Origin of the sequence: Pseudomonas sp. BN607 (assembly GCF_029871175.1) — a bacterium.
Classification (GTDB): Bacteria; Pseudomonadota; Gammaproteobacteria; order Pseudomonadales; family Pseudomonadaceae; genus Aquipseudomonas.
On sequence record NZ_SSOE01000066.1, the window covers coordinates 87,866 to 142,998 of the forward strand.

Consider the following 55,133-nt stretch of genomic DNA (forward strand, 5'->3'; position numbering starts at 1 on the left):
TGGGCGCCGAAGACGCCCGCACCTTGCTGCGTAACGGCTGCATCTGCGTGGCCGAAGGCGCCAACATGCCGACTACCCTGGAAGCCGTGGACATCTTCCTGGACGCCGGCATCCTGTACGCGCCGGGTAAAGCCTCCAACGCCGGTGGCGTGGCCGTATCGGGCCTGGAAATGTCGCAGAACGCCATGCGCCTGCTGTGGACTGCCGGTGAAGTGGACAGCAAGCTGCACAACATCATGCAGTCGATTCACCATGCGTGCGTGCACTACGGTGAAGAGGCCGATGGCCGCGTCAACTACGTCAAGGGTGCGAACATCGCTGGCTTCGTGAAAGTGGCTGACGCGATGCTGGCTCAGGGCGTGGTCTGATTTGAGACCCTGAGGGCCGCTTTGCGGCCCTCAACCCTCACCCAAAATCTCAACCACCTCTATCACCTGTTCGCCTAGCGGTCGCCGCCAGAGCACCTCATCCCCCGGCGCGGCCCCAAGCAACGCCCGCCCCAAGGGCGAACCCCAGTTGATCAACCCCTGCCCGGCATCCGCCTCATCCTCGCCCACCAGCCGCACCACCTGCTCCTGGTCATGGGCATCGGCAAACCGCACCCGGCTACCAATCTGTACCTTGCTATGCGAAGTCGCCGCCGGTACCACTTGAGCGCTTTGCACCCGCGCGTTGAAGTAGCGCAGATCTCGCTCGGTATCGGCCAGCCGTTGCTTGTCACCCCGTTCGCCCTGCGCCTGCAGTTCGCTGCGCAAGGCATTCAGCTCGGCCACACGGGTTTGCAGCTGGCGCAGGCCGCTGGCCGTCACATAGTTGGGTTGGTCACTGACGCGCCGCTCGACCGGTTGGTCGGCCTGGGCGGCGGCCTGGTCTTCGTTGACGAATGCTCGGCTCATGCAGGGCCTCCTTGTGCAAGGGACCATCATGGCAGGCCACTGGTTTAAAGGAATGTCCGTTTGCGACTCAGTTGTGGCGATAAGCCTTGGCCGCGCCACGGTCCTTTTCCTGTTCCCAGTCGCGGTCGCGCTGGTCCCAGAAGCGCTCGTGGTACTGGCGCTGTTCTTCGCTGTTCTGCATGGCCTGGCACTGGCGGAAGCCATCGTCCCAGCCGGTTTCGTACTGGCGCTCGTGCAGATAGCGCGGTACGTTTTTGCGAAAATTGCCCACCATCAGCCCGGCTGCCTGGCGGCCACTGCTGCAGCCGTCCTGGAAGCCATCCGCATAGGCGGGAGGGTAACCGTTGTTGACCATCTGCTCGTGGGTGGTTTCGCAACCTGAAAGCAACACCGCAATGCACACGCCGAACCAGTACCGCGACATAGCCACAAAGCCCTCCAGTTGATGGTGGAAAGTCTAGGTGGCGATTTGTCGGATAGGTGTCAAAACAGTGTCAAAGAGTTGGTTCAGTCACACTGCTTTGCCAGCCTGACTGGCCAATTCGCGGGCTTGCCCGCGAGAGGCCCCAAAGCGGCCTCAGTAGTGATACCACTTCAGCTCCAGCATCACCTCGTTTTGCGCCGTGGCCAGGTGGCTGAATTCCCGCGAGGCACTCAGCCGCAACCCCAGGTTCTGGCTGATCTCCCACTGCTGGTTCAGGCTCACACTGCGCCGCACCTCGCCGTTGGTGAAATAGTCACCCTTGGCCTCCAGCGTCATGTTGCCCAGCCCGTTGCGCCACAGCAGCCCGCCATTGAACCCCGCCGCCGGGGCAATGAACTCGGCGAAGTCGTTGTGGTGCTCGACCCGCACCGTGCCCAAGGCAAAGCCCAGCAAGCCATCGGCCAATTGCCAGGTACCCCCGGCGCCGCCATTCACATGGCTTACCAGGACTTCGTCATCATGCTTGCCCGGCACCCGCTCCAGACCGCCAGCCACTTGCCAGGACCAAGGCTTGAGCAGCTCGTTACGGGGTGTCAGTGAACGGATGGTGGCCAAGTCCAGGCGTTGTACCTGCCAGTCGTTGCCTTCGTATTGGCGCACCTTCAACTGCAGGATTTCGATCTGCGCGCCCAGCGGGAAGCCATAGGCATTGTCGTTCAGGTCGTGGTAGGCCATGCGCAGGCCGTACTCGGCGTAGGCACGGTCTTCGCGGGTGCCCACGCCCAGCTGCCAGGTGCGCGAATCATGGCCGTCCTCAGGCAGGCCGGGGCGCTCTATCTGCAGCGGCGGGGGCGGGTTGCTGTTGATCGCCCGCAGCAGCTCGAAGCTGCGCTTGGCTTGCCCGGGGTCGCGTTCCTGGCCATTGGCACGGTAGCGCTCCAGGCGATACGCAGCGTCCTGTACCAGCGCCTGGCGTTCGCGGGGCAAGGCTTTGAAGTCGGGGCTTTGCAATTGCGTGGTGTCGGCGCTTACGGCCAGCACCTGGCGCTTTTCGTCATGGTCGAGTGGCTCGGCGCGGGCCAGCAGTTCACGTTCGCGCGAGGGGCGGTAGGTTTCGCTGGCGACCATGCCGGACTGTTTCACGGCTTTCACCGTATCGGTTGGGATGGCGGTCAGCGGGAACTGCGAGGTCAGGTCCAGGCTCGGCCGGGCGACCTGCAGCAGCTCCAGCAGGCGGTACGAGCAGTTTTCGTCGAAAAAGAAGTAGTCGAACTGGATCTGCTTCAGCTCCCACACGTGTTCGACCATGCGCCCGGTTTCTGCCGGCGTAAGGTCCAGCTGGTATTCCCACAGGTCGCGGTTTTCCAGGCTGCGGTATTCGGAGAGTTTTTCCTGGTAGGGCATCAGCGCGAACAGCCCCGGGTAGCCGCCCACCAGGCCCTTCCAGGCATACAGGATGCTGTTGTCGCTGCCTTCGATGTAGGCACCGAAGTTGATTGCGTAGCTCAGTAGCGTGGTGTCGTCGCTGCGGGTGTTGGACTGGTCGATGCGCAGCAGGGTGTGGCCGAACATCGACGATGGGCTGTTCAGGTAGGCCGCCGGGAAGATCAACGCGGCGCTGTGCGGGTCGATCGACTTGTACCAGGTCTTGAACTCCTGGCAGTCCGGTTGCGGCAAGCCTTGCAGGTTCAACTGCTCGCGCAGCCAGCGGGTGCGCGCCGGGAATACGCATTGGGCATGCTTGTCGCCGAGGCTGGCTGGGGCATACAGCGCATCGACCGTCGCTTGCAGCTCCTGGTCTGGGTGGTGGGCGCCATCTTCGGCCAGGAAGAACGCGTCATCGTCCACATAGCTGCGCCAGCCGCCGAGCTTGGCGGTTTCGTAATGGCCCAGGGCGATCCAGTAGGGGGTGTTGGCCAGTTGCTGGAGACGGCCTTGATCCAGCACGGGTGCGGCATGAACAGGGGCGCAGGCACACAGCGCCAGGGCAGCGAGGCGTTTGAGCATATCGGGCAACTACTTCTAAACGATGCCGAAAAAGGCGAAACCCGCCCCGTGGTGGGGCGGGAGCAGCAGTGCTTAGGCCTCGGTAGCGTATTTGGCCAGGCGTGGGTCGCTCTTCAGAACGGCCAGGGTGTTGCTGTGGACAGTTTCGGCAGTGACGTCGGCACTGCTGAAGATCTGGTTGAAGTGCTGGTGGGTGACCGAGTTGAAGTAACCACGGTCTTCCGGAGCTACGCCGAGGACCACGGCATAGGTGGTCAGTGCTTCGCCCTGGCCCATGGCCATGTCTTCGGACAGTTCGTTCATCATGCCATTCATGGCGAACCAGGACTTGCCGCCGTAGGTCAGCGAAGCCTTGGTCGAGCAGCCGTTGGTGCCGGAGGTCATGCCGAAGGTGGCGTTACCAGAGGTGCCGTTGGTGGTGGAAGCCAGGAAGTGTGCCGGCGTGCCGCGCTGGCCTTCGAACAGCATGTTGCCCCAGCCGCAGTTCGGGCCGCCTGGCGCTTCAGCCATGGCGTTGAGCGAGACTACGGTGAACAGAGTACCCAGAAGAATCCGTTTCATAGCATTTGTTCTCTTTGTCTTAACCAAGGGTCAGGGTTTCTGGCAACTCGGTTGCCAGGTCGGGAAAGCATTTCACCCACCCGCGCAGCTTGGAGTTTAGGCACGATCTAAAGGTTGCGTTGTTGATTGCGAAAAATTTGCTGTGACATGACCTGCGTTGGCTGCGACCTGCTGCGATATAAAGTCCCGTGGAGCCTTGCAAGGCGCGCGCGGGCAGCGCCAGAATGCTGCGTATCTGCCCCGCCGAAGTAAGGAAACCCAATGCCCGATCCTGTCGCTGCGCGCCTGCGTCTCGCGCCTGAAGCCCTGACCCGGCGTTTCTCGCCCGAGCAGTTTGCCTTTTCCAATACCGACGATCTGGAGCCGTTTCGCGGAGTCCTGGGCCAAGAACGTGCTGTCGAGGCCCTGCAGTTCGGCGTGGCAATGCCGCGCCCCGGTTACAACGTGTATGTGATGGGCGAGCCCGGCACCGGCCGCTTCTCGTTCGTCAAACGGTACCTCAAGGCCGAGGGCAAGCGTCAGCAGACCCCGGCCGACTGGGTCTACGTCAACCACTTCGACGACACGCGCGAACCGCGTGCACTGGAATTGCCTTCGGGCAGCGCCGCCGAGTTCATCACCGACATGGGGGGCTTGATCGACAACCTGCTGTCGACCTTCCCGGCGGTGTTCGAGCACCCCTCCTACCAGCAGAAGAAGGGCGCCATCGATCGCGCCTTCAACCAGCGCTACGACCGCGCCCTGGATGTGATCGAGCGTGCGTCGCTCGAGAAGGACGTGGCGTTGTACCGCGACTCCAGCAACGTCGCCTTCACCCCGATGGCCGACGGCAAGGCGCTGGATGAGGCCGAGTTCGCCCAGTTGCCGGAAGAGGTGCGCGAGCAGTTCCATGAGGACATCGCCCAGCTTGAGGAGCAGCTGAACGAAGAACTGGCCAGCCTGCCGCAATGGAAGCGCGAATCGAACAACCAGCTGCGCCAGCTCAACGAAGAAACCATTACCCTGGCCCTGCAACCGCTGCTGGCGCCGTTGTCGGAGAAGTACGCCGAAAACGCGGCAGTCTGCGCCTACCTGCAATCGCTGCAACTGAACTTGCTGCGCACCGTGGTCGAACAACTGGTCGATGACAGCAAGACTGACGCCGTCGCGCGCAAGTTGCTCGAAGAGCAGTACGCCCCCAGCCTGGTAGTCGGCCATCACGCGGATGGCGGCGCACCGGTGGTGTTCGAGCCGCACCCGACCTACGACAACCTGTTCGGCCGTATCGAATACAGCACCGACCAAGGCGCGCTGTACACCTCGTATCGTCAGCTGCGCCCGGGCGCGCTGCACCGGGCCAATGGCGGCTTCCTGATTCTTGAAGCCGAGAAGATGCTGGGCGAGCCGTTCGTATGGGATGCGCTCAAGCGTGCGTTGCAGTCGCGCAAGCTGAAGATGGAGTCGCCGATCGGTGAGCTGGGCCGGGTCGCCACCGTCAGCCTGCAGCCGCAGATGATCCCGCTCAACGTCAAGCTGGTGATCATCGGCTCGCGCCAGCTGTACTACGCACTGCAGGACCATGACTCGGACTTCCAGGAGATGTTCCGCGTGCTGGTCGACTTCGACGAAGACATGCCGATGGTCGACGAAAACCTCGAGCAGTTCGCCCAACTGTTGCGCACCCGTACCAACGAGGAGGGCATGGCGCCGCTGACCAGCGATGCGGTTGCACGCCTGGCCACCTTCAGCGCGCGCCTGGCCGAAAACCAGTCGCGGTTGTCGGCGCGCATCGGCGACCTGTTCCAGTTGGTCAGCGAAGCCGATTTCATCCGCCAACTGGCCAGTGACGAAATGACCGACGCCGGCCACATCGAGCGTGCGCTGAAGGCCAAGGCCACCCGCACCGGGCGGGTGTCCCAGCGGGTGCTGGACGACATGCTCGCCGGCATCATCCTGATCGACACAGAAGGGGCTGCGATTGGTAAGTGCAACGGCCTGACCGTGCTGGAGGTGGGCGATTCGGCGTTCGGCATGCCGGCGCGTATATCGGCCACCGTGTACCCGGGCGGCAGCGGCATCGTCGACATCGAACGCGAGGTCAACCTTGGCCAGCCGATCCACTCGAAGGGGGTGATGATCCTCACCGGTTACCTCGGCAGCCGCTACGCACAGGAGTTCCCGCTGGCCATTTCCGCGAGCATTGCCCTGGAACAGTCCTACGGCTACGTGGACGGTGACAGTGCCTCGCTGGGTGAGGCCTGCACGCTGATCTCGGCACTGTCGCGCACGCCGCTCAAGCAGTGCTTTGCCATCACGGGTTCGATCAACCAGTTTGGTGAAGTGCAGGCGGTGGGTGGGGTCAACGAAAAGATCGAGGGCTTCTTCCGCCTGTGCGAGGCGCGTGGCCTGACCGGCGAGCAGGGGGTGATCATCCCGCGTGCCAACGTCGCCACCCTGATGCTCGACGAGCGCGTACTGCAAGCGGTGGAGAACGGCATGTTCCACGTCTACGCGGTCAGCCAGGCCGACGAGGCCCTGAGCCTGCTGGTGGGCGAGGAGGCCGGGGGGCTGGATGACAAGGGCCAGTTCGCCGAGGGCAGCGTCAACGCCCGGGTGGTGGAGCGGCTGCGTGAAATCGCCGAAATGATCAGTGAGGAAGACATCGAGAAGGCGGAAAAGGAGCGCCTTGAAGACATGATTGCCCAGGCCAAACCGGCTTGAGTCAATAAACCGGCGCTGGCGGCGATGTGCTACCGTTCAGCGCCGGTTTTCCATCTTTCTGTACTGTTCTTCTATGCTGGAACTTAAGGACGGTACAGCGTTCAGGATGGAAACAGCCTGAGGGTTTCGGGCTGAACAAGGCTCATTGGAGGGGACGCGGCCATGCGCAACCTCAGCCTCACACGCCAGTGCCTGGGCCTGGTGACCCGTATCGAATGCAGCATCCGCCCGCTGGCCGGAGACAACGGCATGTGGACGTTGCTGTTCGCCGCCGGCATGGCCGGTGAACAACCCTCCGCTATCAAGGCACAGGGGCCGTTTCATGGGCCGCTGGTGGCTGAGTCGGTGCTCAATGCCATTGTCGACAGCCTGACCCTGCATGGGTACCAGGTGGCCGAGGACCCGCAGATCTGGTGTTTGCATTTGCAGGCGCAGTTGCGGCGGATCAATGGCGAGCGGTGTCGCAACCTGGGGGATTACCAGTTTCACCCTGAGACCTGAAGATTGCCGGGGCTGCTCCGCAGCCCCCGGGCTTTTGCTGTAACAGGTGGCTGGCTATACTCGCCGTCGTTTTTCAGTCACCTGACGAGTCTCAAAACCCTCCATGGAACGTATCCTCGAAAACGCGATGTACGCCTCGCGCTGGCTGCTCGCCCCGATCTACTTCGGCCTGTCCCTCGGCCTGCTGGCCCTGGCGCTGAAATTCTTCCAGGAAGTGGTCCACGTCCTGCCCAATGTCTTTGCCCTCAGCGAAGCCGACTTGATCCTGGTGATCCTGTCGCTGATCGACATGTCGCTGGTGGGCGGCCTGCTGGTGATGGTAATGATTTCCGGCTACGAGAACTTCGTCTCGCAACTGGACATCGACGAAAGCAAGGAAAAGCTCAACTGGCTGGGCAAGATGGACTCTTCGTCGCTGAAGATGAAGGTGGCCGCGTCGATCGTGGCAATTTCCTCCATCCACCTGCTGCGGGTATTCATGGATGCGCAGAACATCTCCACTGACTACCTGATGTGGTACGTGATCATCCACATGACCTTTGTAGTCTCGGCATTCTGCATGGGCTATCTGGACAAGCTGACCAAGCACTGAGTCCTGCCATGCCTGAGGGAGCGGGCATGCCCGTTCCCTCAGAGGTTGAGGCTCAACTGACGAGCGGCGTCAGTCTTGACTTGTGTATTCTTCTTTCCTGTACGAAAAATGAGCACTCATGCGTGGTTCCACCAGCGAGGTGCTTTCATGAACCTGCATCAGCTCAATACCGAGGCCAGGGCTGGCCATGTCGACGAACTGAACCTGATCGCCATCGAGGGCGGTGACTACCTGCTCGAAGCGCGCGTAAAAGGTCATGCCCACCCTTTGTCCGACACCCGCGGTGAACGCTTGCGCGTGCGCTCGGTGGAGGACGCCCGCAAGTTGCTGCAAACCATTCCCATGGTCTCGATGAACCTGGTGCACTGGTCGGTGCAAGATGAGATGTGCGGCATGGGCACCCACCCGCAAGAAGACCTGAAGGTACCCATTTCCCAGCGTTCGGCCTGGTAGCTGCTCGCAGGGCCTCAGTGTGCTAGGCTGCTCGCCCTTTTCATCAAGGGCGCGGCCGCACTGCGCCCTGCAGTGGAGCACGACAATGTCCGAACTCAACCTGTCCACCGACGAAACCCGCGTTAGCTACGGCATTGGCCGTCAGCTGGGCGGCCAGCTGCGCGACAACCCGCCACCAGGCGTTAGCCTGGAAGCCATCCTGGCCGGCCTGACCGACGCCTTCAATGGCGCTGACAGCCGCGTCAGCGAAGCCGACCTGTCGGCCAGCTTCAAGGTCATCCGTGAGGTGATGCAAGCCGAGGCTGCTGCCAAGGCCGAAGCCGCTGCTGCCGCTGGCAAAGAATTCCTGGTCGAGAACGCCAAGCGTGACGGCATCACCACCTTGGCTTCGGGCCTGCAGTTCGAAGTACTGACCGCAGGTGAAGGCGCCAAGCCGAGCCGCGAAGACAACGTGCGCACGCACTACCACGGCACGCTGATCGACGGCACCGTGTTCGACAGCTCCTACGAGCGTGGCCAGCCGGCTGAATTCCCGGTAGGCGGCGTGATCGCTGGCTGGACCGAAGCCTTGCAGCTGATGAACGCTGGCAGCAAATGGCGCCTGTATGTGCCGAGCGAGCTGGCTTACGGCGCCCAAGGCGTTGGCAGCATCCCGCCGCACAGCGTACTGGTGTTCGACGTCGAGCTGCTCGACGTTCTGTAAGCGCCTTGAGGCCGGCAGTGCCGGCCTCAATTCCAGTCTGTCCCCCCGGGGCGCAATGCCCGCGCATAGCAGAACAGAAACAAATTCCGCACCAGTTCCTTGAGCACGCCCGGTTCGCTCGAATTCAGGCCGCTCAGGTCCAGGTCACCCTGGTCACGCAGTTCGTCGAGGGCTTCTTCTTCAAGCACCGCGCACACTTCGCCGGTTTCTCGATGAAGAATGCGCAGGTAGGGGTGAGGGCGGTCCAGCCAGGCGTCGATCAGATAAGTCATGGCTATTCTCCTTGGATAACAGTTCCAATGAGAATAATTCTTATTATCAAAATAGCAAGCGCCAATTGGCGGTTTTTTGCCTGATCAGACTTTGCGGACGAACTCGGACTTCAGCTTCATGGCGCCGATGCCATCGATCTTGCAGTCGATATCGTGGTCGCCGTCGCACAGGCGGATGTTCTTGACCTTGGTGCCGACCTTGACCACCAGGGACGAACCCTTGACCTTCAGGTCCTTGATCACGGTGACGGTATCGCCGTCCTGCAGGATGTTGCCGACCGAATCCTTCTTCACCACATCGTCGCTGGCCGCCTCGGCGTCGCCGCTGGCCGACCACTCGTGGGCGCATTCAGGGCAGATCAGCTGAGTGCCATCCTCATAGGTGTATTCGGAGTTGCATTTTGGGCAGGGTGGCAGAGTGCTCACTTCGGTTCCTCAAACAAACAGACGGGCGGTTAAAGGCCTGCATTGTAAAAGGTATTTTTCCGGAAGGGATTATGTCCGGACAAAAGCGTCGCGGGCAAGCCCGCTCCCCACCGATGGTGCAGGAGCGGGCTTGCCCGCGAATGAAGATGACTCGGTCTGTCAGTGAGTACGCGCGACCGCGAACTCGCTCAGTTCAACCAGCGCATCCCGGTATTCGCTGGCAGGCAGCACTTCGAGGCAGGCAATGGCACGTTTCACGTAGTCGCGCGCCAGTTCGGCAGTGTACTTCAGCGCACCTGATTCCTCGACCGCCACACGAATCTGCTCCAGGTCTTCCAGGCCACCCTTCTGGATTGCCTGGCGCACCAGTGCAGCCTGCTCGGCAGTGCCTTCGCGCATGGTGTAGATCAGCGGCAGGGTCGGCTTGCCCTCGGCCAGGTCGTCACCGACGTTCTTGCCCAGGGTCTGCGAGTCGCCCTTGTAGTCCAGCAGGTCGTCCACCAGCTGGAAAGCTACGCCCAGGTGGTCGCCGAAGGTACGCAGGGCTTCGCGCTGCTCATCGGTGGCTTGGGCCAGCGCCGCGGCGCTGTGGGTGGAGGCCTCGAACAGCATGGCGGTCTTGCCGCGAATGACCTCCATGTAGACTTCCTCGGTGGTGCTGGCGTCGCGTACCCGCGACAGCTGCAGCACTTCACCTTCGGCAATCACCCGGGTGGCCTTGGACAGGATCTGCATGACCGGCATCGAGCCCAGTTCGACCATCATTTCGAACGAGCGCGAATAAAGGAAGTCACCCACCAGCACGCTTGGCGCGTTGCCCCACAAGGCATTGGCGGTGGAGCGGCCACGGCGCATGCCGGACATGTCGACCACGTCATCGTGCAGCAGGGTGGCGGTGTGCAGGAATTCGATGGTGGCGGCCAGCAGGCGCAGGTCGTCGCCTTCGCGGCCCAGGGCCTTGCCACACAGCAGTACCAGCAGGGGACGCAGGCGCTTGCCACCGGCAGACGTGATATAGTCGCCGATCTTCGATACCAGCGGCACGCGCGAGGTCAGCTGCTTCTTGATGATCTCGTCGACGGCGCTGAAATCATCAGCCACCGCACGGTAGAAGGTTTGGGGTTGCATCGGCTGCTCCAGTGAGGTTGCGCGGCATGCTAGGTCGCAGGTCCCGGTGTGTCAAGGCGCGGTGCCAGCTGGCCGGGGGCGGTACTTGCAAGCAAAACCGCGGTTGCGTACAATCGCGCACCCTAACTTCCTGGGCAGCACCTGCCTTACGCAATTGCACCGGGCCGTTCCAGCCCTGTGCAGCCATGCCAGCCAATACTCATCATATAAAGCGCTGGGTGAGCAGGATTATCGGAGAAATACCATGTCTTACGCAGTAATCGTTACCGGCGGCAAGCAGTACAAAGTCGCTGAAGGTGAATTCCTCAAGATCGAAAAACTGGAAGTCGCCACTGGCGAATCCGTGACCTTCGATCGCGTTCTGCTGGTCGCCAACGGTGAAGAAGTCACCATCGGTGCTCCAGTTGTTGCTGGCGCTAAAGTAGTGGCCGAAGTCGTTTCGCAAGGCCGCCACGACAAGGTTCGCATCATCAAGTTCCGTCGTCGTAAGCACCACATGAAGCGTATGGGCCACCGCCAGTGGTTCACCGAGATCAAAATCACCGGCATCCAGGCTTAATCCCCTAGATCCCCTGAATTTATTTGGAGAATTGAACCATGGCTCACAAGAAGGCTGGTGGTAGTACTCGTAACGGTCGCGACTCAGAATCTAAACGCCTTGGCGTGAAGATGTATGGCGGCCAGGTTATCAAGCCAGGCAACATCATCGTCCGTCAGCGCGGCACCGAATTCCACGCTGGCTACGGCGTTGGCATGGGCAAGGACCACACCTTGTTCGCCAAGATCGAAGGCGTGATCAAGTTCGAGAAGAAAGGCGAGTTCATGCGCCGTTACGTGAGCATCGTCGCCGCTTAATCGCGACGTCGCTCCAGAAGCCCCGTCATGCGACGGGGCTTTTTCGTTTGTGGTGAGCCTCTTGCAAAGCTGTTTGTCTGGGTTGCCGGCGTTGGTTTCTACGGTCGTACGGGGCCGCCGCGCTCATTTTTGCAAGAGCCTCATGTTTTTGAGTCATTCAGCTCGTCTGCCGACGAGAGGCGGTTTTAATGAAGTTTGTTGACGAAGTTTCGATTCGGGTCAAAGCCGGTGACGGCGGCAACGGTTGCATGAGCTTCCGTCGCGAGAAGTTCATCGAGAACGGTGGCCCTAACGGTGGTGACGGCGGTGACGGCGGCTCGGTGTACATGGTTGCTGACGAGAACCTGAACACCCTGGTCGACTACCGCTACACCCGTCACCACGAAGCCCAGCGCGGCTCCAACGGCGGTAGCACCGACTGCACCGGCAAGAAGGGTGAAGACCTGTTCCTGCGTGTGCCGGTCGGCACCACCGTGATCGATGCCTCCACCCAGGAAGTGATCGGTGACCTGATTACCCCGGGCCAGAAGCTGATGGTCGCCCAAGGCGGCTGGCACGGCCTGGGCAACACCCGTTTCAAGTCCAGCACCAACCGTGCGCCGCGCCAGACCACCCCAGGCAAGCCGGGTGATCAGCGCGACCTGAAGATGGAAATGAAAGTGTTGGCTGACGTTGGCCTGCTGGGCCTGCCAAACGCCGGCAAGAGTACTTTCATCCGCTCGGTCTCGGCGGCCAAGCCGAAGGTGGCTGACTACCCGTTCACCACCCTGGTGCCAAACCTGGGCGTGGTCAGTGTCGACCGCTGGAAGAGCTTCGTGATCGCCGACATCCCCGGCCTGATCGAAGGCGCCTCCGACGGTGCCGGCCTGGGTATCCGCTTCCTCAAGCACCTGGCGCGTACCCGTGTGCTGCTGCACCTGGTGGACATCGCGCCGCTGGACGAAAGCAGCCCGGCCGATGCCGCCGAAGTGATCGTCAACGAGCTGACCCGTTTCAGCCCGTCGCTGGCGGAGCGTGAGCGCTGGCTGGTGCTGAACAAGGCCGACATGGTCATGGATGACGAGCGCGACGAGCGCGTGCAGGAAGTGATCGACCGCCTGGAATGGGAGGGCCCGGTCTACGTGATTTCGGCCATCTCCAAACAGGGTACCGAGAAGCTCAGCCACGACCTGATGCGCTACCTCGAAGACCGCGCCGACCGCCTGGCCAACGACCCGGCCTATGCCGAAGAACTGGCCGACCTCGACCAGCGCATCGAAGACGAAGCCCGTGCCCAGTTGCAGGCGCTGGACGATGCCCGCACCCTGCGTCGCACCGGCGTCAAGAGCGTGCACGACATTGGCGACGATGACGGTTGGGACGATGATTTCGAGGACGACGAAGACGGCCCGGAAATCATTTACGTGCGCGACTGACCGGTTGCAGTACACTAAACGCCGCTCTCTGGAGCGGCGTTTTTGTATCCACGGTATCTACAGATTCGACATAGGTTGGAAGAAGATGCGAAGCAAGGTGACGGGCGCCAAGCGCTGGGTCGTGAAGATTGGCAGTGCTCTGCTGACCGCCGATGGCAAGGGCCTCGACCGCGGTGCCATGGCCGTTTGGGTCGAGCAGATGGTCGCGCTGCGTGAGGCAGGCGTGGAGTTGGTACTGGTCTCCTCCGGGGCCGTGGCTGCCGGCATGAGCCAGCTGGGCTGGACCTCGCGACCGAGCGCGATGAACGAGCTGCAGGCGGCTGCCTCGATCGGCCAGATGCGTCTGGTACAGGCCTGGGAATCGAGCTTCGGCGAACACGGCAAGCACACTGCGCAGATCCTGCTGACCCATGACGACTTGTCCGACCGCAAGCGTTACCTGAACGCCCGCAGCACGCTGCGTACCCTGGTCGACCTGGGTGTGGTGCCGGTGATCAACGAAAACGACACCGTGGTCACCGACGAGATCCGCTTCGGCGACAACGACACCCTCGCGGCGCTGGTGGCCAACCTGGTCGAGGCTGACTTGCTGGTGATCCTTACCGACCGTGACGGCATGTTCGACGCCGACCCGCGCAACAACCCCGAAGCCCAGCTGATCTACGAAGCCCGTGCCGACGACCCGACGCTGGATGCCGTGGCCGGTGGTACCGGTGGTGCCCTGGGCCGTGGCGGCATGCAGACCAAGCTGCGCGCCGCCCGCCTGGCCGCCCGTTCCGGTGCCCATACCATCATCATTGGTGGCCGCATCGAGCGCGTGCTCGACCGCCTCAAGGCTGGCGAGCGGCTGGGTACCTTGCTGTCGCCCGAGCGCGGCATGCTCGCTGCGCGCAAGCAGTGGCTGGCCGGCCACCTGCAAACCCGTGGCACCCTGGTGCTGGATGCCGGTGCCGTGCAGGCGCTGCGCCAGGCCAACAAGAGCCTGTTGCCGGTTGGTGTCAAGACCGTGCAAGGCAGCTTCCGCCGTGGCGAGATGGTGGTGTGCGTCGGCCCGGACGGTGTCGAGGTGGCTCGTGGGCTGGCTAACTACAGCGCCCTGGAGGCGCAGAAGATCATTGGCCAGCCGTCGGATGCCATCGAAGCGGCCCTGGGCTATATCGCCGAGCCTGAACTGGTCCACCGCGACAACCTGGTGCTGGTATGAGCCTCTTCACGCGCGCGATTGCCGTGGTGGCTTTGGCGCTGCCTATGCTGGCCGGGGCTGAGGAGATCGGCCAGGTGTCCACCGTGTTCAAGTTTCTTGGGCCGAACGACCGGATTGTGGTCGAGGCCTTTGACGACCCCAAGGTCGAGGGCGTGACCTGCTACCTGTCGCGTGCCAAGACCGGCGGCGTGAAGGGGGGCTTGGGCTTGGCGGAAGACCGCGCGGAGGCTTCGATCGCCTGCCGTCAGGTCGGGCCGATCAATTTCAAGGGTGAGTTGAAAGATGGCGAGGAGGTGTTCAAGGAGCGCACCTCGCTGGTGTTCAAGACCATGCAGGTGGTGCGCTTTCTGGACAAGAAACGCAATACGCTGGTGTACCTGGTGTACAGCGACCGCATGATCGAGGGCAGCCCGCAGAACGCGGTAACTGCAATTCCGATACTGCCTTGGGCTCATTGATAGCCTGGTAGGTTGCCAGGAGGCCTGCGGCCTCCATTCGCGGGGCAAGCCCGCTCCCACAAGTGCTATTCAGGCTTCAAGGACTGCGAGGGGCCTGTGGGGGGCTGGTGGGTTGCCGGGAGGCCTGCGGCCTCCATTCGCGGGGCAAGCCCGCTCCCACAAGTGCTATGCAGGCTTCAAGGACTGCGAGGGGCCTGTGGGGGGGCTGGTGGGTTGCCGGGAGGCCTGCGGCCTCCATTCGCGGGGCAAGCCCGCTCCCACAAGTACTATGCAGGCTTCAAGGACTGCGAGGGGCTGTGGGGGCTGGTGGGTTGCCGGGAGGCCTGCGGCCTCCATTCGCGGGGCAAGCCCGCTCCCACAAGTGCTATGCAGGTTTCAAGGACTGCGGGGGGCTGTGGGGGCTGGTGGGTTGCCGGGAGGCCTGCGGCCGCCATTCGCGGGGCAAGCCCGCTCCTACAGGTACTACGCAGGCTTCAAGGTCTACGAGGAACCTGTGGGAGCGGGCTTGTCCCGCGAATGGGCCGCAAAGCGGCCCCAATACCCAATATCAGGCCAGTTCCTCGGCCTGGTCCTCGCGCACAACCGCCTTCACCTCATCCAGACGGCTGATGAACTTCCAGTCCGCCTCGTCGATGTAGATGCCATTCGGCCCGCTGCCACCTTCCAGGTCGATCGCAACACGCGCCGATACCTGCGGCTTCACACTCGCCAGAATCGGTACGAAGCCCAGTTGCAGGCTGGTTTCCAGCAGTGCCGCCTGGTTGCGTTCGTCAATGTCTGCCGCTTCGTCCAGATAGTACGGTAGGCGGATGCGCCCAGCCAGGTCGCGGTCCATCAGGTGCAGCAACAAGTACATGTTGGTCAGCGCCTTGATGGTCATGGTGGTGCCGTTGGACGCCGCACCGTCAATGTCCGCGTGGATGATCGGCTGGCCGTTGACCTTGGTGATCTCGAACGCCAACTCGAACAGATCCTTCAAGCCCAACTGGTTGTGGTTGGCCGCCACCAGCCGCGCCAGGTACTCCTTGGCCTCTTCGTTCTTGTTGTCCTGCTCGGCGCTTTGGGTCAAGTCGAACACCGACAGGGTTTCGCCTTCTTCGTACTGGCCAGCACTGTGGATGATCTGGTCGATGTGCTTGAGCGCTTCCTTGTTCGGCGCCAGCACCACGCGGAAGCTTTCCAGGTTGGACACTTGGCGCTTGTTGATCTCACGGTTGAACAGGGCCAACTGGTGCTCGAGGCTGTCGTAGTCGCTGCGGATGTTGCGCAGGGTCCGGGCAATGTCGGTAACCGCCGCGCGGCGGGCCTTGGCCAGGGTCAGGGCTTCGTCGGTACGGTGGGCATAGGCGTTCACCAGCAGTTGCAGGCGGCGCTCCATGTCGTCTTCGCTGTCGAACTTGGCAACGCCTTTCAGGCGCACCTGCGCGTAGAGCGCTTCGATCTGGTTGTCGACGCGTTGCAGGCCCTGCCAGCTGTCCTGATAGTCGTTGAGCAGCGGCAGCAGGTTGTCCATCGAGTCGTCGATGGCTTCCATGAACGGCGTACCGTAGGGCAGGTCGGCCGGCAGCAGCTGGCGACGGCGCAGGGCGTCTTCCAGGGTGCGCTGCTTGGATTCGAGATCGCCGATCTGGCGGCCGACCAGCTGCAGCTTGGCCGACAGCTGCTGGACGCGCTCGGTGAAGGCATCGCTGGAGCGCTTGAGTTCGTCCTGGGCGGCTTCCAGCTGCGACAGCTGTTCCAGCTTCTCTGGTTCTTCGGCAGCGAGGGTTTCGCTGCGGCGGAAGTCTTCCAGCGCCTTCTGCGCGTCCAGCACTTCTTGGTACAGGGTTTCGGTCTGCGCCTTGGAGGCGGAGCGGTCAGCGGCTACGGCCTGCTGGGTCTTGAGCTGTTTCAGCTCTTTTTCCAGGCGCTCTTTCTGGTCGCGCAGGGCCGCGCGGTCGGCCAGCGCCTGCAGTGCCGGCGGGTCGATGTTGGTCAGGTCGATGGCCAGGCCCGGGGCTTCGAAGCGCTCGCCCTTGAAACCGTCCAGTACCGCTTCCAACGACTTGACCCACAGGTCGCTATCGTCCAGTTCTATGCCACGATCGCCCAGCGGCAGGCTGAACAGCGCGCCGTTGAACAGGCGCATCAGGCGGTCGACGTCCTGCTGGGAGAACTCTTCGCGCAGACGGGCGTAGCTGTTGTTGTCGGCGTGGTCGAGTTGTTGCCTGACCTGCTTCAGGCGCTTTTCCAGGTCGCGCACGCGCTCGTCGAGGTCTTCGGCGCTGAACTGCCGCGACTGGGCCAGGGCGCCGGCCAATTCGTCGTGGGCGTCCTTGGCGGCCAGCAGTTGCTGCTCCAGGACCTTGACGTCATCGACCAGGGCAAAGCGGTGCTTGAGCACCGACAGCTCCCCCAGCCAGCGCTGGATACCGGTGATTTCGCGTTCCAGGCGCATCAGCTCCTGAGTGCCACCGCGCTGATCGTTCTGCAGCCGGTCCTGCTCGCCACGGTAGTGCTCGGACTGGATTACCAGCTCTTCCTTGCGCGCCATGGCGTATTCCTGCCAGGTGCCCAGCAGGGTGTCGAGCACCGGAGAAATGCGGTGCAGCTTGCCGCGCAGGATATCGCGCTGGGCCACACCGCCCGCCAGGGCCTCGACCAGCGGGCCGGCAGCAACCAGGGCGTTGTAGTCCTGCTCCATGCGGCGCACGTCGCGGAAGGCCTCTTCGCAGGCAGCGATGTAGTCGACGCTGCCAGAGCGCAGGCTGTGCTCGAAGGCGTCGAGGAACAGCTGCTTCAGCTTGGCCGCGGTGATTTCGCGCATGTGCAGCAGGTTGATGAACAGCGCGCGGAAGGTTTTCAGGCTTTGCTCGCTGGTGGAGCGCAGCGGAATCATGGTCAGGTCCAGCGGCACCGAAGTGTGGCCGCCCACCAGCAACCGGCGCAGCTCGTCCGGCTTCAGCTCATAGGCCTTGATACCGAGGCGCTCAAGGTTGGTGAACAGCTCTTTCTGGCGCAGGCAGGTGTCGTTCTTCTGGTAATGGGCCAGGTCCAGCTCGCCCTTGTAGGCAAAGAACTGGTGGCCGAAACCGCCGCCCGGGCCGCGGCCGACCACGCCGATTACGTGCGGGCCGTGGGGTAGGCTCAGCTCGCAGAGAATGTACGAGGTGTCGCTGGCGAAGTAGAAACGGCGTGACTGCTCGAGGCTGTACTTGCCGAAGCTCATGTCCGACATGCGCGCCAGGATCGGGAACTGCAGCGCGTTGATCGACGCCGATTTACCCAGGTTGTTGGCGCCGTACACCGACAGTGGTTGCTCCAGCGGGAACAGGCCAAGGCTGTAGCCGGCGGTGTTGAGCAATGCAAAGCGGCGGATGCCGTAGCGTTCCTGGCTCATGCGTCAATCTCCTGTTGCTCTTCGCGGATGGCCCGGGCCAGGGCGTCCTCTTCGCTTTCCTCGCCCTCGAAAGGCGTGAGGTCGAGCGGGTCGTCGGTGCGGTTGAGTTCTTCGGGGCTTTCTTCCTCGACCAGTACCGGCGTCGGCAGCGGCAAGGCGCTGTGCAGGGTGGCGGCCAGGTCGCGGTCCTGCTGTACCGACAGGCACACATCGAGGAAGCGGTGCATCGGCGGCAGAAAACGGTAGATGCCGCCTTCTTCATGGGCGAAGCCGAGTTGAGTCATGCGGCGCAGGATTTTCTCTTCCAGCTCGTCCACGGTCTGCACTTCAGCCTGCAGGAACAGGTCGCGGTACTTGTCCAGCAGCGAGGGCAGTTCGTCGCGGCCGATGCTGCCGCCGTCGAGCACGGCCATCGGGTCGCGGCCCTGGTCAGCCAGGTGCTCGACCAGGATGAAGGTGAACAGCGACAGGCGCTGCGCGGTCTTGTTGACCTGCGCGGCGGTCATGTCCGGGACGAAGTAGTAGAAGCCACGGGTATCGCACACCAGTTCGAAGCCCAGGGCCTTGAACAGGGTGCGGTACTGGTCCTGGAAGTTCGACAGCTGGGCGTACAGCTCGGGGTCGCGGCGGCTGACGTGGAAGCCTTTGAACAGCTCGCGGAAGATCGGCGCGAGCTGGGACAGTTCGGAAAGATCAAGATGCATGGGCTGGGCTCGCGTTGGGTTCGGTAGGCGCGCTGGCGGCGTCTTCGCGGCTGGAGGTCAGGGCGAACGAACGCAGGCTGACCAGGTGTTCCTGGGTGGTGTACTCGCGGCGGTCGAGGCGTTCGCGCTTGAAGCGCTTTTCCCGCGACAGGCGTGAGAACCAGTACAGCAGTTCGTCGGTGGCACCGTCGGGCTCCTGCTCCAGCAGCCAGACCATCAGGTCGGGCAGCGGCAAGGCCTGCTCGCAGCGTTCGGCCATTTCCTTGACGGTGCGTGGGGCCCGGGGCAGGGCGCCGGACTGGGTCTTGTGGGCCTTGGGGAAGCGCGCCGGCTTGGGCTCGAAACGGGCCAGGGCGTACACATAGGCTTCGACCTGGCTGGCGCTGCCGAGGAAGGTGCTTTGCGGGCGGGTAAACATCGGCATGGCCGCTTGAGGCACGGCATCGATGCCTTTGCGCCGGATCACCGACAGGGCCAAGGCGGCGCCACGGGTGACGGCGTTGTGCCGGCGCGCTTCTTCGCGTAGCGGCAGCAGCAGTTCGCGGGCGTGGCGCAAGGTCAGCTGGGCGCTGGTCTGCATTTCCAGGATGCGCGCATGGGTGCGTAGCAGCATGTCGTCGTCGACCAGGTGGCCCAGGCGCGCCTGTTCACCCAGCAGTTTCAGCAGCACGGTCTCGACCTTGCGCACGCCTTGCTCGAAGGCCCCGTCGGCGTTGACCAGCTGGATCATCGGCTCGACATATTCGTCCCAGGTCGCCAGTACTTCGGCATAACGCTGGCGCAGGGGAATCTGCCGGTTGCTGGTCTTGGCCCGTTCGGCTACGGCCACCAGCGCCTGTTCGTCATTGTCGAGCTTTTTCAGCACATCGCGCACGCGCATGTCGAGCAGGCGCAGTTGGCGTGCCAGGTCGTCACTGTCACGGTTGTCGAAGGCATCCTGGATGTGCCCGGCAAGGCGCTCCAGGTGGCGCAGGTAGGCCTCGATTTCCAGGCACAGGCCCAGGCGGTGTTCGCGGCGCAGGTAGGCGAGGAAGTCGTGGATCTGCGCGTTGAGCTCGAAACGGTTCGGGCTCTTTGCCACCGGGACCAGGATATCCAGGCGGATCCACACGTCGAGCAGCTGGGTGATGTCCTGCGGGGTACTCTCGACCTGCTGGCGGGCCACATGCTGGCGCAGTTCGACCAGGCTCAGGGTGCCCTGGTCGAAACGCTCGCACAGCGGCTCGATCAGGGCCCAGTGTTCGGCTAGGGCGCGCAGGACGCGCTTGGGTTCGATCATTGGCTTCGACTCGTTGCCAAGAAAAAGGGGGCGATTGTACTGCATCCGGGGGGGAGGTTTTCACCCCTTGGTCTGTAATGAGAGATAACCTTTTTGTTTGTGGGTGTATGGCGTTGTTTTTGTGGTGGTGTGGAGATCGAGCGCCGCCCGCGCGGCGCATCGCGACGCAAGGCCGCTCCCACATTTGTTTCGGGCCAATCAATCCTGATCCATTGGCGCGCGGTCCCTTGCTTGTCCCCTTCGATATCGCGTCGTGCACCCAGGGTACGCGCGCCAATGGCACAGGCATGACTGGCCCGAAACAAATGTGGGAGCGGCCTTGCGTCGCGATGCGCCGCGCGGGCGGCGCTCGGTCTGATAGGCGCTGCAAAAGCCACGGCGTACACGTTAGAATGCCCAACTGTCTTGAGCCCCTCGGATATCCGCCCCTTGCTGACCGAACCCCGTCGCCGCGCCTTCCTTTCCGCCATGCAAGTGGTGCACTGGCTGCCGCGCGCCGAACTGCCGTTCGCCGCACCGTCGCGGCCCGAGTTGCTGCTGCCGGTGGCGCCGGTCGAAGACATCGATTTCGAAGTTCGGCCGACACCCGCGGGCAACGAGGCACCGGTCGCGCCCCAGGCCCGCTCCGGCGAGCGACCGAAAATCGAGATCCCGCGCCCGGGCAGTGCGCCCAAGCCTGCCGCCAAGCCTGTCGAGGCCGAGGAGCAACCTGCACCTCCACGCCCGGCCCCCGTGCCGCCGCCACGTTTCGCGCTGCAGTTGTTGCGTGCCGGCAGCTGCCTGCTGCTGGTGGAGCTGGCCACCGGTCAGCCGTTCCAGAGCCGCGACCCGTCCTACCTGCTGCTCAAGGACATGCTACGCGCCGCCGGCCTGCCCGACGCCCCGCAGATCATCGGCGAACCGGTGCGCTGGCCGCTGCTGGTGCGCGGCAACATGGACCAGGGCCCGGAAGCCGCCCGCGATTTCGTCCAGGGCTTTGTCCAGGCGCGCCTGGAAGACGCCCCGTGCACCTGCCTGTGGCTGGTCGGCCTGCCAGCAGCGCGCTTTGCTGCCAATGCCGACGCCGAAGCCTATTACCAAACCCTGAAGCTCGACGGCCTGGGCGACGCCTGGGCCTTGCCGGGCCTTGAACTGTTGATGGACGAGCCGCAGCGCAAGGCGGACGTCTGGAAAGCCATGCGCCAGCTGATGGCGCGCTGGAAGAGCGTTGAATGAGTGAATCGATCAGTTTTCGCCCGATGACCGAGGCGGATCTGGATGCCGTACTTAAGATCGAATATGCCGCGTTCAGTCACCCCTGGACCCGCGGGATCTTTCAGGATGCGCTCAAATCGTACGAAGTGTGGCTGATGTTCGATGGCCAGCAGCAAGTGGGCCATGGGGTGATCAACGTGATCATCGACGAGGCGCACCTGCTCAACATCACCGTCAAGCCGGAAAACCAGGGCTGCGGGCTCGGCTTGCGCCTGCTTGAGCACCTGATGGCCCGTGCTTACCAGCTCAATGGCCGCGAATGCTTCCTGGAGGTGCGCGCCAGCAACCAGTCGGCCTACCGGTTGTACGAGCGTTACGGTTTCAACGAAATCGGCCGCCGCCGTGATTACTACCCGATCGCCGGTGGCCGTGAGGACGCCCTGGTCATGGCTTGCACCTTGCTTGAAGACTGATCCACGTCCACGGGTATCGCGCTAAAGTCAGAAGACCAGGATTGCCATGCACGGACGGGTAAAGGATGAGGAAGCTGTTTCTGAGCGCATGCCTGCTGGCAGCAAGTGCTGCCCATGCCGATGAACGTGATGTCTGGATGTTCGCCCAATGGGCAGGCGACCATCAAACCCGGCCCTTCCGTGAAATGCTTGTGGATGCCCGCCTGTACGGCGTAGTGCCCATCCACCAGTTGCTACGCTCGGCTTCGGACTGGAAGCTGTGCCACGCGTCGCCCTTCGCGGTGCCGCCCGCCAGCAACTGGCCAGCCGTACGTTCGACCCTTTCATTGCTCAAGACCCTCGACGACCAAGGCGTCCTGCGCCAGTTCGAAGTGGTGTCGGCCTACCGTGAGCCGCGGCTGAACACCTGCGCTGGCGGAGCGGCCAACAGTGCTCATACCCGCGCTTTTGCCGTTGATGTGCTGCTGCCCGCCTGGGCCGATCCTAACCCGCTGTGTCGCTTCTGGCAGCAACACGGCCAGGCGTGGAACATGGGCTTGGGGCGCTACCCGTCAGGCCGCATCCATGTGGATACTGCCGGTTATCGCACCTGGGGTGGTGACGGCAGCGCCGGGTCATCGTTCTGCATCAAGCCCAAATGAGCCAGGCAGCCCTGGCATTCCTCCATCACCCACTCCGCGAAACGCTGGCGCTTGCCGCTGTCAGCCAAGGGCTGCGCGCTGAGCAGGTGATAGGCCGAGCCGTCGCGGACGAAGCCGAATGGCGCCTGCAACTGCCCGCTGTCGAGTTCGTCGCACACCATCAGGGCTGAGGCCATGGCCAAGCCCAGGCCGGCGCTGGCGGCCTGGATCGACAGGTAGAAATGCTCGTAGTCGCTGCGTTCGCAGTGCCGCGCCTGTTGCCCGCTCAGGCGCAGCCAGGTGGGCCAGGCAGCAGGGCGGGTGGTGCTGTGCAGCAGCCGTTGGCCATCGAGTCTGGCGCTGGCGGCGGGGTGGCACACCGGACCGATCCATTCATCGCAGACCTTCTGGCTGAACAGCTGGTTGTTCCAGTGGAAGTCGTCACGGCGGATGGCCATGTCGACCCCAGTGCGGGCGAAGTCCAGCGGCCCGCCGGCAGCCACCAGGTGCAACTGCAGGTCGGGATGGGCGGTATGAAAGCGGGGCAGCCGCGGGATCAGCCAGCGCATGGCGATGGTCGGCTCGCAGGACAGCACAAGCACATTGTCGCGGGCCTGGTGCTGCAAGCGCTGCACGGCGCCTTCCAGCTGCTCGAAAATCGCCTGGGTGGTGCCTTGCAGGGCGCGGCCGGCAGGGGTGAGGAAAATGGCCCGGTTGCGGCGTTCGAACAGCTCCATGCCAAGGTTTTCTTCCAGCAGGCGTATTTGGCGGCTCACCGCGCCGTGGGTGACGTGCAACTGCTCAGCGGCGCGCACGAAGCTCTCGGTCCGGGCGGCAATGTCGAAGTAGCGGAAGGCGTTGAGTGGCGGCAGTTTCATGGCATCCCTTTTGGCCGGCACTGGCATTATGACTGTGTGAGAAAAACTATCAGATATGCCTCACTATAAATCGATTTTTACGCGTTCATAAGCCCTCGATAATCACCCCGTCTGTGTATTTTCATCGTCTATCGAGCGCCATTTGCATGACCGAACTCATCGCCGTCACCCTGTTCACCTTGCTCGCCGTCATCAGCCCTGGCGCCGATTTCGCCATGGTCACTCGCAGCAGTTATGCACAAGGCCGCCAGGCCGGGCTGGCGGCCGCGGTCGGTATCGCATTGGGAGTACAGGTGCATGTGTTGTACACGGTGCTGGGCATCGCCGTGATCATCAGTCAGACCCCGGTACTGTTCATGGCCATGAAGGTATTGGGCGCCGGTTATCTCATTTACCTGGGCTACAAATCACTGACCAACACCGGGCGCATCAGCCTGGAGGGTGGCGAGCGTTCCACTGCCACCGTGCTGCAAGCCCTTCGCATCGGCTTTCTGACCAATGCCCTGAACCCCAAAACCATGTTGTTCGCCATCAGTGCCTTCACCCAAGTGGTGCAACCCGGCAGCTCGTTGAAGCTGGCGTTTGCCTACGGTGCGTTCATGTCCCTTGCCCACTGGTTGTGGTTCAGCCTGGTGGCGGTGTTTTTTTCCAGCGCGCCCTTGCGCAAGGCGATGATCGACCGGCAACTGCTGGTGGACCGGGTGATAGGCCTGGCGTTGATCGGGCTTGGCTTGACGGTGGCGGTGAGCGGTATTCGCTGAGACGACGATCGGAGGCGGGGTGGGGGCCATTGCAAACCCTTGTGTGTGCAGTGGCTGCCTTCGATGCGGTAACTTTCTCTCAGGCAAAGAAAAAGGGCTTACCTTGCGGTAAGCCCTTCGTCTTGTTTGGTGGCTACACAGGGACTTGAACCCCGGACCCCAGCATTATGAATGCTATGCTCTAACCAACTGAGCTATGTAGCCGATGGCGCGCATTATTCTCTTGAACGGCCCCCCTGTCAACACTCATTTCAAAAAAAATTTGCACGCTTTCAAAAACTTAGCGGCCAGGCCTGGTTTCAGCGCACCACAAGCCAGTGCCCGAGCACCCGGTGTAGCTGCAGATGCTGGGCGGCAGCCAGGGATTGCAGGGTTTCGCCAGCCCGGTCCAGGTTGAAGTCGCCGCTGACACGGCGATGGGCCACTTGTTCATCTACCAGCCACAGCCGCTGCCCCTGATACCTGGCCAAGCGCTCCAGCACCTGCCCCAATGGCATGTCGATGGCCTTCAGGCGGCCGTTGCGCCAGCTATCGGCGGTCTTCAGGTCAACCTTCTGCAGCGGGCCGATGCGGGTGTCGTCGAACGTGACGCGCTCACCCGCCGAGACCAGGCGCTGCTCGCCACCCTGAACCACCATGGCCTTGCCAGTGAGTACCACGAGTTCGTCATGGTTGGCGTGGCGGGCTACCTGTAGGCGGGTGCCGTATACCTGGATGCGCGCGTTACCCACAGCCACTTCCATGGCACGCCCGTCGAGCATGACCTCCAGATAGACCTGGCCCTGCACCAGATGCAGCTGACGGGTGCGGCCGCGCAGGTCGACGTTCATCGCGCTGGCGCTGTCCAGGTTCAAGGTGGTGCCATCTGCCAGGCGTGTGCTACGGCGCTCACCCGTATCAGTGTGCAGCTCGCTAGCCAGGCGCTGCATCAGCGGCCAGTACAGGTAAGCGGCAGTCCCCAGCCCTAGCAAGAAGACCAGCGCCAGCCATTTGCCCAAATGGCTGCGGCGCACGGTTATTGGTCTTGGGCGAGGTCGGGCGGGTGCTGGTTGCAGCTGTTGCCAGAACGCCTCCAGTTCGGCGTAGGCGTGGGCGTTCTGCGCTACCTGGCACCACGCCCCGAATGCCTGGCGCTGGGTTTCGTCGCAACCGGGCTGGCGCAGCACTGAAAACCACTCCAGCGCTTCCTGCTGTGGGTCGGGCTTCAGCTGCTTGGCGGGCATCGGGTTCATGGGTCGGTCTGCTCACGATAGGGGCTATTTGCCCAACGATGACAGGGATGATTGGACAAGGATGCTAATTATATTGAGAACCATTTTCAAGTACGCGGCGATAAGGGGATAAAAAAGGTAGCTATGTATCTATTTGTTTCCCGATAATCGGATCCCAACCCGAGGACGGAGATTCAGCCCAATGGCCACCAGTAGTGCCTCCACCGCATCCACCCAGGCAGCGGCAAGCCAAGCCACGCCTCTGGTGATGCGCATCATTGGTTTCTGTGCCCTGGCGCATTTGATCAACGACCTGATCCAGTCGGTATTGCCGGCGATCTACCCGATGCTCAAGGCCAACTACAACCTGAGCTTCGCCCAGATTGGCCTGATCACCCTGACCTTCCAGATCACCGCCTCGTTGTTGCAGCCCTGGGTTGGCTTTTTCACCGACCGTCGGCCGACGCCCAACCTTTTGCCGCTCGGCACCCTGTGCACACTGGTAGGTATCGTGATGCTGGCGTTCGTCGGCAGCTTCCCGATGATCTTGCTGGCGTCAGCGCTGGTCGGCATTGGTTCGTCAACCTTCCACCCAGAAACCTCGCGTATCGCGCGGCTGGCTTCGGGCGGGCGCTTTGGCCTGGCCCAGTCCACGTTCCAGGTTGGCGGCAACACCGGTTCCGCTTTGGGCCCGTTGCTGGCAGCGGCCATCGTGATCCCGTTCGGCCAGACCCATGTCGCCTGGTTTGGCGTGGCCGCGCTGTTCTTCCTTGGCGTCACCCTGATGCTGCGTGGCTGGTACAAGGAACACCTCAACCAGGCCAAGGCCCGCAAGGCGGTGCAGGCCACCCATGGCATTTCGCGCAAGCGCGTGATCGCGGCGCTGATCGTGCTGGGCCTGCTGGTGTTCTCCAAGTACTTCTACATGGCCAGCTTCACCAGCTACTTCACCTTCTACCTGATCGAAAAGTTCGGTGTGTCGGTGGCCAGCTCGCAGTTGCACCTCTTCCTGTTCCTCGGTGCGGTGGCGGCCGGTACCTTCTTTGGCGGACCGATCGGTGACCGCATCGGGCGCAAGGCGGTGATCTGGTTCTCGATCCTGGGCGTGACGCCATTCACCCTGGCGCTGCCGTATGCCGACCTGTTCTGGACCACGGTGTTGAGCGTGGTGATCGGCTTTATCCTGGCGTCTGCGTTTTCCGCGATTGTGGTGTACGCGCAGGAACTGGTGCCGGGCAGCGTGGGCATGATTGCCGGGATTTTCTTCGGGCTGATGTTCGGCTTTGGCGGGATCGGCGCGGCGCTGCTGGGGTATGTGGCGGACCTGCGTGGCATCGAGTATGTCTATGGGGTGTGTTCGTTCCTGCCGTTGTTCGGGCTGCTGGCGGTGTTCTTGCCAAGCACTGGCAAGCGCTGAAATTGCCGGGGGCTGCCCTGCAGCCCCGACAATTGACGATTTGATCACTGTTGGCCTAGAGTGCCGCCTCTTTTTTCAATGCCCACAAAGTAGCCAACGCAATGCGCCGTTCCCAGTCCCTGCCCAGCGCCCGTCAGCCTGCCCTCCAGGCCCTGCGTCGTGCGTGGCCGAGCGACACGGTGCTCAAGCGCCGCCGCAGCGTGCTGTTTGCCTTCACCTTCTCGCCACATCTCGCCTGAACTGATCTGCGCTTTCGCGTCGCCCGCCATCCCGGCGTGCGCGCCTGTGTCTGCACGTCTTTTCGGTTGGCAAGGAGTGGTACATGAACATGCGTTTGCTGGCGGGCCTGTTGTTCGCCGTATCGGTAGTGGGTTTCAGCCTGGGGGCCAGCCTGCCGCTGGTTTCGTTGCGCCTGCATGAGGCGGGGGCGAGCACCCTGGAAATCGGCATCCTCTCGGCCATCCCGGCGGCAGGCATGATGCTCTCGGCATTTCTGGTGGATGCCTGCTGCCGCCATCTCACCCGGCGCACCATCTACTTGCTGTGCTTCAGCCTGTGCACGGTCAGCATTGCCTTGCTCGAGCCGGCATTCGGCTCGCTGTGGTTGCTGGCCCTGCTGCGTCTGGGCCTGGGTCTGGGTATGGGTATCGCCATCATCCTTGGTGAGTCGTGGGTCAACGAACTGTGCCCGGAGCACAACCGCGGCAAGATCATGGCCCTGTACGCCACCAGCTTCACTGGCTTCCAGGTACTCGGCCCGGCCATGCTCGCCGTGCTGGGCGCCGACAGCCCATGGATCACTGGCGTAGTGACCGCCTGTTACGGGCTGGCGCTGCTGTGCATCGTGCTGACCGTGCCCAACGACCATGTCGAACACGAAGAAGGCGAAAAGAGCTTCGGCCTGGCCGGGTTCTTTCGGGTGGCACCGTCGTTGTGCATGGCGGTACTGTTCTTCTCGTTCTTCGATGCCGTGGTGCTGTCGCTGTTGCCGGTGTATGCCAGCAGCCATGGTTTTGCCGTGGGCGTGGCGGCGTTGATGGTGACCGTGGTGTTTGCCGGCGACATGTTGTTCCAGCTGCCGCTGGGCTGGCTGGCCGACCGCGTCGAGCGTACCGGCTTGCACCTGGTGTGCGGGCTGGTGGCGATGGCGATCGGCATCGGCCTGCCGTGGCTGCTGAACATGACCTGGCTGCTGTGGCCCCTGCTGGTGGTACTGGGCGCAGTGGCAGGGGGCATCTATACCCTGGCACTGGTACTGATTGGCCAGCGCTTCAAGGGCCAGGACCTGGTAACCGCCAATGCCAGCGTGGGTTTGCTGTGGGGTGTAGGTAGCCTGGTCGGGCCGCTGGTCAGTGGCGCGGCGATGGGCGTGGCGCCGCATGGCTTGCCGATGGCGCTGGCGCTGATGGCTGGGTTGTTCGTGTGCTTTGCCCGGCAGTCATTCCGCGCTGCGGGGCGCTTGCGAGCGGTAGCGGACTGACAAGCCTGCGCGGCCCTGCGGGGCCACATAGGCGTCAAGCTGCTCCAATACTTACCCAATACCGGGTGCGGTATTCCACCCGCACCGGCAGGCTATGGCTGAGCAGTTGCAGGATCTCCCCGGTATCGCTCAGCTGGTAGGTGCCAGACACCTTCAGGTTCGCAACTTCGGGCGCACAGCGCAGCAGGCCTGGGCGATACCGCGCCAACTCGGCGACAAACTCCCCAAGTGGCATCTGCTGCACGCTCAGCACACCGTCTGTCCAGCCCCAGGGGTCGCTATGCAGGGTCACGGCCTGGAAGCTGCCGTTGGTCGACACCTGCAAGGTCTCACCTGGCAGTACCTGCCGGGCCGTGGCTGATGCAGGAAACAGCGTGACCGCACCGCGGCGCACGGCTAGCAGCAGGCCCTGGCTGTTTTCTCGCAGCAGCAGTTGGCCGTCGACAGTGGCCAGCGGACCGACGCGTGTCTCGATCAGAAACGGGCGATTGTCGTTGGGGTTACTCTCCAGGCTCACTTCGCCGTGTACCAGCTCCAGCCGGCGCTGCGCACTGCTGTAGTGCAGGTCGATGGCGCTGGCGGTGTTCAACTGGATACGGCTCCCATCGCTACCTCGCAACTGCCGGCGCTCGCCGGTAGCGGTGCTGCTGTCGGCCAGCAGTTCAGGCAAGCCCAACGGCTCACGCGCAGCCAGGCCCAGGCTGCCGCCCACGGTCAGCAGCGCCAGCAGCTTGAGGTGGCTGCGACGGCTGCTGTGTTGTTGCTGGCTGCCGTCCAGGGTGCGCCGGCTCAGGTCCTTGGGCAGGCCGGCCAGTTCGTCACCGAGCATGCTCACGCGGTGCCAGGCCAAGGGGTTGTGCGGGTGGCTGGCCAGCCATTGCTGAAATTGCTGCTGAGTACGCGGGCAGGGCCTGTCGAAGCGCAGCTTCACCAGCCAGTCGATGGCCTGGTCAACCTGCGCCTGCGCAGGTGTGCCATCAGGCGTCGACATAACGCAACCGATAGCAGACGCGCAGGGCGGTGGCGAGGTCGCGCTCGATGGTCGCTCGGGACACTTGCAGATCCTGGGCGATCTGCACAATGCTCAAACCGTCGAGCTGGGCCAGCAGAAAGGCCTGGCGGGCGCGCGGTTTGAGTTGGTGCAAGGCTCGGTCCAGGCGTTCCAGTGCGTCCAGGATGACCAGCCGATCTTCCTCGCTGGGCACTTCGGCTTCGGGCAGGTGAGCCAGGCTCTCCTGATAAGCCCGCTCCAGGGCCCGACGGCGGAACTGGTCGATCATCAGGCCACGGGCGATGCTGCTCAGGTAGGCGCGCGGCTCCTTGAGCGGCGACACCTGGCGCGCGCGCAACACGCGCACGAAGGTATCCTGGGCCAGGTCGGCAGCGTGCTCGCTGCAACCCACCCGGCTACGTAGCCAGCCCCGCAGCCAGGCATGGTGGGACTGGTAGAGCAGAGCGACCTCGGCCGGTTTGAGCGTGTCGTTGATCTGCATCGTTGCGAAGACCCGGTCCCATGGAATGTGCGAATGTGAACAGTTCTCAATTCTATGCGGGGATGATGGCGCGGGGCAATGGCATGCCAGGAATTAGCCGAGCAAGATCCGGCGTTTGTCCGATGAACGGCTGCGCTAAGCTGGACCTGCAATCGACCTGATGGAGGTGCCATGATTCTGGCCGACCTTTCCCCTGAGGCTTACCGCGAAGCCAGCGAACACCTGGCGGCACTGGACCCGGACTGGTCGCGGCACATCGCGGCGACCGGGCCTTGTCTGCACCAGGCTACGCCTGGGCGCGAACCGTACGAGGCACTGGTGCGGGCGATTGCCTACCAGCAGCTGCATGCCCGTGCGGCCGAGGCCATCCTCGGGCGGTTGCTGGCGCTGTTCCCGGAGGATGCGTTCCCGCAGCCCGAGCAGTTGTTGGCGGTTGCCCCGCAAACCCTGCGCGCCTGCGGCTTCTCGGCGAGCAAGATGGCGACGATCCAAGGCATTGCCCAAGCCCGGCTGGAAGGGCTGGTCCCTACACGCGAAGCGGCGCTGGCCATGGCCGACGAGGCGTTGATCGAGCGCCTCGTAGGGTTACGCGGGGTAGGGCGGTGGACGGTGGAAATGTTGCTGATCTACAGCCTGGAGCGTTCGGACATTCTGCCGGTGGACGATTTTGGCGTGCGCGAGGGCTATCGTCGGCTCAAAGGCCTGGACAAGGCGCCGACGCCAGCGCAAATGCGCTCGCTGGGCGGCGGCTGGCGGCCTTACCGCACCGTGGCGGCCTGGTACCTGTGGCGGGCCTGAGGTTTCGGCATTGCCTGTAACGGCCCCCCTCCGGGCACACGCCACAACGATCTGGAAGCTTACCCATGACTGCGTTCACCACCTCCAACCAACGCTGGCAAGCCGTCGAATCCCGCGACGCCGCTGCCACCGGCCACTTCGTCTACGCCGTGCGCACCACCGGCATCTACTGCCATCCAAACTGCAAGTCGCGCCTGGCCAAACGCAGTAATGTCGAGTTCTTCGACACACCTGCCTGCGCCGAAGCCGCCGGTTATCGCCCCTGTAAACGCTGCTTCGCCCCCGCCAATGCCAGCACCAACCGCCACAGCCAGCTGGTGACCCGTGCCTGCCGCCTGATTGAAACCGGCGACCCCACCCCTAGCCTCGACCAGCTAAGCGCGCAACTGGCCGTCAGCCCGTTCCACCTGCACCGGCTGTTCAAGGCCGAAACCGGCGTTACGCCCAAGGCCTACGCCACTGCCTTTCGCGCCCGGCGCCTGCGCGCGCATCTGGAAGACGGCCAGCGCTCGGTCACCGATGCCATCTACGACGCCGGCTACAACTCCAACAGTCGCTTCTATGCCAGCGCCGACCAACGCCTTGGCATGCGCCCACGGCAGTACCGCGCCGGCGGTGCCGGAGCAACTATTCACTTCGCGTTGGGCCAATGTTCATTGGGCGCGATCCTGGTGGCACAGAGTGATAAAGGCATCTGTGCGATCCTGCTGGGCGATGACCCCGAAACCTTGCTTTACGACTTGCAGGACCAGTTCCCCAAGGCCCGCCTGATTGGCGGTGACAGTGCCTATGAACGGCTGGTCGCCGAGGTGGTCGGCTTCGTCGAAGCCCCGGCGCTGGGCCTGGCCCTGCCGCTGGATGTGCAAGGCACAGCGTTCCAGGAGCGGGTGTGGCAGGCCCTGCGCGAGGTGCCGGTCGGCAGCCGGGTCAGCTATACCGACATCGCCGAGCGTATCGGCGCCCCCAAGGCTGTGCGGGCGGTCGCCATGGCTTGCGCAGCCAATCACATTGCCGTGGCCATCCCCTGTCACCGCGTGGTGCGCCGGGATGGCGACATCAGCGGCTACCGTTGGGGCGTCGAACGCAAGCAGCAGTTGCTGAAGCGAGAAACGGCACTCTCCTGAAGCCCTGAAGCCGCGTAGAATCCACCGCCAAATCGAATTGTGAAGAGGAATATTCGATGAGGCGTGTCAGCCTTGTTCGTTTTTGCCCTGGCCTGATGGCCATGCTGGCCCTGATGCTGGTACTTGCCAGCCCGGCCTGGGCGGCCCCGGCCACCCCTTTGTCCAACCTGGCCAACGCCGAAGCCTCCGCACTGGATGAAAACGCCAGCATCGAAGAGTTGAGCGATCGCCTGGACCAGATTCGCCAGGGCGTTAGCAGCGAAGCCAATGACGACGTGCTGTCGCAGTTACGCCTGTCAGCCATGCAGGTTCAACGCCAGGCGGACGCCCTGAGTGCGCAGCGCACCACCGATGTGGAAAAGCTCGACGACAAGCTCAAGGTGATTGGCCCGGCGCAGCCAGACGAGGCGGCCACCCTGACCCAACAGCGCAAAGCCCTCGAGGCCGAGAAAAAGGCCCTGGTGGCCCAGCAGCAGCAGGCCACCAAGCTGACCCAGTCGGCCCGCGACCTGTCTACGCAGATCGTCAACCTGCGCCGCAGCCAGTTCAACTCGCAGATCACCAGCCGCGCGGCTACGCCACTGAGCCCGGCGTTCTGGCAGAGCATCATCCGCCCCACCCAGGACGACGTGGCGCGCCTGCGTGACCTGCGCGGTGAGGTGGCTGATGCCATCGGCAGTGCCTTCAGCGCCGAACATCGCTGGCTGTTCATGGCCAGCCTGGTAGCTGCCATCCTGGTGTGGACCCTGGTGCGCCTGTGGATAGAACGCCTGCTGGCCAGTGCCATGGTCAGGTGGCTGCCCGAGGGCCGTTTACGCCGCAGTGCCTTGGCACTGGGTGTGAGCCTGGCCACACTGGGCACGATCGCCGGTTCGGTTTCGCTGTTGCGCTGGGGGCTTGAGAGCAGTGCCGAGCTGGGCTCCGATATCGCCAGCCTGGTCAACCATGTGCTCGCGTTGGTGGTGTTCAGCGCCTTCATCACTGGCCTGGGCCGTGCCATGCTGATGTTGCAGCGCCCGTCATGGCGCCTGCCACCCATTCATGACGAAGTGGCCAGCGCGCTGGGCTGGTTCCCTAAGGTGCTCGCGCTGGCGCTCATGGGCATGATGACCATGGAGCGTATCAACAGCGTGATTGGCGCCAGCCTGGCGCTGACCGTGGCCGTCAACGGCCTGACCGCGCTGGTGGTAGCGATGACCTTTGCCGGCGCGCTGCTGCGCTACCGGCGCACACTGCGTACGCATGACCTGGAGCGCCCGACCGGCCTGGCCGGCTTGATCCCGTTCGTGATGGTCATCTGGCTGACGCTGATCCTGCTGGCCCTGGTCACCGGCTACCTGACGCTGGCCTACTTCCTCACGGCCAAGTTGCTGTGGGTCAGCCTTGTGGTCACCTGCGCCTACCTGCTGACCACCTTCCTCGGTGACCTGTGCGAGACCTTGTTGTCACCACGCCTGCCCGGTGGCCTGGCACTGGCCTCTACCCTGGGCCTGGCGCCACGTCACCAGGCCCAGGCCAGCACCATCCTGGCCGGTATCGGCCGTACCGTGGTGCTGTTCCTGGCACTGTTGCTGACGCTGATGCCATCGGGCACCAGCCCGAGCGAGCTGCTGCTGAGCCTGGGCGACTGGGACGGGACCGGCGGCAAGCTGCTCGGCAACCTGAACATCGTGCCGCAGGACATCCTGCTGGCGCTGGGGATTTTCCTCGGTGGCATGTTCGCCATTCGCGTGGTCAAGCGCTGGCTGAGTGAGCGCCTGTTGCCGGAAACCGATATGGATGCTGGCATGCGCGCCTCGCTGGTGACCCTGGTGGGGTACCTGGGCTTCCTGTTCCTGGCCATGCTGGTGATGTCGACCCTGCGTATCAACCTCACCAGCCTGACCTGGGTGGTCAGTGCCCTGTCGGTGGGTATCGGTTTCGGTTTGCAGCAAATCGTGCAGAACTTCATTTCAGGCCTGATCCTGCTGACCGAGCGCCCGGTGAAAGTGGGGGACTGGGTGAGCCTGGCAGGTGTAGAAGGTGATATCCGCCGCATCAACGTGCGCGCCACCGAAATCCAGATGTCCGACCGTTCGACGGTGATCGTGCCCAACTCGCAGTTCATCTCCCAGAACGTGCGCAACGTGACCATGGGCAATGCGCTTGGCGTGGTCGGCATCACCCTGACCCTGCCGCTGGAAACTGACGCTAACCGGGTGCGCGAGCTGCTGCTGGCGGCCTACCACGAACATGAAGCGATTCTGGATGCCCCGGCGACGTCGGTGTCGTTCAAGGACCTGACGGCCAGTGGCATGGTGATTGGCGTGAGTGGTTATGTAGCGGGGCCGCGGCAGGTGTCGGGGACCCGGAGCGACCTGTTGTTCACCATTCTTGGGCGGTTGCGTGACGAGGGCATTCCGCTGTCTTCGCCGCAGAGCATGGTGCTGGTGCAAGAGGGTACGCGCCCCGCTGATGAATCGGCGTAAGGGCCGTCTCGGGGTAAGTTGGATCGCCGCTCTCACAGGACTGTATATAACTCTTCGAGTTAGCAGGGCCCCTGTGGGAGCGGTCTTGCGAAACGACCCGCAAATCAATTTTCAATGCCCTGTGATTTCGCCTACATCTCGCATCAGGACCAGTTCATTGAGCGCCCTGACCATCTGCACGTTATGCACGGTATTGACCAACATTCCGATGCCAGGCTCGCCGGCATTGCCGCAGATGTATTCGTCCAGAGTGTCTTCGATACCGCGCAGCAATTGGGAAGCGTACAGCAGCGCCTCGGGCGAGGGCATGTCGTTGTTGATGGTGTAGAACGTGCGGGGGGAGGTTTTGGCGGGTGGATCAGGGACTACTTTTTTCATGCATTACTCCTAGATCGGTCAGGAGCTGATGCCCATTCCCTCTCACAGGTTTGGGTGGCAGCTGTACGCGGGGTGAGAGACCGGTGATCTAGGAAACCGGCCAGGACGAATCCTGCCCGCGCACAGCTACCGCTGAGGTTGCAGCTAGATCAACACAGGCTCTCACACCCGGTCGCCGAATTTGACGACACAGGGAAATTAGCCCTGATGCTGATAATCAACAACAGAGAAACGGCAGCGCCGTGCGTAGGATAATTCCCAATCAGGTTGTTCTTGAAGCATTTGGTTTTAGGTTGGGATTTTTCTTACGAGGGATTGATTGGGAATGCATGGCTGGAGATTGGGTGAGGGCCACCATGTGTTCGCCATGAGTAGTTCAGCGCCTGTTGGATCGAGCGCCGCCCGCGCGGCGCATCGCGACGCAAGGCCGCTCCCACATCTGTTTCGGGCCAATCACTCCTGTGGTATTGGCGCGCGCCCCCCTTGTTTGTTCCATTCGATAGCGATAGCTGATCATTTGCTCTTCTGCTATCGCCAGCCCTGCACCAAGGGTGCGCGCGCCAAAGGAGCAGGAGTAACTGGCCCGAAACAGATGTGGGAGCGGCCTTGCGTCGCGATGCGCCGCGCGGGCGGCGCTCGATTTCACAGGCGCTGAAAATGTTGTGACAGGCACCTGGCGACCATCACCCCAAACACCGCGTCACATGCTTGACCGATTGGTAGGCCGACAACCCCCAAGGCCCCAGTTCACGGCCGATCCCGCTACCTTTGGTACCGCCCCACGACGTCTCGACGAACACCGCCTGCACCGAGTTGATCCACACATGGCCAACCTCCAGCGCATCGGCCACGCGCTCGGCGCGCTCCAGGTCCGCAGTGCACACCGTCGCCACCAGGCCGAAACGGCTGTCGTTGGCTTCGGCGATCGCCTGTTGCTCGGTAGCAAAGCGCCGCGCGCACAGCACCGGGCCGAAGATTTCCTCGGTCCACAAGCGGCTATCCTTCGGCACATCGGCATACAGCGTCGGGCTGACGAACCAGCCGTCGCGGTCCAGTGTCTTGCCACCGGCCAGGCACTGCAAACCTTCTTCACGCGCCGTGGCAAAGTAGCTGGCAACCTTCAACCACTGGGCTTGGCTGGTCAGCGGGCCCATTTCGACCTCTTCGGTCAGCGGGTTGCCCACCCGCAGGTTTTCCAGCGCCGCCTGCAGGCGCTGCAGCAGGGCATCGGCAATGCCGTCCTGCACCAGCAGGCGCGAAGTGGCTGAACACATCTGCCCGGCGTTCCAGCTTATGCCAGCGACAATCCATTCCACAGCCTGGTCGACATCGCAATCATCGAACACCACGATCGCCGACTTGCCGCCCAGCTCCAGCGTTACCGGCCGGCACTGCGCCGACGCACTGCGCATCACCTGGCTGCCTACGCTGTTGCTGCCGGTGAACGACAGTTTGTCCAGGCCGTTGTGGCTGCTCAGCGCGGCACCGGTCTCGGCTTTGCCGTTGACGATATTCAGTACCCCGGCCGGCAGGCCCAAGGTGTCGGCGATCTGGCCGTAGGCCTGCTCGACCAGCGGGGTCACCTCCGAAGGCTTGAGCACCACGGTGCAGCCGGCGGCCAGGGCCGGGGCAAGCTTCCAGGCGCTGGTCACCAGCGGGAAGTTCCACGGCACGATCAGGCCGACCACGCCCACCGGCTCCAGGCGAGTGCGGGCGGTGAAGCCCGGCGCAGCCAGCGGCACGTCACGGTTTTTTGCCGGCAATTGCTCGGCCAGCTCGGCGTAGTAGCCGAAGGTGGCGATGGCGTCGTCCAGGTCAATCTCTGCCTCGTGGCGCGGCTTGCCGTTGTTGCGCATCTGCAGGGTGATCAGCGCTTCGCGGCGCTGACCAAGCTGTTCGGCAAAGCCTCGCAGGTAAGCGGCACGCTCGCTGGCGCCGGTGCTTTTCCAGGCGGGCAGGGCAGTACGGGCGGCGGCCACGGCCTGGTCGACCTGCTCGACGCTGGCAGCCATCAGTTCGGCGAACGGTTGCCCCAGCGCAGGGTCGTTGACGCTGATGCAGTCGCTGCCTTGGCCTTCGACCCAGCGGCCGGCTATGTAGTGGGAAGTGGTCATGGTCGGTTTCCAGTCAGGCCATTTCGGCAGTGGTTACAGGCGTGTGCGCAGTACTTTTGCTGCGCACCCAGCGCGGGCCCTGAGGGCCATACACGCCAGCAGGTTCAGGGAAAAGGTTGAGCAATAGCAGGTACAGCACCCCTGCCAACCCAAGGGTGACCGGTAGGCTCAGGTCGACGCCAGCGGCCAGGTCGCCCAGCGGGCCGACGAACTGCCCCGGCAGGTTGACGAAGCACAGGCCGACCGCCGCGCTGGGGATCCATGCCCCCATGCCGCGCCAGTTCCAGCCGTGCAGGAACCAGTAGTGGCCACCACGCTGGCCGCGGGTGAACACCTGCAGGTCATCGGCGTGGTAGAAGCCGCGGCGTGTGATCAGGCCGAGAATCATGATCACCATCCACGGGCTCGTGCAGGTGATGATCAGCACGGCAAAGGTGGACACGCTTTGCACCAGGTTGAAGGTGAAGCGACCGATGAAGATGAAGCCGATCGCCAGCGCGCCGATCAGCAGCGTGGCGCCTGCGCGGCTGAGCAGGCGCGGGAATACGCTGGACATGTCCAGGCCGGTGCCATACAGGGCGGTGGTGCCAGTGGACATGCCGCCGATCACGGCAATCAGGCACACCGGCAGGAAGAACCAGCCAGGGGCAACGGCCAGCAGGCCGCCGACATAGTTGTTGGTGGCGATGTAGTCCGGTGCCTGGGTGGCCACCAGGGTGGCGGTGCACAGGCCGAACAGGAACGGAATCAGCGTGGCACCCTGGGCCGCAATCACGGCCAGCATGATGCGCGCCTTGGGTGTTTCACGCGGGATATAGCGTGACCAGTCACCCAGAAACGCACCGAACGACACCGGGTTGCTCATGGCCAGGATCGCTGCGCCGACGAACGCTGCCCAGAAGCCGGCCTAGCCGAGGTTGACGCTGCCCGCGTAGCCCGCATCGAACGGCCCGGCAAAGGCAACGATGCCCAGCAGGAACAGTAGGCTCGAAGCCCACACGGCAATCTTGTTGACCCACAGCATGAAGCGGAAGCCGAAGATGCACACCACCAGTACCAGCACTGCGAACAGGCCGTAGGCCAGGCCCAGGGTCAGGTCGGTTTCCGGAAGGCCGGCCAGGCGTTTGGCGCCACCGACCAGGGCGTCACCCGAGCTCCATACCGACAGTGAGAAGAACGCCACAGCGGTGAGTAGCGACAGGAACGAGCCGACGATGCGCCCGTGTACACCAAAGTGCGCGCCCGACGATACAGCATTGTTGGTGCCGTTCAGCGCGCCGAACAGCCCCATCGGGGCAAGGATCAGCGCGCCGACGCCAACGCCGAGCAGAATGGCCCACACACCGGCCTGGAACGACAGCCCGAACAGCACCGGGAAGCTGCCCAGCACGGCCGTGGCAAACGTATTGGCGCCGCCAAAGATCAAACGAAACAGGTCCAGCGGGGAGGCGTCGCGTTGATCGGCGGGGATCTGTTCGACGCCGTTGGTCTCGATACCGGTCGAGTGGCTCATGGTAATGCTCCAGCGCGGTTGTTGTGGGCCGGCGCGTGCGCGGGCCTTCTTGTGGGTGCGATGGCAGGGCGGCAGGGCCGCAATAAAGGTGATCAGGCCGGTGATACGACCGACAGGTGCTCGTGGCAGGCGAGCCACTGGTCCCCGTGGCGACGGAAGACAATGGTCTCGCGCTCGCGCAACTGGTGTTCTTCACCGGCAATGCGGATATGCGTGGCCACATCGTGCATGAAGACCGCCACGTCACCCTGCAGGCTCACTTGGGCGTTACCCGATTCGCAGGCCAGCACGGTAAAGCCGTCGGCCTGCCACTGGGCCCAGAGATCTTCGTAGGCACGGCGCGACAGTAGCGGTTGCGGCAAGGTGTGGAAAAGGAAGGTGGCGTCTTCGCTGAAGCAGGCGAAATAGCGGGCGGTATCGTTGCTGGCGAAGGCGGCAACAAGGTCGGCGGCGGCTTGCCGTACCTGAAGTGTCTGGTCCACGGGAGTGGCCTCACGGTTTTTGTGATTGTGGTGAAGCGATTCTGGTGGCGCTTGCCGGGGGGAAAAATCGCTGGCAGCAAATAATCAGTTCAGGAATTTGTGAAGTGACAAGCCTGCCACAGTCCCTGCACCAATCTGCAAGCGAAGCGGCAAACTGGTATTCGTCGACCATACTGAAGCTTCATTCACCTTCAGGAGAGTGTCATGTCGAAGCCGTCCAAGAAGAAGCCCTCCCAGGAGCAATCAGAAAAGTTGGGCGGCAAGGCCTACGAAAAAGCCCTCAAGAGCCTGCATGTAGAGTTGGTGAAGCTGCAGGAGTGGGTGGTGGCCAAGGGCCTGAAGCTATGCATTGTTTTCGAAGGCCGTGATGGCGCCGGCAAGGGCGGTACCATCAAGGCTATTACCGAGCGCGTCAGCCCGCGGGTATTTCGGGTGGTAGCACTGCCCGCGCCGACCGAGCGGGAGAAGACGCAAATGTACCTGCAGCGTTACCTGGGCCATCTGCCAGCGGCAGGTGAAGTGGTGATCTTCGATCGCAGTTGGTACAACCGTGCGGGCGTTGAGCGGGTGATGGGCTTCTGCTCCGGCGAGCAAGCGGACAAGTTTCTGGCCGGTGTCCCTGGGTTCGAGAGGGTGATGGTCGACTCGGGGATCATCCTCATCAAGTACTGGCTTGAAGTCAGCGCCGAAGAGCAGACCCGGCGCCTGCAGGATCGCATCAACGACGGCCGCAAGCTGTGGAAGCTATCGCCGATGGACCTCAAGTCGTATACCCGCTGGGATGACTACACCAAGGCGCGGGACGACATGTTCCAGGCGTCGGATACCGCATGGGCACCGTGGTTCGTGGCCCATTCCAACGACAAACGTCGCGCCCGGCTGAATATCATCAGCCATCTGCTCAGCCGCATTCCCTATCAGGACATAACCCGCGACCAGCTGGTGAAGCTGCCCAAACGCGGCAAGATCGGCAAGTACAAGGCTGTCGCCTACCCGTTCAAGGTCGTCGAAGAACGCTTCTGAACCCCTCCCTCCCGGGAGCTGCGAAGGTACGAGCTCATGCCACATGACGGCAGCCTGCTGCAGGCGACGGTGGTATTTCTTCTGGCTGTGGTGCTTCTGGTGCCGCTGGCGCAGCGTCTGAAAATGGGCGCAGTGCCGGGATACCTCTTGGCGGGAATCTTGATTGGCCCGTCGGTGCTTGGGCTGTTGGGCAACCCGGACAACGTGGCGCGGCTGTCGGAAATGGGCGTGGTCATGCTGTTGTTCGTGATTGGCCTGGAGCTTTCCCCGCGGCGCCTTTGGACCATGCGCCGGGCGCTATTTGGCGTCGGCAGTTTGCAAGTGGGGCTGACCGCAGTGCTGCTTGGGCTACTGGCATTCTGGCTGTTCGATCAATCGAAACCTGCCGCTATCGTGCTGGGCCTGGGCCTGGCGCTGTCGTCCACCGCCTTTGGCTTGCAGGTACTGGCCGAGCGCAAGGACCTGGGTAAACCTCATGGCCGCCTGGCCGTGGCCATCCTGCTGTTCCAGGACATTGCCGCCATTCCCTTGATTGCCGTGGTGCCGTTGCTCGGTGGCGATGTCAGCACTGCCGACGAAGGGGCCTGGCCGTTGCTGGCCGTGGCTGTCGGTATCGGCCTGCTGATCGTTTTCGGCCGCTATCTGCTGACCCCGGTATTCAAGTGGACGGTGGGGTCGGGCCTGCCTGAGCTGTCGACCGCCACGGCATTGCTGGTGGTGCTAGGCACCGCCTGGTTGATGGAGCATGTGGGCGTGTCGATGGCGCTGGGGGCGTTTCTGGCCGGTGTGCTGATGGCCGAGTCGCCTTTTCGCCACGAGCTGGAAACCCAGATCGAGCCGATCAAGGGCTTGCTACTGGGGCTGTTTTTCGTAGGTGTAGGCATGAGCGCCGACCTGCGTCTGCTTTTTGGCATGCCGCTGATAGTGCTAGGCCTGACCGTGCTGCTGGTGGCGATCAAGCTGCCCTTGCTGTATGGGCTGGGGCGCACGCTGGGCGAGCTCAACAAGGCCCAGGCGCTTTGCCTGGGTGTGGTGCTGGCCTCGGGGGGCGAGTTCGCCTTTGTGGTGTTCAAGCTGGCGCTGGCGCACCAAGTGCTCACACAGCAGGTACACGACCTGCTGGTGCTGGCCATCACCTTGTCGATGGCGGTGGTGCCCTTGGTCATGATGGCCCTGGCGCGGCAGCTGCGCGATGAGAGCCCTGTGCAGGCATCCCCTGAAACGGGCCAGTGAATTGCGCCTAGCTGGCGCATTGAGTAACGGGAGGTGAATCATGCAGTCGAGTTTCAAACTGGACAGCGCCCTGTCGCGGGGCTTGCTCGATGTGCTCATCAAGGCCGGTCTGGTGGCAGCCTTGGTGATCTTCGCCTTTCAGGTGTTTCAGCCGTTCCTGGAGCTGATGCTGTGGGCGGTGATCCTGGCGGTTACGTTGTACCCCTTGCATTGCCGTATCCAGCGCCGCACCGGGCTCAAGCAAGGCTATGCGGCGACGCTGGTAGTGCTATTGGTACTGGTGGTGCTGCTGGTGCCTGTCTACCTGGTGATGATGTCCATCGCCGAATCGGTGGACAGCCTGGTGACGCTACTCAAGACCGGCGCCTGGAGTGTGCCGGTCCCGCCTGATTCCGTGGCGACCTGGCCACTGATCGGGCCGAAGGTGCATGCGCTGTGGTTGGCGGCCTCCGAAAACATGGCCAGTGTGCTGAACCAATGGCTGCCCCAGATCAAGGGGGCCGGGCTGACGGTGCTGGGCGCTGCGGCCAGCGCCGGTGGGGCCTTCCTGCTGTTCATCGGCGCGATCCTCATTTCCGGGGTCATCATGGCCTTCGGTGAACGAGGTGAAATCGCTGCGCAGCGTATCGCCATGCGGGTTTCAGGCGCAGAGCGCGGTAAACCCTTGGCCACGCTGTGTACGGCTACCATTCGCGCGGTGGCACAAGGGGTGATCGGCATTGCCTTCATCCAGATGCTGCTGATCGGTGTTGGTTTTATCGTCAAAGGGGTTCCCGGTGCCGGGATGCTGGCCATCGTCATCCTCATGCTGGGCATTGCACAGGCCCCGGCGACGCTGGTGACCTTGCCGGTGATCATTTATGTGTTCAACGCCGAAGGCTTCACGGTGGCGACCATCATTTTTGCCGTCTACACCTTTGTCGCCGGCCTTGCCGACAACGTGCTCAAGCCGCTGCTGCTGGGGCGCGGGGTCGATGTACCAATGCCGGTGGTACTGATCGGGGCGCTGGGCGGCATGGTGGTCAAAGGCATCATCGGTTTATTCATTGGCCCGGTAATCCTCGGCGTGACCTATGTGTTGTTCTGGCAATGGGTTGCGCTGCAGGTGCCGGAGCAACCAGCACCCCCTGCTGCCTGAGCCATGCCCAACTGTTGCCATGGCCTGGTGTTACTGATGCTACTGGCTGGTTGCACCCAGGTCGGCCCCGATTTCGAAACGCCCCAGGCGCCGTGGCTGGACGGCTGGAGCACACCTTTGCTGGAGCAGGCAGGGCGTAGCGCCGCCACCCCTGACATGCGCGCGTGGTGGGGGATGTTTGCCGACCCGATGCTGGACGCGCTAATTGCCGAGGCCGACGCCAACAACACCAACCTGCGCGTGGCGGGCCTGCGTATCGCGGAGGCTCGCGCCCAGTTGGCGATCGTGCAGACCGGGCGTTATCCACAGTTGCAGCAACTGAGTGCGCAGAGCCTGTATCTGAAGCAGGACCAGTCAGGTACCTCCACCGCCCGTGATTCGGTGTTCTGGCAATCCAGCGTCGGTTTCGACATCGGCTGGGAAATCGATTTCTGGGGCCGCTTCAGTCGCGCCATCGAAAGTGCCGACGCCGTCTACTTTGCCTCCCAGGCCAATTACGCCGACGCCATGGTGCTGCTGCGTGCGCAGGTGGCCGACACTTACTTTGCTCTGCGTACCGCCGAAGCTCGGCTGGCTATCGCCCAAGAGAACGCCAAGCGCCAGGCGCGTAGCCTGGAGATCACCGAGCGGTTGTTCCGCCACGGTGAAAATGACGAACTCGACTGGCAGCAGGCGCGTACTCAATACCTGGCGACCCAGGCCACCATTCCCGAGTTCGAGAACCAGCTCAATGCCCTGCGCAATGTGCTGTGTTCGCTGCTCGGCCGCCCGCCTGGGCCGCTGCCGCAGCTGGCGGCCGGCCATGGCCAACTGCCCTTGCCAGATCGGGCAGTGCTGCAGGATGTACCGGCCAGCCTGCTGCAGCGCCGCCCGGACATCCGTGCCGCCGAGCAGGCAGTGGCGGCGCAGTCGGCGCTGGTCGGGGTGGCCGAGGCCGATCTTTATCCACAGCTGAGCTTGCTTGGCAGTATCGGCTGGACCTTTCTATCGGCCAATCATCTGCCCAACACCTTCGACCTGGCGGCTGGCCCAAGCCTGATCTGGAACCCGTTCGACTATGGCCGGCGCAAGAACACCGTACGCGTGGAAGATGCCCGCTTGCAGCAACTGATCGAGTTGTACCACCAGGGCGTGCGCGAAGCCGCCCGTGAGGCCGACGATGCCGCCAGCGGTCTGGTGCGCTCGCTGCAGAGTGCTGCCATTCGCGACCAGGCCTCCCAGGCTGCGCAACGCTCGCTGAACCTAGCCAGTTCGCAGTACCGCGAAGGCTTCGCCGATTTCCAGCGCGTGCTCGACGCCCAGCAACTGCTGTTGCAGCAACAGGACGGTTACCTGGTCAGCCGTGGCAACGCGGTCAGCAGCCTGGTGACTTTGTACAAGGCCCTGGGGGGTGGTTGGGACGCCAGCCGCGCGCCGATCGACCCGGCCACCCGCCAGCAAATGCAGCAACGCACCGACTGGGGCGAGTTGCTCGACGAGCCAGCCCCCACCGCGCATGCACAAGGTGAAACCGAATGAGCGACGCCACGCCAACGCCGCCCCCGTCAGCCCCGGATCGCGGCATGCGCTGGGTGCTGCTGCTGATTGCGGTCAGCCTGCTCTGGTACTTGCTGGCTGACCGCTATACCCCGTATACCCAGCAAGCTCGCCTGCAGGCTTACGTGGTCCCGGTGGCCGCCGAAGTGGCCGGGCAGATCAAGCGTGTGGCCGTAGGCAACAACCAGGAGGTGCGCCAGGGCGATGTGCTGTTCGAACTCGATCAGGAGCAGTACCGCATTGCCTTGGCCCGTGCCGAAGCCGACCTCGATACCGTGCGCCGGCAAATCGGCGCCAGTACCGCCGGCATCGATTCGGCGCAGGCAGCGCTGGTGGCCGCCCAGGCCAACGAACGCAAGGCGCGCCAGGACGCCGAGCGCCTCAAACGGCTGATTGACGAGGACCCCGGTACGGTGTCGGTGCGCCGCCTGGAAGGCGCCCAGGCCACCCGCGACCAGGCCATCAGCCAAGTGGCGGCAGCCCGCGCAGAGGTAGAGCGCGCCCGTGAGCAGCAGGGCGGGGCACAGGAAGACAACGCCCAGCTGCGCAGTGCTGCGGCCAATGTGGAAAAGGCCCGCCTGGACCTTGCCCGTACCGTCGTGCGTGCCGACGCGAACGGGTTGATCACCGACCTGCGCACAGACGTTGGCCACTATGTCGGGGCGGGCAGCCCGATGATGAGCCTGATCAGTATCCATGATGTGTGGATAAGTGCCGACATGACCGAGAACAACCTCGGTCGCTTGCGCCCTGAAACCCCGGTGCTGGTGGTGCTCGATGCGCTGCCGGGCACCGTGTTGAAAGGGCGTATACGCAGCATTGGCTATGGCGTGAGCGTGGGTCAGAGCACGCCGCCGGGTACGCTGCCGACCGTGCAGAATAGCCGCGAGTGGCTGCGTTCGGCGCAGCGCTTCCCAGTGATTGTGGAGCTGGAGCGCGACCAGCTTCAGGACAAGACCATGCTGCGGGTCGGTGGTCAGGCCGAGGTCATGGCCCTGCCCAGCGAAGGCAACCCACTGAACCTGCTAGGCCGGTTGTTCATGTGGCTGATGAGCTGGCTGTCGTATGCCTATTGAATGGCGCCGCCTGCGGGGACTGCGCCTGGCCTGGGGCGTATCGCTGTGCCTGGCCGTGAGCTTTGGTATCGGCTTGCCGGTGCCGATCCTGGCACCGGTGTTTGCGGTACTGTTGCTGGCCATGCGCAGTCAGCCATTGCCCCTGCGTGCAGCACCGGCCCTGGCGCTACTGGTGCTGCTCGCTTGCGGCAGCGGGTTGCTGCTGATTCCGCTGTTGCGCCATGCGCCGTTGGCCGGGGTGTTACTGGTCGGGGTGGGTGTTTTCCTGACCTTGCGCTATGCACTGAAGGGCGGCAACGGCCTGCTGGCCAACCTGCTGGTGGTCGGCCTGACCATGATCGCTGCTGCCGGCACCAGTGACTTCACCCTGGCATTGTCGGTGGTCGAAGCGCTGGCCAAAGGCATGCTGCTGGCAGTGCTGGGCACGTCGGTGGCGCATACATTGTTCCCTGAACCTGCCAATGCGCCAGCACAACCGGTGCCGCCGCTGCTGGGCAGCGAGCATGTCAGCTGGGTGGCGCTGCGTGCCACGCTGATCGTGATGCCGGCCTTTCTGCTGGCGCTGATCGCCCCGGACCAGTACATGCCGCTGATCATGAAAGCAGTCAGCGTAGGGCAGCAGGCCGGCGAAACCCGTGCGCGGCACGCCAGCCGGGAGCTGATCGGCTCAACCTTGCTTGCTGGCGTGTTGGCGATACTGCTGTGGGGGGCGTTGAGCCTGTTCGTGCACCTGTGGATGTTCTTCCTGTGGGTGCTGCTGTTCGCCCTTTGGCAGGCGCGGCGGCTGTACCAGGCCGTGCCGAATCGGCAGAGCCCGGCGTACTGGGTCAGTTGCCTGACGACCATGTTGATCTTGCTGGGGCAATCGGTGCAGGACAGTGCAGGTGGGCAGGATGTGTACAAGGCGTTCGCGGTGCGTATGGCGCTGTTTCTGGCGGTGTCGGTGTACGCCAGCGCCATGTTGATCTGGATTGACCGGCTTCGGAATCGGCGCGGGCTTCTTCGCAGTTAAGGCCGCTCCCCCAGGCCATTCAGGGCTGCCAATCAACCCCGCTCTCTTCCAGGTAGGCATCCACCGCTGCGCCCACCGTTGGATGAAAGGCCTTCTCCCCCATATGCTCGAACAACTCGAACTGCCGCATCTTGTCCTTCACCGGGTCCTTCATTTCGGCGAACTGCAACTCCACCCCCCGCGCCTCCAGTGCCCGGTCCAGTTCGGCCAGCATGTCCGCCGAAGTGATATCGATGCTGGTCACCGGCTCAGCGGCAATGACCACCCGCTGTACCGGCGTTGGCGACGCGTCTACCGCCGCCATCACTGTGTTCTGGAACTGCTCGGCGTTGGCAAAGAACAACGGCGCGTCCCAGCGCAGCAGCACCAGCCCTGGAATACGCCGGGCCTGTGGATAACGCTGCATGTCATGGTAACCGCGCAGCCCATCCGCCCGGCCAAGCACCGCGTGGTGCGGCCGCCAGCCGTCCCACAGGAACTCGATCACCGACACCACCACGGCAATGCAGATACCGGGAATGGCGCCGAACACTGCCACGCCGACAAAGCAGGTGAACGACAGCCAGAACTCCCACTGCTGCATGCGGAAGATACGCTTGAGGTCGGCAAACTCGAACAGCCCCAGTGCAGCGGCAATCACCACCGCAGCCAAAGCGCTGTTGGGCAGGTGCTGCATGAGATTGGGCGCTACCAGCAGCAACAGGGTTACCGCCAGCGCGCCGATGATGCCGGTGAGCTGGGTCTGCGAGCCGGCGGCTTCGGCCACTGGGGTGCGCGATGAACTGCTGCTGATCGGAATGCCCTGGAATAGCCCCGAGGCCAGGTTGGCCACGCCCAGGCCGAACATTTCCTGGTTGGGGTTCACCGGCATCTTGAGGCGCGCGGCATAGGAGCGTGACAGCACACTGGTGTCGGCGAACGACACCAGCGCCACTGCAATCCCGCCCAGTAGCACCTCGACCAGGTCAATGTCGCTGACCCAGGGGAAGACGAAGCCGGGCAGGCCCTGGGGCAATTGCCCGAGTACCTTGACGCCCATCTGATCGAGGTTGAGCACGCTCACTGCCAGCGTCGCCAGTACCACGGCGATCAGGATGCCCGGCAGGCGCTTGAACGGTTTGAGCAGCAGAATCAGCGCCAGGCTACCGGCACCCACGACAAAGCTTGGCCAGTGCCCTTGGCCGGCGTATAGCGCCTGGCCCAAGGACCAAAGGTCGCGCAAGGGCCCTTCGCTGTCGACTTTGATGCCGAACAGCTTGGGCAGCTGGCTGATCAATACGGTCAGGGCGATGCCGTTCATGTATCCATAGCGGATGGGCTTGGACAGCAACTCGGTGATAAAACCCAGGCGCAGCAGCCCGGCAATCACACAGAACGCCCCGGCGACCAAGGCCATCATGCTGGCGATGGCGATCGCCCGCTGCGGGTCGCTGGCCGCGTATTGCACCACCACCGCCAGGATCGGCGCGGCCAGCGCCGAGTCCGGGCCCAGCACCAGGATACGGCTGGGACCGAACAGGGCATAGGCCAACAGGGGGATGATGGTGGCGTACAGGCCATAGATGCCGGGGACGCCGGAAGCCTCGGCGTAGGCGATGCCCACAGGCACCAGCATGGTGGTGAGCACCAGGCCGGCGGCGATGTCCTTGGGTAGCCAGGCTGCCTTGTAGTGGAGCAGGGTGACCAGGCCGGGTAACCAGCGTTGCCAGTCGAAACGAGTGGGGTGGGGCATGGTGTCGGCTCGGGGCGAGAAGGGCGCTGAACCTCAGCTTAGATGCTGGGATCGAGTGCCGCTTTGCGGCCCGTTGTCATCAAAGAATCGATCAATGCCCTGCTAGCCCCCGACAGCTGGCGATGTGGCGGATAGATGACCGAGAAGGGCCGTCGGGCCCCCTCGTAATCCTCCAGCAAGCGCACCAACCGGCCCCGCTGCAGGCGTTCTGCGACTATGAACTCGTAGGTCTGGCAGATCCCGACACCTTGCTCGGCCAGTGAGATGCACCCCAGCACATCGTCCGCCACCACCGGATTTCCCTGCGGAACGAAGAGCAGCTCCTCCTCTCCTTGACGGAACTGCCAAACGCCTGGCCTGCCATTGCTGGGCATGATGAAAGGCAGGCAATTGTGTCCGGCCAGCTCCGCCAGTGATTGCGGCCTGCCGGCACGCGCGAGGTAAGCTGGCGCGGCCACCAGGCATAGTCGAGCCTCCTCTAGCCGACGCGCCACCAGGCTACTGTCCGGCAGGTCGCCAAGGCGAATAGCCAGGTCATACCCTTCGGCCACCAGGTCGACATTACGATTGGTGATGTTCAACTCGACCTGCACTTTCGGATAGCGCAGGGCGAAGGCTGCCAGCATGGCCGGCAACCGGTGATGCCCATAAGTGGTCGGTGCGCTCAGGCGCACACGGCCCTGTACTTCGCCATGGCCGCTCAGGGCTTGCTCTGCGCTGGCGATCTGCTGGAACGCAGCGCGCGCCTGCTCGACGTATTCCAGGCCACTGTCGGTGAGGCTCAAGCGACGCGTGGTACGGCGTAGTAACTGCACCCCCAGGTGCAACTCAAGCCGCGAAATGGCCCGACTAACCACCGACGGGGTGGTCGCCAAGGCCACCGCTGCTGCACTGAGCGAGCCACGTTCGACCACTTCCAGCAGCGCCTCGACATCCCCCAGGTGGCCAAACCGTCGCGCCATTTTGTTCTCCAAAGCAAAAATGCTTTTCTACAGGCCCAATTTATCGCTTGTCTGATCGCCAATAAAGTGTCGGTCAGTGCACGGCATCCCGCCTGTGCCTGAATGGAGGGAATGCTATGCGCACTTACCAACGACTGGCCCTGGCTGCTGTCATAGGCAGCGCGAGTCTGGGCGCTCATGCGGCGAACGTCCTTGTGGTACTGTCTGACGAGAGCCACCTGGAGCTTCGCGACGGCAAGGCATTTGCAACCGGTTTCTACCTCAACGAACTGCTGGAACCGACCAAAACGCTGCTGGACGCAGGCCATCACGTAACCTTCGCTACTCCCCTCGGTCGCGCGCCGACGTTGGACCGCAGCTCGGCCGCGGCCCAGTACTTCGGCAACGATCCGAAGCAACTGGAGCAATATCTGGCGCTGCTGGATCAGCTGCAGCTTACTTCTGCGAAGCATTCGCCGGTGATCAGTCTGTCCCGCGTGGAGCAGATTGGTTATAGCAAGTTCGATGCAGTCTATGTGCCTGGCGGCCATGCCCCGATGCAAGACCTACTCGCCGACCCGGCGCTGGGGCGCCTGCTTCGCGCTTTCCACGCCGAAGGCAAAACAACCGCGCTGGTCTGCCACGGTCCTATTGCTCTGCTTTCGGCGCTGGAACGGCCGCAGAAGCTGATCCAGGCACTGGAGAACGGGAACCGGACAGCAATGCCTGAAGACTGGATTTATACCGGTTACCGCATGACAGTCATCAGCAATCAGGAAGAAGAACAGGCCAAGGGCCTGCTCGGCGGAGGGCAGATGAAGTTCTATCCGCAGACCGCCCTGGAGCGAGCTGGCGGGCAGTATAAGAGCAACCCGTCGCCGTGGGCGCCTAATGTTGTCATCGACCGCGAATTGATCACTGGGCAGAACCCGGCGTCAGCGGCCCAGGTGGGTCAAGCCATATTGCATCGTCTGCAGAAACACTAATGGTAAAGACATGCAATGACGCAACGTACTTTTCTTATTACAGGAGCCAGCAAAGGCATCGGCCGGGCAATCTCCGAGCAACTGGCGGAGGAGCGCCATCAAGTCGTTGGTATCGCTCGCCAGGCTGGGGATGCCAGCTTCCCCGGCGAACTGAGAGCGGGAGCCCCTGCCTATAAAGACTGCTTCTGTGCGCGTTAGGGGGCAGACTGCGCCTTCATCCACACGCATCATCCACCTTCTCCACACCGCTTGGGTTAAGCCTGTGCTGACCCAGCCATTTTCTTGTCATCGCGTGCAATACAAGCGATCGACCACCAGGTCAGCATCCCGCCTATCAATACCATTGGAAGGCTTAGGTATTGACCTGTGCTGAACAGCTGGTAGGCCTCGTAGGCGGCCTGTGGCTCCTTTAAAAACTCGAGGACCAAGCGTGCCGAAAACACCAGGGTCAAGAACACTCCAAACAACAGGCCATGGGGAGTGCTGTGCTTGAATTTTTTGTAGCAACCAAGCAGAACCAAGAACGTCAGCAGATAGGCTACCGCCTCATAGAGCTGAACGGGATGGCGTGGCATTGCATCAACAGACTGAAATACGACGCCCCAGTCTGAGTAGGTAGGCTTGCCCAGAATCTCAGAATTCACAAAATTGCCGATCCGTACAAACGCTGATCCCAATGCTGCGGGAAGGCTTGCTCGGTCGATCAGCCAGAGGAGGGGCATCTCCGATCTCAATGATCGAGATCCAAACCATAGTCCAATCAGTACACCGATCATTCCACCGTGGCTAGCCAGGCCACCTTCCCAAACACGGAGGATCGACCAAGGATTGCTGAGATAGTATTCAGGGTCGTAAAGGAAACAATGGACAAGTCGCGCGCCGACTATGGCGCCGACAACCGCGTAGTAAAATAACCGCTCTGCGTAATCCGGGTTGACGCCCTCAGCCTTGAAGATGCCTCTGAGTATTCTTTGCGCAGCCAGGAATGCTCCGACGAAAAGTACCCCGTACCAGTGGATAGTGAATGGCCCGAAAGTCACCAGGACAGGGTCAAAACTCCAGTGGATAGTCATGTGTGTTGCCTCTAAGAGTGTTGGTCGTTTTCTTCATCTGTGCGGGCATAAAAGTGTGATGGGCCTGTCACTTGGCACGCCCGGGGTGTCTTACGGTTTTTGGCGAGGCTGAAAACTAAGGCTGAAGCTTTTAGATTAAAAGAAGGTTATTTGCTCACCACGATCGTAAAGGTGCCGCATGTCTGAACTTCAGGACATAAGGTCGCTGTTAGGTGAACATCCAATTTGGTAAACGTTTGTGCTGTGCTGAGTAAACAGGTTAGAGACAGCTCGATCGTATCCCTGAGCCTTTTAACCAACACCGCTACCTCAATGGGGGTATCGATTGGGGTCTCCGATCCAGTCAATACAGGCCGCTCTGACTTGCCACCCGCTAAGCCCCCAACAAGCCCTGCTCATGAGTCAGATGATGTTCTTGATTTCGAGTGGGCCGTTAGGCTCAAGCCAACCCGCTTCCGTTGGTTGGCCAAGCCTCGCAATTAGGGCGCTATTCCTGTTATCAAAGACCGCTTCGACCGATCGATGCGCCACCGTCAACGTAGATTGTCTGCCCAGTAATGAAAGCGCTGCCCTCTCCGAGCAGGAAGGCCACTGCCGACGCGACCTCTTGTGGCTGCCCTAGCCGCCCCATCGGCACCGCGGCGATATAGGCAGCTTCGCCTGCGCTGCCCACCGGATTACCGCCGCGGAACAGTTCGGTCTCGACCGGCCCTGGAGCGACCGCATTAACTGTGATTCCGGTTTGTGCCAGTTCCAGCGCCCAACTGCGAGTGAAGCTAATCAGTGCTGCCTTGGCGGCCGCATAAGATGTGCGCTGGCGAATACCAAGCACGGTCAGGCTGGAGATGTTCACCACGCGCCCCCAACAGCGCTTGCGCATCCCTGGCAGCAGCGCTTGGGTCGCCTGCAGCGCGGGGTGCAAGTTAACCCGCATAACCTCATCGAAGCTTGCCAGATCAACGTCTTCCAACATCTGGGGACGGACCAAGCCGACGTTGTTTACCAGGCCGTCGAACTCGTAGTGTTTCGTCAATTCCGCCAGCATCGCAAACAAACGCTCTGAGTCGCTCAGGTCCCCGGCGATCAATTCGCCGGGGAAGCTGACATCATCAGCCTGGCGAGCAATACCAACGACCTGATGGCCCTCTTCCACCAGTTGCTCGGAGATTGCCCGGCCGATGCCCTTGCTGGCTCCTGTGATCAGAAAGGTACGTTGCGTCATGTCATGCCCCTATTAATGAATGGCTTGGCCCACCTGCGCAGCTCTAGCGGGACGAGCGGGCTCACCGCCAGATCAAACAAGCGGCTAGCCATGGAAATGCGGTAGCACGAATGTTCCCAACTCTTCCAGTGTCTCGTCCAACGGACGTCGGTTGTGGCGCAAATGCAGACCAATATGCGCCACACCTGCGGCGTGCATGGCCTCGAGTTCTGCAATCAACCCCTTTCGCCCGACCTTGCAGCCGAAGCGGTGACGCTCCAGCGGCGCGTCGGGGTTTTCATCCAGGTCCAGGTGGATGAACGACACGTATGGCTTGTCACCCGCCACCTCACGCCACACCCCCGCGCGGCGCACGTGTTCGGTCGGAGTGCCAGGGTAGGCCAGCCAGCCGTCCAAGTGCTCGCCGACCCAGGCTGGGCTCTGTTGTGCCAGGCCCGCCACCAGCAGCGGTAAAGGCTGGAGCGGCCTCGGAAGTACTTCGACGCCAGCCGGTAAATCGGCACTACGCCATTCACGCAGCAGGGTGATTTGCTTGCGAAACGCCTCACCACGGTTATCGAAGTCGCGGCCGAACAACGGGTACTCCACCGGTCGATCACCACTGGCCACCCCCAGCAACAAGCGTCCGCCACTTAGCAGGTCTGCGCTGGCAGCTGCCTTCATGGTCAGCAACGGTTCGCGGATCGGTAACACCACTGCAGCGGTGCCGAGCAAGATATTGCGGGTCACCCCGGCGAGGAAACCTAGGTAGGTGAATACCTCGAATACCTGTGCAGCATCGCCGAATTTTGGATCGTACAGAGGCACGTCACGTACCCAAAGAGCTCGGAATCCCAGGCGGTCAGCGAGGGTGGCCAGGCGCGCGTGGTGGGCTAGATCGGGTATCCCGAACGGTGTCCCTGCCCGCTGACGAGACTGCTCGCGCATGCTGTTCCAATCGTTGTCCAAAGGCAGTTCGAGGCCGATGCTCAGGCCTCCAGAGGCAAGTCTCTGCAAAGTAGGATTCATGGCTAAGGATCGCAAGACAAGAAATGACGCCCAGCCTATGACAGCTTCAGGTTGTGCTGTAGATCCAGATAATTCATATCAATTGTGAATTGAGTTCGTGTAAGGGACTGGAACGTCAATCGGTCTATCTCGAGGGAGTTACCTCGCTTTTCATTGATTTCGAAAACAGTTTTAACCAGGCGCGGCCTGCCCAGCCCTCGCGCCGCAAGTTAAGCTTTGCATACTTGTGCCCAAGGATCAGCAATGGCCCGACTTGATATCAACCGTTCCGGTGAACTGGAGGTTTTCGTGCGTGTTGTCCAGGCCGGAAGTTTCTCGGCGGCGGCGCGAGACCTGCGTATAACGCCCTCGGCGGTGAGCAAGCTGGTTGCACGGCTGGAAGGGAGGTTGGGGTCACGACTGTTCAACCGTTCAACCCGGCAGTTGAGCCTGACCTATGAAGGTCGTGCTTACTACGAGCGTGGTTTGGGTCTACTCGCCGACCTGGATGAACTGGAGCGCAACGTTGCATCCCAGGATGCGCCACGAGGAAGGGTGCGCATCAATGCCAACATGGCGTTCGGTTATCACTACCTGTTGCCGTTGGTCCCATTGCTCATTGAGCACCTGCCAGAAGTGAAGCTCGATCTGGTGCTGACCGACGAGGTGATCGACGTGGTCGGTCAGCGCACCGATATCGCTGTACGAGCAGGCCCCATGAAAAGCTCCAACCTGATCGCTCGGAAGCTCGGCCACACGCGGATGGTGATCGTTGGCGCGCCCGACTATCTTCAAGTTCATGGTGTTCCGGACAGTCCCGCAGCGCTGCAGCGCCACAATCTGCTGACGGCCAACTATGCTCGAGCCTTCAATGGCTGGCCCTTGGAGGACGGTGGTCAGGTGATCAAGGTAGTCACGGCGGGGAACGTTCAGGCTAGTGATGGCGAAGCCTTGCGCCGCCTGGCGCTCAATGGCACAGGGCTGGCAAGGTTGGCCGCGTTCCGGGTGCGTGAGGACATCGCCGAGGGGCGTCTGGTACCGGTGATGGAGGCGTACAACCCAGGCGACCTGGAAGAGGTCCATGCAGTGTTCGTCGGCCAGGACGGCTATGTGCCGCTGCGGGTTCGCGCGGTTCTGGATTTTCTCGTCGAGCACGTGCACGTTAAATGACCGTGACTGTGCTGCGGTGACTTTGGTCGAGGTGCGCAACGTGAGCAGCCAGGCGATTCTCGTCGGTGTTGATCTTGGTACCTCCAGCACCCGCGCCGTGGCCGTCGATGCCCAGGGTACCTTGCGTGGTGTCGCGCGTGTGGGCGATATGCCGATGGTACGACGGGCCGGGATGGGCATGGTTCGAGAGGGGTTTCTCGATGCACCGCTGGCGGCTATCCGGCAAGCACTTGACGAAGCCCGGGCAAGCCCGGCGCAGGTCGCCGGTATCGCATTGTGTGGGCAGATGGCCGGACTTTGCGCGGTGGATGCCATGGGGGAACCCGCCACGTCCTGCGATGCGTGGCTCGACCTGTCCTGCGCCTCAAGCGTGGCCTTGTTGCGGCCCCATGAGGAACAGATCGTGGCGCGCTCGGGTAGCCAACTAATTGCCAGCCACGGCGCCAGGTGGCTGCAGATCCGCCAGCAACAGCCAGATCTCTACCAACGCTTGTGCAAATTGACGGTCCCTTGTGCTTTGGTGACCGGGCGCCTGTGTGGGTTGGACGGGCAAGCAGCGTTCATGGATACCACTTGCCTGGGGTTCAACTGTTTTGCCGATGTTCCCGCCAGCGGCTGGAACCTGGACTTAGTCCGTGCCTTAGAGCTTGACCCAGCTCACCTGCCGCGCGTCGTAGAACCGTGGGAGCGGATTGGTGGTCTGACCCGCGGCATAGCCCACACGCTTGGTCTTCTTCAGGGTACGCCGGTTTTCGCCGGATGCGGTGATGTCGCCGCGACCTTACTGGGCAGTGGCGTGTCAGTGCCAGGGCAGCTAGTAGACATTGCTGGCACCGGCTCTGTGTTCTGCGCTGTACGTGACGACTTCACCGTGGACCATCACCACCACACATTGCTGACCCTACGCCACTGCATACCGGGGCTTTATTACAACGCCGGTTACGTCGGTGGCGGCGGGTTGTGCTGTGACTGGTTGGAGTCGCTGCGAGCTCAAGCCCGCCCGCCCCAGGATGTAAGCGCGGCATTGCGAGAGCTCACACAGGTGCCACCGTTGTTGTTTGTGCCGCACATGGGTGGCCGTCATTTGCCGTTGTTTGCAGATATGCGCGGTGCCTTTGTTGGCCTGACCTGGCAGCACGGCCTGGCCGACATGCAACGGGCGATGGTCGAGGCTACCGCCTTTGAGTACGCCGGTTTTCTGAAGGCCATGCTGGGTACTGGCTTGAGGCCTGTCGAAGCTGATGTGCTGGTGGTGGGTGGGGGGGCCTCGAGCGAGGTGTTTAATCAGATCAAGGCTGACGTGCTAGGGCTGGCTTATCGTCGTCATGGGGTATTCGAGGCCGCGGCCCGGGGGGCGGCGCTGTTGGCTGGTCACGGAGCTGGGGTGTTCACCGACCTGAATAAGGCTGCTGGACGCATGGTGGGGACGGTGAATGGGGTGACGCTGCCGGACAAATCGAGGTACGGGTTGTACCGGCAGCGGCGAGAGGTGTACGGCAAGATGCTAGACGCGCTCGGGCCGGTGTTCCGAGACATGGCGAGGCTGGCATGGATGTAAAAACGGTCGATGCTGGCCTCATGTCGGTTGCAGGGCTTCTTGATTCTTTAATGCCCTACAGGCTTGAGCAGGTGGCGCGCAGGTG

Annotated in this window: 53 protein-coding genes, 1 tRNA gene and 2 pseudogenes (2 of these 56 running past the window's edge); 31 read left to right on the plus strand and 25 right to left on the minus strand. The window is 62.7% G+C overall.

Going from position 1 to position 55,133, the window contains the following annotated elements:
• A protein-coding gene (gene gdhA / locus E8E68_RS23370; RefSeq protein ID WP_266028681.1) for an NADP-specific glutamate dehydrogenase crosses the window boundary here: on the plus strand, nt 1-368 show its 3' portion. It extends 973 nt beyond the left edge of the window; only the last 368 of its 1,341 coding nucleotides appear in the window; its start codon lies beyond the left edge, outside the window; its stop codon occupies nt 366-368.
• Nucleotides 369-398: 30 nt separating this feature from the next.
• On the opposite strand, the gene E8E68_RS23375 is transcribed toward gdhA, so the two are convergent.
• From E8E68_RS23375 to E8E68_RS23390, 4 genes are all read right to left on the minus strand, one after another.
• On the minus strand, nt 399-896 hold the full coding sequence (locus tag E8E68_RS23375) for a GreA/GreB family elongation factor (protein ID WP_110746856.1): 498 nt from the start codon (nt 894-896) through the stop codon (nt 399-401).
• Between the two features lie 67 nt (nt 897-963).
• Nucleotides 964-1,320 (minus strand): hypothetical protein, encoded by a 357-nt coding sequence (locus E8E68_RS23380; protein WP_110746858.1) that lies wholly within the window; start codon nt 1,318-1,320, stop codon nt 964-966.
• 153 nt (nt 1,321-1,473) lie between these two features.
• Nucleotides 1,474-3,327 carry a DUF4105 domain-containing protein gene (locus E8E68_RS23385; RefSeq protein WP_280345335.1) on the minus strand — a complete coding sequence of 618 codons (1,854 nt, stop codon included), beginning with the start codon at nt 3,325-3,327 and terminating at the stop codon, nt 1,474-1,476.
• A 72-nt stretch (nt 3,328-3,399) separates the two neighbouring features.
• Nucleotides 3,400-3,888 (minus strand): DUF3015 domain-containing protein, encoded by a 489-nt coding sequence (locus E8E68_RS23390; RefSeq protein ID WP_012270426.1) that lies wholly within the window; start codon nt 3,886-3,888, stop codon nt 3,400-3,402.
• Nucleotides 3,889-4,149: 261 nt separating this feature from the next.
• Here E8E68_RS23390 and E8E68_RS23395 point away from each other — a divergent pair, with 261 nt between their 5' ends.
• From E8E68_RS23395 to E8E68_RS23415, 5 genes are all read left to right on the plus strand, one after another.
• Nucleotides 4,150-6,588: an AAA family ATPase gene (locus E8E68_RS23395; RefSeq protein WP_280345340.1), complete on the plus strand. Its 2,439-nt coding sequence runs from the start codon at nt 4,150-4,152 to the stop codon at nt 6,586-6,588.
• A 162-nt stretch (nt 6,589-6,750) separates the two neighbouring features.
• Nucleotides 6,751-7,089 carry a hypothetical protein gene (locus E8E68_RS23400; protein WP_003247487.1) on the plus strand — a complete coding sequence of 113 codons (339 nt, stop codon included), beginning with the start codon at nt 6,751-6,753 and terminating at the stop codon, nt 7,087-7,089.
• Nucleotides 7,090-7,192: 103 nt separating this feature from the next.
• Nucleotides 7,193-7,681 carry a TIGR00645 family protein gene (locus tag E8E68_RS23405; RefSeq protein WP_003247486.1) on the plus strand — a complete coding sequence of 163 codons (489 nt, stop codon included), beginning with the start codon at nt 7,193-7,195 and terminating at the stop codon, nt 7,679-7,681.
• 147 nt (nt 7,682-7,828) lie between these two features.
• Nucleotides 7,829-8,134, plus strand: coding sequence for a DUF6482 family protein (locus tag E8E68_RS23410; protein WP_266028677.1), 306 nt, complete (start codon nt 7,829-7,831; stop codon nt 8,132-8,134).
• Nucleotides 8,135-8,219: 85 nt separating this feature from the next.
• Nucleotides 8,220-8,837, plus strand: coding sequence for an FKBP-type peptidyl-prolyl cis-trans isomerase (locus E8E68_RS23415; protein ID WP_110746867.1), 618 nt, complete (start codon nt 8,220-8,222; stop codon nt 8,835-8,837).
• Between the two features lie 26 nt (nt 8,838-8,863).
• On the opposite strand, the gene E8E68_RS23420 is transcribed toward E8E68_RS23415, so the two are convergent.
• From E8E68_RS23420 to E8E68_RS23430, 3 genes are all read right to left on the minus strand, one after another.
• Nucleotides 8,864-9,109 (minus strand): hypothetical protein, encoded by a 246-nt coding sequence (locus E8E68_RS23420; RefSeq protein WP_266028675.1) that lies wholly within the window; start codon nt 9,107-9,109, stop codon nt 8,864-8,866.
• A gap of 84 nt (nt 9,110-9,193) precedes the next feature.
• A complete protein-coding gene (locus E8E68_RS23425) occupies nt 9,194-9,535 on the minus strand; it encodes a zinc ribbon domain-containing protein YjdM (RefSeq protein ID WP_010951939.1) in 342 nt (113 codons plus the stop codon).
• A gap of 159 nt (nt 9,536-9,694) precedes the next feature.
• On the minus strand, nt 9,695-10,663 hold the full coding sequence (locus tag E8E68_RS23430; protein WP_010951940.1) for a polyprenyl synthetase family protein: 969 nt from the start codon (nt 10,661-10,663) through the stop codon (nt 9,695-9,697).
• 244 nt (nt 10,664-10,907) lie between these two features.
• Here E8E68_RS23430 and rplU point away from each other — a divergent pair, with 244 nt between their 5' ends.
• The 5 genes from rplU to E8E68_RS23455 all read left to right on the plus strand — a co-directional run bounded on the left by rplU (nt 10,908) and on the right by E8E68_RS23455 (nt 14,595).
• Complete coding sequence (rplU, locus tag E8E68_RS23435) at nt 10,908-11,222, plus strand: 50S ribosomal protein L21 (protein WP_003247466.1); 315 nt, start codon at nt 10,908-10,910, stop codon at nt 11,220-11,222.
• A 38-nt stretch (nt 11,223-11,260) separates the two neighbouring features.
• Nucleotides 11,261-11,518, plus strand: a complete 258-nt coding sequence (gene rpmA, locus E8E68_RS23440; protein WP_003247464.1) for a 50S ribosomal protein L27 — start codon at nt 11,261-11,263, stop codon at nt 11,516-11,518.
• Nucleotides 11,519-11,706: 188 nt separating this feature from the next.
• Nucleotides 11,707-12,933 carry an Obg family GTPase CgtA gene (cgtA, locus tag E8E68_RS23445; protein ID WP_266028671.1) on the plus strand — a complete coding sequence of 409 codons (1,227 nt, stop codon included), beginning with the start codon at nt 11,707-11,709 and terminating at the stop codon, nt 12,931-12,933.
• Between the two features lie 85 nt (nt 12,934-13,018).
• The gene (gene proB / locus E8E68_RS23450; RefSeq protein WP_110746871.1) at nt 13,019-14,137 is read left to right on the plus strand and encodes a glutamate 5-kinase; all 1,119 of its coding nucleotides are present in this window, start codon (nt 13,019-13,021) and stop codon (nt 14,135-14,137) included.
• On the plus strand, nt 14,134-14,595 hold the full coding sequence (locus E8E68_RS23455) for a CreA family protein (protein ID WP_110746874.1): 462 nt from the start codon (nt 14,134-14,136) through the stop codon (nt 14,593-14,595). Before proB ends, E8E68_RS23455 begins: the two co-directional genes overlap by 4 nt.
• A gap of 547 nt (nt 14,596-15,142) precedes the next feature.
• Here E8E68_RS23455 and mksF read toward each other — a convergent pair.
• The 3 genes from mksF to mksB are packed head-to-tail and all read right to left on the minus strand — an operon-like array spanning nt 15,143 to nt 19,957.
• On the minus strand, nt 15,143-17,974 hold the full coding sequence (mksF, locus tag E8E68_RS23460; protein ID WP_266028670.1) for an Mks condensin complex protein MksF: 2,832 nt from the start codon (nt 17,972-17,974) through the stop codon (nt 15,143-15,145).
• Nucleotides 17,971-18,678: an Mks condensin complex protein MksE gene (gene mksE, locus E8E68_RS23465; RefSeq protein WP_266028669.1), complete on the minus strand. Its 708-nt coding sequence runs from the start codon at nt 18,676-18,678 to the stop codon at nt 17,971-17,973. The genes mksF and mksE overlap by 4 nt, the downstream gene beginning before the upstream one ends.
• Entirely contained in the window at nt 18,668-19,957 is a 1,290-nt protein-coding gene (gene mksB, locus E8E68_RS23470; protein WP_110746880.1) for an Mks condensin complex protein MksB, read from the minus strand. Before mksB ends, mksE begins: the two co-directional genes overlap by 11 nt.
• A 429-nt stretch (nt 19,958-20,386) precedes the next feature.
• On the opposite strand from mksB, the gene E8E68_RS23475 reads away from it, so the two are divergent.
• From E8E68_RS23475 to E8E68_RS23485, 3 genes are all read left to right on the plus strand, one after another.
• Nucleotides 20,387-21,172, plus strand: coding sequence for an energy transducer TonB (locus E8E68_RS23475; protein ID WP_266028667.1), 786 nt, complete (start codon nt 20,387-20,389; stop codon nt 21,170-21,172).
• Complete coding sequence (rimI, locus tag E8E68_RS23480) at nt 21,169-21,624, plus strand: ribosomal protein S18-alanine N-acetyltransferase (RefSeq protein WP_266028666.1); 456 nt, start codon at nt 21,169-21,171, stop codon at nt 21,622-21,624. Before E8E68_RS23475 ends, rimI begins: the two co-directional genes overlap by 4 nt.
• Nucleotides 21,625-21,689: 65 nt before the next feature.
• Nucleotides 21,690-22,265, plus strand: coding sequence for a D-Ala-D-Ala carboxypeptidase family metallohydrolase (locus E8E68_RS23485; RefSeq protein WP_177410752.1), 576 nt, complete (start codon nt 21,690-21,692; stop codon nt 22,263-22,265).
• Here E8E68_RS23485 and E8E68_RS23490 read toward each other — a convergent pair.
• Nucleotides 22,205-23,122, minus strand: coding sequence for a LysR substrate-binding domain-containing protein (locus E8E68_RS23490; RefSeq protein WP_266028665.1), 918 nt, complete (start codon nt 23,120-23,122; stop codon nt 22,205-22,207). The two genes, E8E68_RS23485 and E8E68_RS23490, sit on opposite strands and share 61 nt — an antisense overlap.
• Before the next feature lie 146 nt (nt 23,123-23,268).
• On the opposite strand from E8E68_RS23490, the gene E8E68_RS23495 reads away from it, so the two are divergent.
• A complete protein-coding gene (locus E8E68_RS23495) occupies nt 23,269-23,883 on the plus strand; it encodes a LysE family translocator (RefSeq protein WP_266028664.1) in 615 nt (204 codons plus the stop codon).
• Between the two features lie 127 nt (nt 23,884-24,010).
• Here the strand turns inward: E8E68_RS23495 and E8E68_RS23500 are convergent.
• Together E8E68_RS23500 and E8E68_RS23505 are read right to left on the minus strand one after the other, a co-directional pair.
• Nucleotides 24,011-24,087, minus strand: a tRNA-Met gene (locus E8E68_RS23500).
• Nucleotides 24,088-24,182: 95 nt separating this feature from the next.
• Complete coding sequence (locus tag E8E68_RS23505) at nt 24,183-25,106, minus strand: FecR domain-containing protein (protein WP_280345825.1); 924 nt, start codon at nt 25,104-25,106, stop codon at nt 24,183-24,185.
• Between the two features lie 190 nt (nt 25,107-25,296).
• Between E8E68_RS23505 and E8E68_RS23510 the strand changes: the two genes are divergently transcribed.
• From E8E68_RS23510 to E8E68_RS23520, 3 genes are all read left to right on the plus strand, one after another.
• Nucleotides 25,297-26,511: an MFS transporter gene (locus E8E68_RS23510; protein WP_280345360.1), complete on the plus strand. Its 1,215-nt coding sequence runs from the start codon at nt 25,297-25,299 to the stop codon at nt 26,509-26,511.
• Between the two features lie 101 nt (nt 26,512-26,612).
• A complete protein-coding gene (locus E8E68_RS23515; RefSeq protein WP_266028662.1) occupies nt 26,613-26,750 on the plus strand; it encodes a hypothetical protein in 138 nt (45 codons plus the stop codon).
• Between the two features lie 83 nt (nt 26,751-26,833).
• Entirely contained in the window at nt 26,834-27,991 is a 1,158-nt protein-coding gene (locus E8E68_RS23520; RefSeq protein ID WP_280345364.1) for an MFS transporter, read from the plus strand.
• Between the two features lie 34 nt (nt 27,992-28,025).
• On the opposite strand, the gene E8E68_RS23525 is transcribed toward E8E68_RS23520, so the two are convergent.
• Nucleotides 28,026-28,982, minus strand: a complete 957-nt coding sequence (locus tag E8E68_RS23525; protein WP_280345367.1) for a FecR domain-containing protein — start codon at nt 28,980-28,982, stop codon at nt 28,026-28,028.
• The gene (locus E8E68_RS23530; protein WP_280345370.1) at nt 28,969-29,484 is read right to left on the minus strand and encodes a sigma-70 family RNA polymerase sigma factor; all 516 of its coding nucleotides are present in this window, start codon (nt 29,482-29,484) and stop codon (nt 28,969-28,971) included. The genes E8E68_RS23525 and E8E68_RS23530 overlap by 14 nt, the downstream gene beginning before the upstream one ends.
• 171 nt (nt 29,485-29,655) lie before the next feature.
• On the opposite strand from E8E68_RS23530, the gene E8E68_RS23535 reads away from it, so the two are divergent.
• The 3 genes from E8E68_RS23535 to E8E68_RS23545 all read left to right on the plus strand — a co-directional run bounded on the left by E8E68_RS23535 (nt 29,656) and on the right by E8E68_RS23545 (nt 33,874).
• Nucleotides 29,656-30,282: a DNA-3-methyladenine glycosylase gene (locus E8E68_RS23535; protein WP_266028658.1), complete on the plus strand. Its 627-nt coding sequence runs from the start codon at nt 29,656-29,658 to the stop codon at nt 30,280-30,282.
• 65 nt (nt 30,283-30,347) lie between these two features.
• The gene (gene ada, locus E8E68_RS23540; protein ID WP_280345373.1) at nt 30,348-31,406 is read left to right on the plus strand and encodes a bifunctional DNA-binding transcriptional regulator/O6-methylguanine-DNA methyltransferase Ada; all 1,059 of its coding nucleotides are present in this window, start codon (nt 30,348-30,350) and stop codon (nt 31,404-31,406) included.
• A 56-nt stretch (nt 31,407-31,462) separates the two neighbouring features.
• Nucleotides 31,463-33,874, plus strand: a complete 2,412-nt coding sequence (locus E8E68_RS23545) for a DUF3772 domain-containing protein (protein ID WP_266028654.1) — start codon at nt 31,463-31,465, stop codon at nt 33,872-33,874.
• A 111-nt stretch (nt 33,875-33,985) separates the two neighbouring features.
• Here the strand turns inward: E8E68_RS23545 and E8E68_RS23550 are convergent, their stop codons facing one another.
• The 4 genes and pseudogenes from E8E68_RS23550 to E8E68_RS23565 form a co-directional block, all read right to left on the minus strand.
• Nucleotides 33,986-34,252 carry a hypothetical protein gene (locus tag E8E68_RS23550; RefSeq protein ID WP_266028653.1) on the minus strand — a complete coding sequence of 89 codons (267 nt, stop codon included), beginning with the start codon at nt 34,250-34,252 and terminating at the stop codon, nt 33,986-33,988.
• A gap of 683 nt (nt 34,253-34,935) precedes the next feature.
• Nucleotides 34,936-36,366: an aldehyde dehydrogenase family protein gene (locus E8E68_RS23555; RefSeq protein ID WP_266028652.1), complete on the minus strand. Its 1,431-nt coding sequence runs from the start codon at nt 36,364-36,366 to the stop codon at nt 34,936-34,938.
• Between the two features lie 13 nt (nt 36,367-36,379).
• Nucleotides 36,380-37,879, minus strand: a pseudogene (locus tag E8E68_RS23560) (cytosine permease).
• Between the two features lie 92 nt (nt 37,880-37,971).
• Nucleotides 37,972-38,361, minus strand: a complete 390-nt coding sequence (locus E8E68_RS23565) for a nuclear transport factor 2 family protein (RefSeq protein ID WP_280345378.1) — start codon at nt 38,359-38,361, stop codon at nt 37,972-37,974.
• Nucleotides 38,362-38,565: 204 nt separating this feature from the next.
• On the opposite strand from E8E68_RS23565, the gene ppk2 reads away from it, so the two are divergent.
• Genes ppk2 through E8E68_RS23595 form a run of 6 tightly spaced genes read left to right on the plus strand, consistent with a single transcriptional unit; the run spans nt 38,566 to nt 45,379 of the window.
• Entirely contained in the window at nt 38,566-39,384 is an 819-nt protein-coding gene (gene ppk2, locus E8E68_RS23570) for a polyphosphate kinase 2 (protein WP_266028649.1), read from the plus strand.
• Nucleotides 39,385-39,420: 36 nt separating this feature from the next.
• Nucleotides 39,421-40,617 (plus strand): monovalent cation:proton antiporter-2 (CPA2) family protein, encoded by a 1,197-nt coding sequence (locus E8E68_RS23575; RefSeq protein WP_266028648.1) that lies wholly within the window; start codon nt 39,421-39,423, stop codon nt 40,615-40,617.
• 40 nt (nt 40,618-40,657) lie between these two features.
• Entirely contained in the window at nt 40,658-41,755 is a 1,098-nt protein-coding gene (locus E8E68_RS23580; protein ID WP_266028646.1) for an AI-2E family transporter, read from the plus strand.
• Between the two features lie 3 nt (nt 41,756-41,758).
• A complete protein-coding gene (locus E8E68_RS23585) occupies nt 41,759-43,273 on the plus strand; it encodes a TolC family protein (RefSeq protein ID WP_280345381.1) in 1,515 nt (504 codons plus the stop codon).
• Complete coding sequence (locus tag E8E68_RS23590) at nt 43,270-44,367, plus strand: HlyD family secretion protein (RefSeq protein WP_280345384.1); 1,098 nt, start codon at nt 43,270-43,272, stop codon at nt 44,365-44,367. Before E8E68_RS23585 ends, E8E68_RS23590 begins: the two co-directional genes overlap by 4 nt.
• The gene (locus E8E68_RS23595; RefSeq protein WP_280345387.1) at nt 44,357-45,379 is read left to right on the plus strand and encodes a DUF2955 domain-containing protein; all 1,023 of its coding nucleotides are present in this window, start codon (nt 44,357-44,359) and stop codon (nt 45,377-45,379) included. Before E8E68_RS23590 ends, E8E68_RS23595 begins: the two co-directional genes overlap by 11 nt.
• A gap of 19 nt (nt 45,380-45,398) precedes the next feature.
• Here the strand turns inward: E8E68_RS23595 and sulP are convergent, their stop codons facing one another.
• Nucleotides 45,399-47,111, minus strand: a complete 1,713-nt coding sequence (sulP, locus tag E8E68_RS23600; RefSeq protein ID WP_280345389.1) for a sulfate permease — start codon at nt 47,109-47,111, stop codon at nt 45,399-45,401.
• A 38-nt stretch (nt 47,112-47,149) separates the two neighbouring features.
• A complete protein-coding gene (locus E8E68_RS23605) occupies nt 47,150-48,073 on the minus strand; it encodes a LysR family transcriptional regulator (protein ID WP_004575690.1) in 924 nt (307 codons plus the stop codon).
• 116 nt (nt 48,074-48,189) lie between these two features.
• Here E8E68_RS23605 and E8E68_RS23610 point away from each other — a divergent pair, with 116 nt between their 5' ends.
• On the plus strand, nt 48,190-49,038 hold the full coding sequence (locus E8E68_RS23610) for a type 1 glutamine amidotransferase domain-containing protein (RefSeq protein ID WP_266028640.1): 849 nt from the start codon (nt 48,190-48,192) through the stop codon (nt 49,036-49,038).
• 15 nt (nt 49,039-49,053) lie between these two features.
• Nucleotides 49,054-49,197 (plus strand): annotated as a pseudogene (locus E8E68_RS23615) (SDR family NAD(P)-dependent oxidoreductase); the annotation flags it as partial.
• Between the two features lie 95 nt (nt 49,198-49,292).
• Here the strand turns inward: E8E68_RS23615 and lgt are convergent.
• The 3 genes from lgt to E8E68_RS23630 form a co-directional block, all read right to left on the minus strand.
• Nucleotides 49,293-50,111, minus strand: a complete 819-nt coding sequence (gene lgt, locus E8E68_RS23620; protein WP_266028636.1) for a prolipoprotein diacylglyceryl transferase — start codon at nt 50,109-50,111, stop codon at nt 49,293-49,295.
• A 499-nt stretch (nt 50,112-50,610) separates the two neighbouring features.
• Nucleotides 50,611-51,333, minus strand: coding sequence for an SDR family oxidoreductase (locus tag E8E68_RS23625; protein WP_280345403.1), 723 nt, complete (start codon nt 51,331-51,333; stop codon nt 50,611-50,613).
• 84 nt (nt 51,334-51,417) lie between these two features.
• Nucleotides 51,418-52,341 (minus strand): TIGR03571 family LLM class oxidoreductase, encoded by a 924-nt coding sequence (locus E8E68_RS23630; protein WP_266028632.1) that lies wholly within the window; start codon nt 52,339-52,341, stop codon nt 51,418-51,420.
• A 243-nt stretch (nt 52,342-52,584) separates the two neighbouring features.
• On the opposite strand from E8E68_RS23630, the gene E8E68_RS23635 reads away from it, so the two are divergent.
• Complete coding sequence (locus tag E8E68_RS23635; protein ID WP_266028631.1) at nt 52,585-53,490, plus strand: LysR family transcriptional regulator; 906 nt, start codon at nt 52,585-52,587, stop codon at nt 53,488-53,490.
• A gap of 40 nt (nt 53,491-53,530) precedes the next feature.
• Nucleotides 53,531-55,048: an FGGY family carbohydrate kinase gene (locus tag E8E68_RS23640; RefSeq protein ID WP_280345408.1), complete on the plus strand. Its 1,518-nt coding sequence runs from the start codon at nt 53,531-53,533 to the stop codon at nt 55,046-55,048.
• Nucleotides 55,049-55,095: 47 nt separating this feature from the next.
• On the opposite strand, the gene E8E68_RS23645 is transcribed toward E8E68_RS23640, so the two are convergent.
• On the minus strand, nt 55,096-55,133 hold the 3' portion of the coding sequence (locus tag E8E68_RS23645) for a LysR family transcriptional regulator (RefSeq protein WP_280345413.1). It continues 895 nt past the right edge of the window; the window shows 38 of its 933 coding nt (coding positions 896-933); the start codon falls outside the window, past its right edge — the gene reads right to left on this strand; the stop codon is at nt 55,096-55,098.

Bases quoted from the DNA above. Each gene is read 5' to 3' on its own strand.
- E8E68_RS23375 (WP_110746856.1), bottom strand. From the start codon at position 896: ATGAGCCGAGCATTCGTCAACGAAGACCAGGCCGCCGCCCAGGCCGAC.
- E8E68_RS23380 (WP_110746858.1), bottom strand. From the start codon at position 1,320: ATGTCGCGGTACTGGTTCGGCGTGTGCATTGCGGTGTTGCTTTCAGGT.
- E8E68_RS23385 (WP_280345335.1), bottom strand. From the start codon at position 3,327: ATGCTCAAACGCCTCGCTGCCCTGGCGCTGTGTGCCTGCGCCCCTGTT.
- E8E68_RS23390 (WP_012270426.1), bottom strand. From the start codon at position 3,888: ATGAAACGGATTCTTCTGGGTACTCTGTTCACCGTAGTCTCGCTCAAC.
- E8E68_RS23395 (WP_280345340.1), top strand. From the start codon at position 4,150: ATGCCCGATCCTGTCGCTGCGCGCCTGCGTCTCGCGCCTGAAGCCCTG.
- E8E68_RS23400 (WP_003247487.1), top strand. From the start codon at position 6,751: ATGCGCAACCTCAGCCTCACACGCCAGTGCCTGGGCCTGGTGACCCGT.
- E8E68_RS23405 (WP_003247486.1), top strand. From the start codon at position 7,193: ATGGAACGTATCCTCGAAAACGCGATGTACGCCTCGCGCTGGCTGCTC.
- E8E68_RS23410 (WP_266028677.1), top strand. From the start codon at position 7,829: ATGAACCTGCATCAGCTCAATACCGAGGCCAGGGCTGGCCATGTCGAC.
- E8E68_RS23415 (WP_110746867.1), top strand. From the start codon at position 8,220: ATGTCCGAACTCAACCTGTCCACCGACGAAACCCGCGTTAGCTACGGC.
- E8E68_RS23420 (WP_266028675.1), bottom strand. From the start codon at position 9,109: ATGACTTATCTGATCGACGCCTGGCTGGACCGCCCTCACCCCTACCTG.
- E8E68_RS23430 (WP_010951940.1), bottom strand. From the start codon at position 10,663: ATGCAACCCCAAACCTTCTACCGTGCGGTGGCTGATGATTTCAGCGCC.
- rplU (WP_003247466.1), top strand. From the start codon at position 10,908: ATGTCTTACGCAGTAATCGTTACCGGCGGCAAGCAGTACAAAGTCGCT.
- rpmA (WP_003247464.1), top strand. From the start codon at position 11,261: ATGGCTCACAAGAAGGCTGGTGGTAGTACTCGTAACGGTCGCGACTCA.
- cgtA (WP_266028671.1), top strand. From the start codon at position 11,707: ATGAAGTTTGTTGACGAAGTTTCGATTCGGGTCAAAGCCGGTGACGGC.
- proB (WP_110746871.1), top strand. From the start codon at position 13,019: ATGCGAAGCAAGGTGACGGGCGCCAAGCGCTGGGTCGTGAAGATTGGC.
- E8E68_RS23455 (WP_110746874.1), top strand. From the start codon at position 14,134: ATGAGCCTCTTCACGCGCGCGATTGCCGTGGTGGCTTTGGCGCTGCCT.
- mksF (WP_266028670.1), bottom strand. From the start codon at position 17,974: ATGAGCCAGGAACGCTACGGCATCCGCCGCTTTGCATTGCTCAACACC.
- mksE (WP_266028669.1), bottom strand. From the start codon at position 18,678: ATGCATCTTGATCTTTCCGAACTGTCCCAGCTCGCGCCGATCTTCCGC.
- mksB (WP_110746880.1), bottom strand. From the start codon at position 19,957: ATGATCGAACCCAAGCGCGTCCTGCGCGCCCTAGCCGAACACTGGGCC.
- rimI (WP_266028666.1), top strand. From the start codon at position 21,169: ATGAGTGAATCGATCAGTTTTCGCCCGATGACCGAGGCGGATCTGGAT.
- E8E68_RS23485 (WP_177410752.1), top strand. From the start codon at position 21,690: ATGAGGAAGCTGTTTCTGAGCGCATGCCTGCTGGCAGCAAGTGCTGCC.
- E8E68_RS23490 (WP_266028665.1), bottom strand. From the start codon at position 23,122: ATGAAACTGCCGCCACTCAACGCCTTCCGCTACTTCGACATTGCCGCC.
- E8E68_RS23495 (WP_266028664.1), top strand. From the start codon at position 23,269: ATGACCGAACTCATCGCCGTCACCCTGTTCACCTTGCTCGCCGTCATC.
- E8E68_RS23505 (WP_280345825.1), bottom strand. From the start codon at position 25,106: ATGCCCGCCAAGCAGCTGAAGCCCGACCCACAGCAGGAAGCGCTGGAG.
- E8E68_RS23510 (WP_280345360.1), top strand. From the start codon at position 25,297: ATGGCCACCAGTAGTGCCTCCACCGCATCCACCCAGGCAGCGGCAAGC.
- E8E68_RS23515 (WP_266028662.1), top strand. From the start codon at position 26,613: ATGCGCCGTTCCCAGTCCCTGCCCAGCGCCCGTCAGCCTGCCCTCCAG.
- E8E68_RS23520 (WP_280345364.1), top strand. From the start codon at position 26,834: ATGAACATGCGTTTGCTGGCGGGCCTGTTGTTCGCCGTATCGGTAGTG.
- E8E68_RS23525 (WP_280345367.1), bottom strand. From the start codon at position 28,982: ATGTCGACGCCTGATGGCACACCTGCGCAGGCGCAGGTTGACCAGGCC.
- E8E68_RS23530 (WP_280345370.1), bottom strand. From the start codon at position 29,484: ATGCAGATCAACGACACGCTCAAACCGGCCGAGGTCGCTCTGCTCTAC.
- E8E68_RS23535 (WP_266028658.1), top strand. From the start codon at position 29,656: ATGATTCTGGCCGACCTTTCCCCTGAGGCTTACCGCGAAGCCAGCGAA.
- ada (WP_280345373.1), top strand. From the start codon at position 30,348: ATGACTGCGTTCACCACCTCCAACCAACGCTGGCAAGCCGTCGAATCC.
- E8E68_RS23545 (WP_266028654.1), top strand. From the start codon at position 31,463: ATGAGGCGTGTCAGCCTTGTTCGTTTTTGCCCTGGCCTGATGGCCATG.
- E8E68_RS23550 (WP_266028653.1), bottom strand. From the start codon at position 34,252: ATGAAAAAAGTAGTCCCTGATCCACCCGCCAAAACCTCCCCCCGCACG.
- E8E68_RS23555 (WP_266028652.1), bottom strand. From the start codon at position 36,366: ATGACCACTTCCCACTACATAGCCGGCCGCTGGGTCGAAGGCCAAGGC.
- ppk2 (WP_266028649.1), top strand. From the start codon at position 38,566: ATGTCGAAGCCGTCCAAGAAGAAGCCCTCCCAGGAGCAATCAGAAAAG.
- E8E68_RS23575 (WP_266028648.1), top strand. From the start codon at position 39,421: ATGCCACATGACGGCAGCCTGCTGCAGGCGACGGTGGTATTTCTTCTG.
- E8E68_RS23580 (WP_266028646.1), top strand. From the start codon at position 40,658: ATGCAGTCGAGTTTCAAACTGGACAGCGCCCTGTCGCGGGGCTTGCTC.
- E8E68_RS23585 (WP_280345381.1), top strand. From the start codon at position 41,759: ATGCCCAACTGTTGCCATGGCCTGGTGTTACTGATGCTACTGGCTGGT.
- E8E68_RS23590 (WP_280345384.1), top strand. From the start codon at position 43,270: ATGAGCGACGCCACGCCAACGCCGCCCCCGTCAGCCCCGGATCGCGGC.
- E8E68_RS23595 (WP_280345387.1), top strand. From the start codon at position 44,357: ATGCCTATTGAATGGCGCCGCCTGCGGGGACTGCGCCTGGCCTGGGGC.
- sulP (WP_280345389.1), bottom strand. From the start codon at position 47,111: ATGCCCCACCCCACTCGTTTCGACTGGCAACGCTGGTTACCCGGCCTG.
- E8E68_RS23605 (WP_004575690.1), bottom strand. From the start codon at position 48,073: ATGGCGCGACGGTTTGGCCACCTGGGGGATGTCGAGGCGCTGCTGGAA.
- E8E68_RS23610 (WP_266028640.1), top strand. From the start codon at position 48,190: ATGCGCACTTACCAACGACTGGCCCTGGCTGCTGTCATAGGCAGCGCG.
- lgt (WP_266028636.1), bottom strand. From the start codon at position 50,111: ATGACTATCCACTGGAGTTTTGACCCTGTCCTGGTGACTTTCGGGCCA.
- E8E68_RS23625 (WP_280345403.1), bottom strand. From the start codon at position 51,333: ATGACGCAACGTACCTTTCTGATCACAGGAGCCAGCAAGGGCATCGGC.
- E8E68_RS23630 (WP_266028632.1), bottom strand. From the start codon at position 52,341: ATGAATCCTACTTTGCAGAGACTTGCCTCTGGAGGCCTGAGCATCGGC.
- E8E68_RS23635 (WP_266028631.1), top strand. From the start codon at position 52,585: ATGGCCCGACTTGATATCAACCGTTCCGGTGAACTGGAGGTTTTCGTG.